This window comes from bacterium (genome assembly GCA_035559435.1).
In the GTDB taxonomy this organism is placed as follows: domain Bacteria; phylum Zixibacteria; class MSB-5A5; order WJJR01; family WJJR01; genus JACQFV01.
Genome location: DATMBC010000017.1, coordinates 1 through 57671, shown reverse-complemented (window position 1 = coordinate 57671; position 57671 = coordinate 1). Strand labels below are relative to the sequence as shown.

The following is a 57671-nucleotide window of genomic DNA, read 5'->3' as shown; positions in this document are numbered from 1 at the left end:
CACAAACGCCATGACCAACAAGGCTACAGGCGGCACAATGGCCCAGAAAGCTGTCCAGAATCCCTGCATGGTGTTAACCCCCCTTGTTTGAGCGCCTTCAACCCGCTTGTTGAGGCAATTTCTTGAAGTCCCTGCCCTAATTTACTGTCATTCCGTAGGTTCCGCCCGATCCGCAGTCGGGCGAGTAGCGGGAATTAACCCTCTTCACATCCGGGCGCAACAGAAAAAGTGATGCAGGGCCAAAAATTCTTTAATCACCACTCTTCTTCCACCTATTACACACGTCGGCAAGTCCCACGTTCGGACTTTAGTGAAATCTTGTGAAAAAGCTCCGGTTTTGACGCCCCTCAGAAAAAATGGCGCGGCGATGCATCACTGCACCACCGCGCCATGTGTCACGGCCCAGGCCCCAATTCCTTCGCCGTGCTCCCAGGATTGGTCCGATCCAATCCTTCAATACTATAGTCACCAAATAGACGGGGTTGTTACGGGCGCTGGAGAGAATCCCGGCGGATGGCCGCGGATTTGTCAGAAGTCGTGCCCCCAGCTGAAATAGAACTTCGTGTACCCGCGGTCGGCCAGGCCATAGGCGAGCGCCAACGGCCCCAGCGGCGTCTCAAACAGCAGTCCGACTCCGACCCCCGCGCGCAAGGCGCCCCAGAAATCGATGTCGCTGCCTTTGGACCAGGCGTTGCCCAGATCGACGCGCCCCGTCGCATAGCCGATTGACAGGAACTGGTAGCGCGCCCCCAACGAGCCGGCCACGAGACGGTCGCCGAGCAACTCGTCATCGGCCAGTCCCATGAAGGATCGGCGTCCTCCCAGCGAGAAGCGCTCGAACATCGGCAGGACCCGGTCGGCGGAGCCAAAGCGCGCGCCAATCGACAGCGTGAGCCGTTTGCCCGGCGAATGGAACCACTCGCCGTCGGCAGTGAAGGCGCGGTAGACCAGGTCGCCGTCGAAGAAGTCATCCCCCCAACTCAACTGCGCCCTCAACCGCCGGCCGCGCGTGGGGAATTCGGCATGATCGAGATCGTCCAGGCGCGCCACCGCCGCAATCCGCGAATGGCGGTACTCGGTCTCGACCGAGTCGATCTCGTGATCGATGTTCTCGGCGCCGACCAGAAGCGACATCTGCGCGAAACGCGAGATGTTCTGGCCGATCGAGAACTCGACCCCATCGCGCGTCGTGATGAATGACGGCAGACGTTCGTGGTCGCGATAGGGAAAGCGCTCGTGCTTGTGGTGGTACACCCGCAGCGAGGCGGTCAGATAGGTGCGGAAAATCCGGTCCGATTTAAGCCGCGCGAAATAGAGCGTTCGGCGCGGCGCGTACTGCGCATGCGCGGTCAGTTCGTTGCCCAGCCCGAACAGATTGGTCTTCGCCCATTGGATGAACCCCTCGGTCTGGTACTCGAGGTTGTGATGCAACCCCAGGCGCAATGCGTCGGTCGACTTTTCCGTCACCGTCAGATGCACCACCGGACCGTTGGGGGAATGGACGACCTCGCTGGTGACCTGCTCGAACAGCCCGGTGGCGTGCATGTCGGCCAGGCCGCGCGCCATCCGCGCGGCATTGAACGGCGTGCCGATCTTCAGCGGGAAACTGCGCAGGATGACCCAGCTTTTGACCGTGCGGTTGCCGTCGAGTTTGATGCCGGCCAAACGCGCCTCGTCAATGGTGACCGCCAGCGCGCCCGCGCTGTCGAGCGCGGCATGCGTGACGGCGGCCAGCGAGAAATCGCGCGCGGTGTAGGCCGATTCCAGACGGCGGATCGCCGCCCGCAATTCGGCGGCCGTGTACCGTTGACTGGGCCGCAGCGCCAGCGCCGCGCGCAGGACCGAATCGGCAATGACGCTGTGGCCGGCGAGGATCACCGTGTCGACCCGGTAACGAATCGGCTCGGCCCCCGCGATCGCCACCAGCGGCAGTCGCTCGGACCGGGCGTGGATCTCGTCGGCCAACACGCGGCCGGCACGGTATCCGAGGGCGAGGAGCGAATCGACCCGATCGAAATCGACGTTGCTTAGCTCATCGCCGATCGGTGCGCAGCGGTAGTCGGCGGCTGCCCAGGCGCGCGCCAACCGCTCATGCGTCATGACGGTCGTGGCCTGATTGGCCAGCGCGTAGGGATCATCGAGCTTATCGGCCGGCGCCATGCCCGAGGCGGTGTTGACCGCCACCACCGGGCAGTCGGACAGCGAATCGGCCAGAATGACCGGCAGCGGATCGATCAACCCGCCGTCGGCCAGCAGGTAGCCATCCAGACGCAACGGCGAGACGGCCAGGGGAAAGGCCATCGACGCGCGCAAGGCCGCGGCCAGGCCGCCGCGCGCAAGCACCACGCGTTCTCCGGTGATCAGGTCGGTGGCCACCGCGCGGAATCGCGTCGGCAAATGGTCGAAATCCGATTGCGACAGGTAGGTGGCGCGCTGGGTCAGCGAGATCAGATAATTGTAGAGTCCCTGCCCCGACGTGGCGCCGGTGGGCCAGACCGGTTCAAGCCCCCGCAGAGGCAGACTGAAGAACCACTCGGCGCTCTCGTCTTTCTGTGAGAGCAGCAGTTGGGCCCGCGACGGGGTGTTCTGCAGCAGCCGATCCCAATCGACGCGATGCACCAGCGCTTCGAGGGAGTCGGTGCTGATCCCGGAGGCGTACAGGCCGCCGATGATGGCGCCCATCGAGACGCCGCAGATGAGGTCTACGGCGATCCCCCGTTCTTCCAGGGCGCGCAGAACGCCGATGTGCGCGATCCCGCGCGCGCCCCCGCCGGCCAGCGCCAACGCCACCCGCGGGCCGGATGAATCATCGCGGCCGGAGAGCGGGGAGTGTGGTTGCAGCAGATCGAGGGGCTGAGTCGCTCCCGTCGCGGTCCATACCAGCATGGTCAGCGTCGCCAGCCAGAGTCCTCGAAGCGGGCGCGCAGGCAGATGGTGGAAGCGGACGCGGCGCATGACGGGGAACAATGTAGATGATCACCGGGTACGAACCAACACCCTCGGCAACCATCCCGGCCGCCGCTTGCCGCCGCCGCGCCGATTGGCTACCTTACTTCCCGCTCACATCCCCATGAAACCGCGCGCCATCACGGCATTTCGCATCCTGTCGGTTCTCTACGCGGTGTTGGTGTCGACGGTCTCTTCATGGCCGAGCATCCGGCTGCCCGATCTGGGCATCGATTGGACCGACAAGTTCGCGCACTTTGCCCAGTATGCGGTGTTTGCCTGTCTGGTCGCCGGGGGCTGGGCGCGGGCGGGCGGGTGGCGCGCCTGGAAAACCCAGTGGCGGCCCGTCCTGTTTCTGCTGCTGTTTGCCGCCGTCGACGAACTGCATCAACTCTGGATCCCCCGGCGCGAGGCCAGTTTCCTCGACTGGACCGCCGACAGTCTGGGCATCCTGTTCGGGTTTGCCGTGGGACTGATCCTCTGGCGACGATCGCCCAAGTGAATCGGACGCGCACAACCACTGCCATCGATTGGGACGCCATCCACAAACTGCCGCGGGGCTGGCGGTATTGCAACATCAGCGTGCTCTGGATCCCCTACTACCGGTGGGCGATCCGCGTCTTCTACCATCTGCGGGTCCGTCATGAGCTGGTCACGCTCGCCTCGATCGTCTCCGGCCTGGCCGCCGCGGCCCTGATCGCCGGCGCGCGTGCGCTGCCGATGTTTGTTGTGGCCGCGATTCTGGTTCATCTCAAAGACCTCTTCGACGCCTGCGATGGGGCGCTGGCGCGTCTGACCGGCACCGGCCATCGACTGGGACGATTCCTCGACACCATCGGCGACGGCGTTGTCTTTACCGCCTGGATTGCGGCGGCGGCCTGGCGCGCGCCGGATGTGGGTTTGTCCGGTCGTGCCGCGGTGATCTGGGGGATCGTTGCCTGGGTGTCGCTTTTCCTGCAATGCTCGTACTTCAATTTCCATCAATTGCACTATATCCGCCTGGCGGGCGCGCGCCTGACCAGCCGTCTCGATGAACGGGCAGAGACGGGCCAGGGGCCGGTCGCGTGGATGGCCCGTATCTATGATCTCTGGTTTGGCTGGCAGGACCGGCTGTTGGCCGCTTTTGATCGCCGGCTGCGCCACCGGCTGGGAATTCCCGACGCGTCCGCGGAGCGCTGGTACGGGCATCGCGGCTTCATGGTGGCCAATTCGGCCCTCTGCTTCGGCACGCAGGCCTTTGTCCTGATTCTCTTCGTTGCGGGTCAACATCCCTTCTGGTTTCTGCCGGCGATCGCGGTCGGGCTGAACCTTTATTGGCTGGGTATTGTTCTGGCCCGTATGGTTGTGTTTCGTAGAGGCCTATGACCGTTTCCGTGACCCGCAAAGCACGTTTCTGCGCCGGGCATCGCTACTGGCGCGCCGACTGGACTCCGGAGAAGAATCGCGAGGTCTTCGGCGCCTGCGCCAACGAGCATGGCCACGGGCACAACTACACGCTCGAGGTCACGGTGCGCGGACCGGTTGATCCGCAGACCGGCATGGTGATCAACCTCACCGACCTCGACCGGCTGATCCAACAGCGCGTGATTGAGCGCATCGACCATCGCAATCTGAATATCGACATTCCCGAGCTGGCCGGACGCATCCCCACCACCGAAGTGCTGGCCGACTTCATCTGGAACGCGCTGGATGGCCGTCTGCCGGTCGGCGAACTCGACGAGGTGCGCGTCTACGAGGCCGATGACCTGTGGTCCGCGCGGCGGAGGCCATCATGATCACGCTGGCGCGGACCTATCGCTTTGCGGCGGCGCACACGCTGCGGTCGCCGCATCTGAGCGGGGCGGAAAACGCGCGGGTCTACGGCAAATGCGCCCATCCCGCCGGTCACGGGCACGACTACCATCTGGAATTCCAACTGCGCGCGCCGCGGCTGACCGACGATGTGGTGGTGGGCCACGGTTGGCTCGATCAACTGGTGGCGCGGGTCATCGCGCCGCGGTTTGATCGGCGCGATCTGAATCAGACCTTCGGCGAGGATTTCATCACCACCGGCGAGAACCTCGCCGTCGCCGCCCACCGGCTGCTGGCGCCCCATCTGCCCGATGGGGTGGCGCTGACGGTGCGGTTGGTGGAAACCGAGAAGAACTCATTTGCCTTCCACGGGCAATGAGAGGAGATCGACATGGCGCTGGAAGACACCATACGTACCCTGCTTCAGGAGATCGGCGAGGACCCCGGTCGGGAGGGGCTTCTGAAGACCCCGTCGCGGGTGGCCGAATCGATGCGGTTTCTCACCCGCGGCTACCGTCAGGATGCGGCCGAACTGCTCAACGGCGCGCTCTTCACCGAAGAGAACAAGGAAATGGTGGTGGTGCGCGACATCGACTTTTTCAGTCTCTGCGAGCATCACCTGCTTCCGTTTTTCGGCAAGTGCCATGTCGCCTACATCCCCGACCACAAGATCATCGGCCTGTCCAAACTGCCGCGCATCGTCGACATGTACGCCCGCCGTCTGCAAGTGCAGGAGCGGCTGACCAAGCAGATCGCCGACACCATCGCCGAGGCCGTCAAACCGCTCGGCGTGGCGGTGGTGATGGAAGCCGAGCACCTCTGCATGCAGATGCGCGGGGTGGAAAAGCAAAACTCGGTCGCGCTCACCTCGACCATGCTCGGAGTCTTCAAGGATTGCCCGATGACCCGTTCGGAGTTCCTCGACCTGATCCACCGGCCGGGCATTCGTTAGCCCAATCCGGGGGTTTACCTGCGCGGACTTTTCGCGTACTTTGGCCGCCGTCTTTGTGACCTCAACGAGGAGAGACGCATGTCGATTAAGTCGGACAGCTGGATCAAGGAAATGGCGCTCAAGCATCGCATGATCGAACCCTTCGCCGACCGGCAGGTCCGCCAGGGCGTGATCTCCTATGGCGTCTCCTCGTACGGCTACGACATGCGGGTGGCCGATGAGTTCAAGGTGTTCACCAACGTGCGCACGACGGTGGTTGATCCCAAGCAGTTCGACGCCAACGCCTTTGTGGAGATTCAGGCGGATGTCTGCACGATCCCGCCCAACTCGTTTGCGCTGGCGCGCTCGGTGGAATACTTCCGCATTCCGCGCCGTGTGCTGACCGTCTGTGTCGGCAAATCGACCTATGCCCGCTGCGGCATCATCACCAATGTGACTCCCTTCGAGCCGGAGTGGGAGGGATTCGTCACGCTCGAGATTTCCAACACCACGCCCCTGCCGGCGCGCATCTACGCCAACGAGGGGATCGCCCAGGTGCTCTTCTTTGAGTCCGACGAGGACTGCGAAGTCTCTTACGCCGACAAGAAGGGGAAATATCAGGGCCAGCAGGGCATTACTGTCCCGAAACTCTAACGTGACCGTGGCGCGCTCCATCGCTTCCGTGCGCCGCCAGGTGGCCGCCTGGCGGGCGCGGGGGTTGCGTGTGGGGCTGGTCCCCACCATGGGCGCCTTGCATGAGGGGCATCTGTCGCTGGTGCGCCGCTGCCGCCGGCTCTGCGATCGCACCGTGGTCTCGATCTTCGTCAACCCCACCCAATTCGGCCCGCGCGAGGATTTCTCCAGCTACCCCCGGACCTGGAAAAGTGACCTGCGCGTCTGCCGCCGCGCGGGGGTCGATCTGATTTTTGCGCCGTCGGTGGAGACAATGTACCCCGAGGGATTCGCGACGATGATTCGTGTCGGCCCGATCGGCGATCTCTGGGAGGGCGCGGCGCGTCCGGGGCACTTCGAGGGCGTCGCCACGGTGGTGGCCAAGCTGTTTTACATCATCGGGCCGGACGTGGCGATCTTCGGGCAAAAGGATTACCAGCAGACCGTGGTGATCCGGCGCATGGTGACCGACCTCAATCTGCCGGTGCGGCTGGTGGTTGCGCCGACGGTGCGCGAGCCGGGCGGCCTTGCGATGTCGTCGCGAAATGCGTATCTTGATGCGCTCAGCCGCCAGGACGCGCGTTCGATTCACCGCTCGCTGCTGTGGGCGGGACGGGAGATTCGCGCCGGACGGCGCAACGTGGCGCGGCTGACGAGGGTTATGACCGGAATGATCGAAGCCGGGGGACGTTTCGACGTCGACCAGATCGGCTTCTGCGACCCGGCGACACTGGCATCAAAAAAGACCGCCGTCCCGCCGCTGGTGATCCTGGTGGCGGCGCGTTGCCGCGTCAAGGGACCCGCCCTGGGCCGGCGCTATATCGACAATCTCTTGATCCGTTGAACTCCGTCTGGATGTGACCGCATGCTGATCCCGACTCTCCGCGCCAAGATACACCGCGCCCGCATCACCGACGCCAACCTCAACTACGAGGGCTCGATCGCAATCAGTCCCGAGTTGCTGCGTGCCACCGGAATTTCGGTCTACGAGCGCGTGCAGGTGGTCAATCTCAACAACGGCGAGCGGTTCGAGACGTACGTCATCGAGGGCAAGCCCGGGGAGATGTGCCTCAACGGCCCCGCGGCGCGTCTGGGGCTGACCGGCGACATCGTGATCGTGCTGGCCTACGCCTACATCGATCCGGCGACCGAGAAGGTAACGCCGAAGATCGTCCATGTCGACGCGAAGAATCGCCCGCTGCCCGCCTGATGCCATGACCGGCGCGGATTCCGACATTCACCAGACACTCGATGCGACCGCCGCGGTCGTGCTGGCCGCGGGACTGGGCAAACGCTTCGGCGGCGAACACGCCAAGGTGATGGCGCCCTTTCATGGCCGCCCGCTGGTGCAATGGGTCACCGATGCGTTGGATGAAGCGGGCATCAAGCGTGTGGTTGTCGTGATCGGGCATCACGGCGAGGAGGTCGAGCGCCTCTTTCCGCCCGGCCGAGTTGCGTTCGCCTGGCAGCATGAACGTCTGGGGACCGGGCACGCCCTGTGCCAGTGCGAGCCGCTCCTGCGCGGTCATCAAGGGCATGTGCTGGTGCTGTTGGGTGATGCCCCCTGCGTTCGCCCGCAGACTATTCGCGACCTGCTGCGTCTCCACCGCGAGGCCCACGCCGCCGCCACCATTCTCTCCGCCGAAGTCGCCGATCCGAGCGGTTATGGACGGATCGTGCGCGCCGCCGACGGCACCGTTGACCGCATCGTCGAGCACCGCGACGCCGACGAGCGCATCCGCTCCATCCGCGAAATCAATTCCGGCATGATCGCCTTCCGCTCCGAACTGCTCTGGCCCAACCTCGAACGTGTCGACAACGACAACGCGCAGGGGGAATACTACCTGACCGACGTGATCGGCTTCTTGCGCGACGGCGGCCACAAAGTGATGGCTTACATCGCTCCCGATCCGCGCGAAGTCTTGGGCGTGAATTCTCCCGACGATCTGCGTCTGCTCGAATCGCTGTTTCCGCAAATGTAGGTTAGGCGCACCCCGCGGGTCGCGTTCGGGTGTGCCTCTGGCGCCCGGCCTGCGCTTATCTTGCTGTCTGGAATCCTCGCTTCCGGATTCGTATAATTGAGAGTCAATCGCCCGGAGGGCTAGACCTAACTGGTAAGGCAGCAGTCTTGAAAACTGCCGGGCGAAAGCCCATCGGGGTTCGAGTCCCCGGCCCTCCGCTTAAAATGCAGGCTCGGCATCCGCCGCGGCGCATCGCCCTCCGGGTAAGTTCTTGTGGAGGGCGAGGCTTTGCCGAGCCTGCTCTTTTATCGCGAAGTCTGCTGCTATGCCTGTGGGCGCTCCGCGGACAAGACGGCGGACTTCATGGCCGGGCCGGGAATGTTGTCCGGGGAGGCCGCGATTCTTCGGTACCAGTCCTGCAGCGCGACCGGCTCGAGCGTGTTTTCGCGGAGCGATCGGATCGCTTCCACCGTGGCGCGCGCGGCGGACATTGTCGTCAACAGCAGGGTGCTCGAAGCGTGGCACTCGCGGCGCATCAGCATGTCGTCACGGAAACTCTGACGTCCCAGCGGCGTGTTGATGACGATGTCGATCTCGCCGTTTTTGAGCAGGTCGAGGGCATGGGGGCGTCCCTCTTTCAGCTTGTTCACGCGCTTGACCGCCAGTCCGTGCTGGAACAAATACGACGCCGTGCCGCCGGTGGCATACAGACGGAACCCCAATTCCACAAAGGACTGCGCGATGGGCAGCACGGTCGGCTTGTCGAAATCGTTGACGGTGATGTAGACGCTGCCGCGGGTCGGCACGGCGAATCCGGCGCCCTGCTGCGCCTTGGCGAAGGCGACGCCGAAGGTCGGGGCGATGCCCATCACTTCGCCGGTGGAGCGCATCTCCGGTCCGAGCAAGGGGTCGGTGCCGGGAATCTTCTTGAAGGGGAAGACGCTCGCCTTGACCGAGTAGCCGGCCGTGGCCGGCTCCCGCATCACGCCGAGGGATTCGAGCGTCCGTCCCACCGCGATCTTCGCCGCCAGCTTGGCCAGCGGCACACCGGTGGCCTTGGACACAAACGGCACCGTGCGTGAGGCGCGCGGGTTGACTTCAAGGACGTAAACGACGCCGTCCTTGATCGCAAACTGGATGTTGACCAGTCCGCGCACGCCCATGGCCAGCGCGATCGCCCGGGTCTGCTCCCGCATCGTCCGCGACGCCTCCTCGCTGATCAGGTAACTGGGCAGGACGCAACTGGAGTCGCCAGAATGCACCCCGGCCTCCTCGATGTGCTGCATGAGGCCGCCGATGACCACCTCGTGGCCGTCGCAGAGCGCGTCGATGTCGACCTCGAAGGCATCCTCGAGATAGCGGTCGATCAGCACCGGCTTTCGTTCGGAGGCCTCCAACGCCCGGTCGAAGAAGCGCTCAAGCTCCTCTTCGTCGTAGACCACCATCATCGCCCGGCCGCCGAGGACATAGGAGGGCCGCACAAGCACCGGGTAGCCGATGCGGTGCGCGACCAGCCGCGCCTCCTCCAGCGAGGTGGCGATGCCGTTGGCCGGTGTCCGCACGCCCAATTCATCGAGCAACTGCCCGCAGCGCTTGCGGTCCTCGGCCAGGTCGATCGCTTCGGGCGACGTGCCGAGGATGCGCACGCCATGCCGGTGCAGCGCCCGCGCCAGCTTCAGCGGGGTCTGGCCGCCGAACTGAATGATGACGCCCTCCGGCTCTTCCTGCGCGACCACGTTGAGCACATCCTCCAACGTCAGCGGCTCGAAGTACAGCTTGTCCGAAGTGTCGTAGTCGGTCGAGACGGTCTCGGGGTTGTTGTTGAGCATGATGCTCTCAAACCCCTCTTCGCGCAGCGCCAGGGAGGCATGCACGCAACAGTAGTCAAATTCGATGCCCTGGCCGATGCGGTTGGGTCCGCCGCCGAGGATCAGCACCCGACGCCGTTCCGAGCGCCGCGACTCGTTCTCCTCGTCGTAGCAGGAGTAGTGGTAGGGCGTCTCGGCGGGGAATTCGCCGCCGCAGGTGTCAACGGTCTTGTACACCGGGCGGATGTCCTGTGTCAGACGGCGGGCGCGCACCCAGTCCTCATCGGCTCCGATCAGCTGGCCGATGCGACGGTCGCTGAAACCGGCGCGTTTGGCATCGCGCAGTTGGACGGCGGACACCAGCGGTCCGGCGCGGCGGATGTCGCGTTCATGCGCAAGCAGATCGGCGATTTCCTGCAGGAACCATCGGTCAATGCGGCTGAGGGTGTGGACTTGATCGACGTCCAGGCCCTGCTCGAAGGCCGCCACCACCGCATCGAGCCGCGCCGAGTTGGGCGTGACCAGCCGCTGCCGAACCTCATCCGGCGACAGCGGCGGGGCCGACTCGCTGCGCAACCCGTACCGCCCGGTCTCCAGTGAACGCAGCCCCTTCTGCAGCGCCTCCTTGAAGGTGCGCCCGATCGCCATCGTTTCGCCGATGCTCTGCATCTGCGTGCCGAGGACATCCTCGCTGCCGGGGAACTTCTCGAAGGCGAACCGGGGGACCTTCACCACATGGTAATCGATGGTCGGCTCGAAGCAGGCCGGGGTCTTGCGGGTGATGTCGTTGGGGATTTCGTCGAGCGTGTAGCCGACCGCCAGCTTGGCGGCCATCTTGGCGATCGGGAATCCGGTCGCCTTCGAGGCCAACGCCGAGGACCGCGACACCCGCGGATTCATCTCGATGACAATGACACGGCCGTCTTCGGGATTGACGGCAAACTGCACGTTGGCGCCGCCGGTCTCGACACCGACCCGGGTGAGGACGGCGCGCGCCTGATCGCGCAGGATCTGATATTCGCGGTCGGTCAGGGTGAGCGCCGGCGCCACGGTGATCGAGTCGCCGGTGTGCACCCCCATCGGGTCGACATTCTCGATCGAGCAGACGACGACGAAGTTGTCGGCCCGGTCGCGCATGACTTCCAACTCGAATTCCTTCCAGCCGAGCACCGACTCCTCGAGCAGGACCTCATGCACCGGCGAAATCTCCAGGCCGGAGCGCACGATCCGTTCGACCTCCTCGCGGTTGTAGGCGATCCCCGAGCCGGCGCCGCCGAGGGTGAAGGAGGGACGGATGATCGCGGGGAAGCCGACGGTGTCGACCGCCGCCAGCGCATCGGCCACCGACGCGACCACCACGCCGCGGGTCACCTCCAGCCCGATCTCGCGCATGGCGGAGGCGAACATGCGGCGGTCCTCGGCGACTTTGATTGTCTCCGGACGCGCCCCGATCAACCGGACGCCGAAATCCTTGAGCACACGCGCATCCGACAACTGCATGGCCAGATTGAGCGCGGTCTGACCGCCCACCGTTGGCAGGATCACATCGGGCTGCTCGCGCTCGATGATCCGGGTGAGCGTGCGCAGATTGAGCGGCTCGATGTAGGTGCGGTCGGCCAGCTCCGGATCGGTCATGATCGTGGCCGGATTGGAATTGACCAGAATGACACGGTACCCCTCGGCCTTGAGGGTCTTGACCGCCTGCGCCCCGGAATAGTCGAACTCGCAGGCCTGGCCGATCACGATCGGCCCGGAACCGATGATCAGGATTGATTCAATGTCGGTGCGCTTGGGCATCGGCTATCCGCGCTCCAGCAACCGGACAAAGCGGTCGAAGAGATAACCGGCGTCGTGGGGGCCGGGCGCGGCCTCGGGATGGTACTGCACACAGAAGGCCTTGCGATCCGGCAATTCGAATCCTTCAATGGAACCGTCGTTGAGATTGATGTGGGTGATTTCACCGCCGGCGTCGATGAGCGAGTGTTCCTCGACCGCGAAGCCGTGGTTCTGCGAGGTGATTTCGATACGGTCGGTGGTGGTGTCCTTGACCGGATGATTGGCGCCATGGTGGCCGAAGGGGAGTTTGTAGGTCCGCGCCCCGATCGCCAGCGCCATCAGCTGATGGCCCAGGCAGATGCCCATGACCGGGCGGGTGCCCAAAACCGCGCGCACATTGGCGACCGCGTCGCCGCAGGCGGCCGGATCGCCGGGGCCATTGGAGATAAAGTAGCCGTCGGGATTGCCGGCGGCCAGGGTCGCCGCGGGCGTGTTGTCGGGATAGACCGTGACCGTGATCCCGCGCCGCGCCATCTCACGGAAGATGTTCTGCTTGGCGCCGCAATCGTAGGCCGCCACGCGGAAACGCTCGGGCCCGAGGGCGGGAATGGTGTAGGGCGCATCACAACTGACCGCCCCCACCAGTGACTTGCCTTCCATGGTGCCCCACTGCGCCAACTGCGGGAGCAGGTCCTCGATGGCGGCCTCGGCCGGGGCGATCGCGCCGACCATCGCGCCGCGGTCGCGGATGTGCCGCGTAAGCGCGCGGGTGTCGATCCCGGTCAGCCCGGCGATGTTGTGCCGTTCGAGGTAGTCGGAGAGCGTCATGGTCGCGCGGCGATTGGAGGCAATCTCCGAGAGTTCGCGCACGATCAGCCCCGAGGCCCAGATGCGGCGGTCGTGGCTTTCGATGTCGTCGTCGTTGATCCCATAGACGCCGATGTGCGGTTGGGTCATGCAGACCAACTGGCCGCAGTACGAGGGATCGGTGAGGATTTCCTGGTAGCCGGTGATGGCGGTGTTGAACACCACTTCGCCGATCACCGTCCGTCGGGCGCCGAATCCATGGCCGCGAAAGTGGCGGCCATCCGCAAGGACGAGGATCGACTCAGGGCGTGTGCGCATCGTCGCGATAAACCGGCAGGACCGCCGACTTCATTCTTTCCGAGCCGGGAGAATACACGAGTTTCCTCCGCTTTACCAGCGAAAAGGTGGCGCGCCGGGAGAATGTGGAAAACCCGCCTGGTTCTACTTGATCGTGGTTAACTGCCAGAGGTCGCGGGTGGAGGTGTGCAGGAAGGGACGCATGGCCAGCATCCCGGTCTTGCCGATGCTGCGTTCGAGGAAGGCCATCTCTTCGAATTTCTCCCGCAGTTCGGGATCGGGGGGCACATCGATGCCCGCCTGACGCATCATCACCACGCCCTTGGCGCGCAGGGCCAGCTCGGTGCGGATGCGCAACAGGCAGAACATATCCACGACCACCGCGGGTGGAAAATGCGCCTGCAGGGTGTGCAGGTACTGTCCGATGCGCGTCTGCGAAAACTCGCCGGTGGACAACTGACCCATCAGATCCTGATCGGCGTCAAAGCCCACGCCCAACCACTCCTCGGTGGCCTTCTCGCTGCGCTGAAAGACAAGCACGACCAAAAGCGGCAAAAGGACCATGAGCAGCACGGTGGACAGGGTGGGGGAGAGGATGAAGTGATTAAACAGCGAGTGCGTGGCGATCGCCAACAGCAGGCCGGGGAGGAACGCCCACCCGACAAGACGGCCGCGGCGATCAATCAGGGTCTTGGTGATGACCGCCAGCATCGCCATGGTGGCGGCGTGCATGGCGGCGGTGCCGAAACCGCGGATGATCCACACCACCACATTGGCGCTCTTGAGGCTGAACAGATAGAAGACATTCTCCACCAGCGAGAACCCCGCGCCGACCGCGAACCCATAGATGGCGGCGTCAACCATGAAGCCGACACGGTTGCCGCGGAACAGCACGACGAGGGGGATTGTCTTGACGCTCTCCTCGACGATTGGCGCCAGGTAGCGTGAGTAGACCGCAGCGCCGCCGGGGAGAGTCTGCACCAGGAGGGCGTTGACCGGGGCGCACAGCGCCGCCGCCGCCGCGCCGGCTACGATCGTCGCCGCCACCAGTTGCTTGGCGACCAGTTTGTAACTGTCCAGCAGGATCAGCAGCGCCAGGAAGATCAGCACCGGCAACAGACTGACACCCGTCTTGAGCAGTTCGATCATAGGACCTTCAGCGAGACCATCGTCTCATCTGATCCGCGCCGGTCCTTGCGGTAAGCGCGGGCGTAGCCGACAGAGAAGGTCAGTTTCAACTGCGACAGCAGTTGGAATTGCAGGTCCAGCTGCGCGCCGATGTTGCCGACCTCGACGCGCGCGTCGGAGACGTCAAGATTGGTGACCAGCGCCGAGGAGAAAATCGAGGCCCGCGCCCAGGCGCAGTAAAGCGCCGGGAATCCGAGGCGACGGAATCGCAGAGGCGGCAGGTTCCAATCGGCCATGACGCGCACGAAGTTGGTGCCCCCGACCTCGTTGAGCGCCAGACCGGGGAAGCTGTACCACTCGCGGTAGCGCTTCACCTTACCGTGGTCGACCCAGTTGTTGCCGAAGCCGCCGAAATAGAAATTGGCAAACGGATCGTCCTTCTTGTCCGGGGCCATGCCGGCGGCCGTGCGCACCCAGAGCGACGAATGCGGAATCAAGATCGGCAATCCACCGTCAAGACGACCGACCGCCGCGGGGTAGAAATCGTCGTTCACATAGGCCCCGCTGGGAGAGAGCGTCCACTGGATCCCTTTTTCCTGCTCGACCGCCCCCAGCGACGTGGTCATGTTCTCATAGTGCAGATCGATCCAGGCGGTGTAGAGTTCGTCGAAGGCCGCGGCGACGTTTTGATAATCGGGCAGGCGTTCCAGATCCCAGTACCCGGCGGCGCCGACGGTCAGGTCCATCACCCGCGGCTCGTCGTAGAGCAGCGAGTGTGAGTGCTCCAGCATGCCGGAGTAGCCGCGGCGGCTGGTCTTGGTCGGGCCGAACAGGTCGTAGAAGTCGGCCTTGTTGTAAGTGAAGCGGGCGTCCCAGGCGCCATACGAGTAGTGCGCGCCGACATGCCAGCGTTCGTCGCGCGGCAGGTTTTCTTCCGGCGAATACGACACCGTCAGATCGGCCTGATGCAGTCCAAGATGGTCGGCGAAATTGAGCCGCAGACCGCCGGCGGTCGTGGTCTTGAATCCCTCGACCACCGGATAGAGCGACATCAGATTCCAACTGGTGGCGATGCGATAGTCCCCGCGTTTAATCACCACTGAGTCCACGTCGATCCGCCCCGGCGACCCCGCCAGCCACTCCGTCACGACGGGATGCCGCTCCACAATCTGTTGCCCGAAGTAGTCGATCGCGTTCACGTCCTGCAAGGGACGCAACGGGACCATCGCGGGCACAAACCCGGCGGCGGTGTAGCGGAACACAATGGCGGAATCGGCGCCGACCGGCAGCGGGCGGAAGAATCCCGTCTCGGCGTTGGACATGGCATCCATCGAGTCGACTTTCAGATCGTAACGGAAGACGTTCGACACGCCGGTGAAGTACGAGGATCCGTAGAGATAGCGGCCATCCTCCGAAAAGATGAAACTCTGCGGGATGGTGTTGTGGAAGTCGTACAGCTCGACGTGCGACGTGTCGCCGGCCAGCAGGGAATCGGTGCGCATCAGGATCAGCGTCTGCCGCCCTGAGACATAGGCCAGCGACGCGGCGAGCAGCCGTCCATCGGGCGAGATATCCAGGTCATAGATGTCCCGCCCGTAAGGCCAGGCGTAGACCGTCTTCCATTCGCGGTAGGGAAACGGGATGCGCACCACCGTCGACATGCCGTTGAAATGACGCACCCCCCACAGCGAGCTGTCGACGCGGTTGAAGGCCAGGTCGCCGATGCGGGCGTCCTTCATCAGGGTTTGGCGTTCGCGGGTCTGCGTGTTGACGGCGCACAGGTCGCGCCAGCCGTAGTTGTCCGCGGTGTAGAAGAGCGTGTGCGACCGGGGGTCGTAAGCGGTCGAGCTGGCGTAGTAGAGCGAGGCGCCCTTGACATCGCAGAGCCGTTCGCTTTTTCCGTCGTCGATGTTGATCGCGGCGATGTGGGCGATGCGTCCCGGGTAGTTGACCGCCGCGTACAAGGTCCGCGAGGCGGGATCGAGAAAGGCGCGCGACATCGAGCCCAGCGCCATGTCGGAGAGATCGCGGTGGGGCGTCACCGGGTATTCGCGCACCCGCGCCAGATTGGCCGCCTGGAAATCCCGTTCATAGGCGATCCAGTCGCGCCAGGCATCGTCGAGCGACTGGCCGAAGACCCGGCGGAATTGCGCCATGAAGTAGGCCCGGCTGCCCGCGGCGCGATTGACCCACTCCATCACCTTCTCCGGACCGTGCTGCAACGCCAGGTAGCTCATGAAGCGGGTGCCGTAGAGGTACGAATTGACGCCGACGTGGAAATCCTTCCGCGTGGCCTCCGACTCAAGGCCAACGGGGTCGTAGAAGCGCGCGCCGTCATGGACCATGGTCCGGAAGACCATTTCATCGTAGGAACCCAACGCGCGGCCATACCCGCCCGCCATCCATGTTTCGAGGAAGACCGCGATGCCTTCCTGGTACCAGCGCGGCGCCGAGCGCCGCGGTGAGGTGAGATAGTCGTACAGGATGGTGACCGGCTGCTCGGCGATCGGCTCCGGCTTGCCGAAGAAGACGGCGCGGAAGAAGCGGTCCCAGGCGCCGGGACGGTCCATCGTGTAGAGGTGCGCCACCTCGTGATTCATGATGGTGTTGATGCGCTCGTTGGCGGGCATCGTCTCGTAGGCGTAGTTGAACGGCGCGATGGCGGCGATGATCATGTTGCGCGGGATGTTCTTGGCCCCGCCGTTGGCCTGATCGCCGAGATCGTGCAGGAAGACATTGGTCTTCCCGTCCAGTTCGTGGCCCCAGAGGTTCACGTGGAAGTTGTAGGAATTCTCGAAGCAACGGACCGCGTGTGGGGCGAGAAACGAGTGGAGGCCATCGACGTACACCAGCCGCAGGTGGGCGGTCTCCATGTAGCGCAGACCGGCCCGCACGGGCGTGGCGGCGGCCCCGATCATCAGGAGCGCCGCCAGCGGAAAGAGGACACGGTGAGTCTTCATCGGACGGTAAGGAACAACGAAAGGCGGGACGCGGTCAATGTCGACCGCGTCCCGCCGTGGTTTCCGGGTCGTCCCTAATCCGATTACTCAGAGCGCATGACCAGCTCCATGAACTTCGGGTTGCTGGCCAGATCGGCGAACTTGGGATTGGTGGCCAGGTCGATGAATTCCGGCTTCTTCATCAGGTCGGCGAACTTCGGGTTGGTGGCCAGGTCGATGAAGACCGGCTTCTTGGCCAACTCGAGGTAGCTGGGCGACTTCATCAGTTCGGCGTAGCCGGGCTTGGTGATCAGCTCGGCGTACTGCGGCTGACGGGCCAGCTCGGCGAGCGTCGGGTTCTTCGCCAGTTCCATGATGCCCGGACGCGAAGCCAGCTCCATCAGCGACGGCTGCTTGGCCAGCTCGACGAAGGCCGGAACTTTGGCCAGTTCGATCAGAAGCGGGGTCTTGGCCAGTTCGATCAGCGCCGGCTGCTTGGAAAGCTCGGCATACTGCGGCTGTTTCATCAGTTCGGCGAACTGCGGGTTGGACGACAACTCGACGACGTTCGGGACACGCGCCAGCTCGGCGAACTTCGGGTCGCGGATCAACTCAGCCATCTGCGGATTCTTGGCCAGCTCCACCCACTGGGGCTTGGCGGAGAGTTCGGCGTAGGTCGGCACCTTCGCCAGCTCCATCAGGATCGGGCTCTTGGCCAGCTCCAACATCTGCGGGTTCTTGGCCAGGTCGACGTAAATCGGCGACTTCATCAGTTCGGCGTACTGCGGGCTCTTCGCCAGTTCGGCAAAGTGCGGATCGCGCGACAGTTCGGCAAAGACCGGCGACTTGGCCAGCTCCGCGAAGGTCGGGCTCGTCATCAGCTCAATCACGCCCGGCGTGGAGGCCAGCGTCTGGAACTCGGCGCTCTGCAACAGGGCGATCACCTCGTCGTCCTGCAGAAGCGCCTGCACGCCCGCGTCCTCGATCTTCACGTCCGCGTCGGTGATTTGCTCGGTCCGGTAGCGCTCCGCCACCCCGATCGTGCCCGACACATCTTCCTTGGCCGGCGGATACACGCCGGAGATAAGCACGATCGCCACCACCGCCACGACGGCGACGCCGCCGATGATGATGAACTTCGTGCCGTTCGACTTGTTCTGTGCCATTTCGTTTTCCTCGCTTTCTGTCGCTCTCAATCCCATTCGAAGTGTAATAATGACAATTCCGGTTGGAAAAGGTTGGTGGCTCAATCGCCCTGCCGAGGGAGGCGGATTTCGCGCTGGTAGATCTGCCCGGTGGATTCGATGCGGCAGACCAGCGGCCGGTCGGTGTCGGCAATCTGGTCCAGCACAAAGAGATAGCGATTCTGTCCCAAGTGGGTGGCAGTGATCCGTCCGGGGGCGGCGGTGATGTTGCCCGCCTGCGGCTGCTGTTGCTCGTAGGCGCGGGCGACCAAGGCGCTTTCGTCAAACTCCAGCACCACGGCGACTTCCAACGACGATTCCAACGCGATCTGGACATAGGTCAGTCCATTGCCCGCGTCCACGGCCAGCCGGCCGGTCGCCTGGCCGGTGGTGAAGGCGTCGGCGTCGATCCGCGACAGCGTCGATGGCTGCTGCCGCAGGATCGTGCCGGACAGGTCCCGCGGGTTCAACGGGTCGACGCTCGCGTTGTGGGTCAGCGTCGCCACCCCGATGCCGAGGATCAGCCCGGCCGCCAGACCATAGGCCAGTTGCGGCGTCCACAGATGGCCGATCCAGCCGGCGATCGTCCGCGAATCGGCCGTGCGCCGGCGATACCGCGCCGGATCGATCTGCGCCAGGATGCGCGACTTCAACGCGGCCGGCGGCTCCACCGATGGCACCGCCGATGCCAGATCCTTCAATCCGAGAATCTGTTCGTACAGCCGGCGCGCCTCGGGTGAGTCCTGCAGACGGCGGTCGAGTTCGGTCCGCTCGCGCTCGGACAGCGCGTTGTCGGCCGCCCGGTGAATCAGATGCAGGAGACGTTCTTCGATCACGGCGTCACCACTCCCATCCGTCCCAGGATCGTTGCCAGATTCTGACGCGCCGTGTAAAGCCGCGACTTGACCGTCTTCTCCGGCACGGCGAGAATCTCGCTCATCTCCTGGTAGCTCATATCGTTGAAGTAGCGCAACACAATCACCAACCGGTAGTCGAAGGACAACTCGCGCAGGGCCGTCTCGATGCGAAGATTGCGGACATTGGTCTCGTGCAGTTCATCCGGCGTCGGGTCCGACGATTCCGGTTCCATGTCCAATCCCTGCTGTTGTCTCCTCTGTTTGAGCGCGTTGATGGTTTCGTTCACCAGAATCCGATAAATCCAGCTGAAGAACTTGTGCTCGGGTCGATAACTGTCCAACTTCTCGTAGGCCTTGACAAAGGCGCTCTGCGTCAGGTCGGCGGCTTCTTCGCTGTCACCCGTCATCCGCAGGGCCGTGTTGAACAGCGCCCGTTGGTGACGATCGATCAATTCCCCGAACGCCTCCGTTTCGCCGGCAAGGCACTTTCTCACCAGTGCCTGGTCATCGAACGTCGACATAATGACAGCCATCCGATCGCAAGGTTGGTCAAAAGCGATTGTTTTTATCCGGTCTCAGCAACTCGAATCATCGGTCGAGCATTAACCTCTTGTCATTTAAAGCATTAGACGCTCAGCCAACGCGGGGCCTCATGGCGGATCGGCGGAGCCAAGTGAAACTCAGGATAGCAGGAAATCAGGGTTGGGGCAAGGGAGATTGGAGCCGCGCCGCGGACCAGATGACGCCTCCGGCAAAGCCAACCTTACATCTTGATGATCTTGTCCAGGCCCGCATAGCGGAAGACCTGACGGATGTGGTCGTTGACATTGATCATGGTCAGGGTGTGCCCCTGTTCGTGCAATCGTTTGTAGGCGCCGAGAACCACGCCGATGCCAGCGCTGGAGATGTAGTCCAGGCCCCGGCAGTCCAGCACGCTGTTGCCCTCCAGACTGTCGAAGACCGGGTCGGCCTGCGACACCTGGGAGGCGTCGAATCGACCGGTAAGCACGATGGTGGATTTGTCGGCCAGTTCAACCTTGAGCATGGTCAGGTCTCCAGACGTTTGATCAATGTGATGCGCGCGGTGCGGTCGACATACTCGTAACGGACATCATCCATCATCTGCCGCACCAGATGAATTCCCAAGCCGCCGGGTGTGCGTTCGTGCGGGGGGCGCTCGGTGTCCACCGGCGGACGCTGCGTTGGGTCGAAGGAGTGCACGTCGCGGTCGGCCAGCGTCACACGGAAGACGCCGTCGGCCACGTCGGCATCGATCGTCACATCGTTGTGCGTTTCGGTGTTGTATCGCACCATGTTGGTGAAGATCTCTTCGATGGCGAATTGCATCTCGCGGGTGATGTCGGCGGATACGCCGTGCCGGTTGGCCAATTCGCTGACAAATTCGAAGATGGACTCCAGCGATGCAGCTTGCTTGGGGAATTGGCATTCCATACCGGATCGGGCGTCTGCGCGCGCCGTCGTTCGGCGTCGCGACCGCCCCGCATACTACGCCAACGCGGCGGCGGGTTCAATCCCGACTTTTCTTCTCCGCACGGACGCCGCGTTCCGGTCTTGACAGAGCCGCGTCGTTGTGACCACCAGACCCGCGGCGCGCTCCAGCGGGGCCCGCCAGCGCGCTTTTCCCACGCGTCCGCTGAACCGCCGCTTGAAACACCCCGGCAGGTGAGTTAGTTTCCCTGGCCTGAATACTTCGTCTGCGCGGGCAGACGGACGCCCCATCACGGAGGAACAGAATGCGCGCATTGGTCTCCGGTCTGCTGACGGCCGTTGTGGCGGTCGTCCTGGTGCTCGGCTGCGGGAAAAGCGGTCCCGAACCGTCGTCGCAAGCGAAGAAGGACTTCACCATCGGCGTCTCGCTTCTGACCCGCACTCATCCGTTCTATCAGGAACTCGAAGCGGGCTTGACCGACGCGGCCGCGGCGGCGGGTTACACGCTGATTGTCACCGCCGGCGAGTTCGATGTCGCGCGCCAGAAGGATCAATTGGGCGAGTTCATCGTGCGCAAGGTCGACGCCATCATCGTGGCGCCGTGCGACTCCAAATCGATCGGCACCGCGGTCAAGGCCGCCAACGACGCCGGCATTCCGGTCTTCACCGCCGACATCGCCTGCCTCGCCGAGGGTGTGCGGATCGTCTCACATGTGGCCTCCGACAACGTCGCCGGCGGCGCGTTGGCCGCTCAGGCGCTGGCGCAGGCGCTCGGCGGCCATGGGAACGTGGCGATCATCGACCATCCCGAAGTCGAGTCGGTCATCCAGCGCGTGCGCGGTTTCGAGGAGGAACTGGCCAAACATCCCGGCATGCGCATCGTCGCCAAGCTCTCCGGTCGCGGCATGAAAGACCAGGCGATGAAAACCACCGAGGATATCCTGCAGGCGCATCCCGATCTGAATGGGATCTTTGGCATCAATGACGATTCGGCCCTGGGCGCGTTGGCGGCCATCGAAAAGGCGGGCAAACTCGGCAGTGTGCGTGTGGTCGGCTTCGATGCCGTCCCCGAGGCGCGCGCGGCGATCCAGGCCGGCAAGATCGTTGCCGATGTGATCCAGCGGCCGCGCGTGATCGGGCAGAAGACCATCGAGGCGGTCCGGGCCTACTTCTCCGGCGCCGCCGTCGCGCCGCAGGTTCTGGTGCCCTGCGATCTGTTCACCGCCGCCAGCGCGTCGTAGCGCCGGCCACGCGAGGCATATACGGGCTCATCCTCCATCGCTGACAGCGGCGCGCCGCTCCTGTGCGCCACCGGCATCCACAAGGCCTTCCCCGGCGTGGTCGCGCTGCGGGGCGCCGGGTTTGAATTGCGCGCGGGGGAAATCCACGCCCTCCTCGGCGCCAACGGCGCCGGCAAGAGCACGTTGGTCAAGATCATCACCGGTGTGCAGAGCGCCGACGCCGGGGAGATTCGGCTGGAGGGCCGCCCGATTCAATTCCGGCGCCCCGGCGACGCCATCGCCGCCGGCATCGCCACCATCTATCAGGAATTCTCACTGGTTCCCGCGCTCACGGTGCGCGAGAACCTGTTGCTGGGACGGGAATCCCCGCGCCGCGGCTTCATCGATGCCGCCGCTGAACGCGCGCTGGCCCGTTCGGTGCTCGACCGGCTGGGCGTCGAACTGCCATTGGAGACCCCGGTGCGCGATCTGAGCATCGGGCATCAGCAGCTGGTGGAGATCGGGCGCGCGTTGATCCGCGAGGCCCGCATTCTCATCCTCGATGAGCCGACGGCATCGCTCTCGCCACATGAGGCGGGCCGTCTGGCCGGCATCCTGCGCGAGCTGGCCGCGCGCGGCATCGGCATCATCTTCATCAGTCACCGGCTCGAGGAAATCCTCGCATTCTCCGATCGGGTCACCGTCATGCGCGACGGCCAGACCGTGCCGTCGCGCGACACCGCCGCGCTGGATCGCGACACGTTGATTGAGATGATGGTCGGGCTGTCGCTGGCCGAGGAGTTCCCGCCGCGTGACTCGCATCCGGGAGAGATTGCGCTGGAGGTGCGCCGCCTGACCGGCGCGCGCGTCTCCGACATCTCGTTTGCGGTCCGTCGCGGCGAAGTGCTGGGGCTGGGCGGCCTGGTCGGCGCCGGACGCAGCGAATTGGCGCGGCTGGTCTTCGGCGCCGATCCGATGACAGCCGGCGAGATCATCATCGACGGCCGACCGGCGCGGATACGAAACCCCCGCGATGCCATCGCCGCCGGTCTTTGCCTGCTGACCGAGGACCGCAAGTCGCAGGGACTGGTTCTGTCTCTCTCGGCGCTCGGCAACTTCGCGCTGGGCAACATGGCCGCGTGGTCACGCGCGGGGTGGATCGACCGCGGGCGCGAAGGCGCGCGGTTTTCCGCGCGGGCGGGCGAGTTGAAGCTGCGTCTCAGTTCGCCGGCGCAACCGGCAAGGGACCTTTCGGGCGGCAATCAACAGAAGCTCCTGGTGGCGCGCTGGCTGGAAACCAACGCCCGCGTCCTGATCTTCGATGAGCCGACACGCGGCATCGATGTCGGCGCCAAGCACGAGATGTACCTTCTGATTCGCCGGCTGGCGGCGCAGGGGAAGGCGATTGTCGTCATCTCCTCGGAATTCCCCGAATTGCTCGGATTGTGCGACCGTATTCTGGTCATGCGCCGCGGTCAGATCGCCGGCGAAATCGTCAACACCGAAACGGCTTCCGCCGAAACCATCATGGCGCTGGCCGTCTGATTCGATGATGAACGCTCGCCCTCCACATCTCTGGCGTGGCCGTCTGGTCGGGCTGTTAAGCGATTATGGGATGCTCGGAGTGCTCGTCATTCTGGGCATCTTTTTCTCCATCCTCACCGTGGCCGATCAGTACCCGACCGGCGCCGACGGCGCCGCGGCGGTGGCCGAGTCGCTTGCGGCGCGGGATGTCTCCGCACAAGACGTGCTGATCGTGGGACGCGCCACCCATGAGGACAGTCTGTTCGTCGCGCATTTGCGGTCGTTGCTGGAATCACGCGGACTGAGAGTGGCCGGTGCCCTTCTGGGTGATCCATTCGCGATCCGTGAGCGACTGGGGCAGGGCGCGTCGGCGGCAGTGGTCGCCGCGCCGGCGGCCCTGCGGTCGATTCTGGAAGGACTGCGTCAGGGCGCGCCCGAGCCGGCGGCACTGACGCTGGTAACGCCGGCGCCGTCGCGGTGGCCCACGTTTCTTCTGGCCGACAATCTGCGCAATGTCGCCAATCAGATTGCGGTGATCGCGATCATTGCGATCGGCATGACCATGGTCATCATCGCCGGCGGAATAGACCTGTCGGCGGGCAGTCTGATCGCGCTGTCGGCGGTGTTAACTGCCTGGTTCATCGAAGCCCTGGGCGGGAACGCCGCCTCCACCGGCGGTATGATCTTCGCCTCGCTGGGCGCGATCGTCGTCTGCGGGCTGGCGGGCGCGTTCAGCGCCTGGATGATCACCGGTTTTCGTATTCCGCCCTTTATCGCCACGCTGGCGATGATGCAGGTCGGCGCCGGAGTCGCTTACATCATCTCGCAGGGGCTGCCCCTCTACCAGATTCCCGATGGCTTCATCTGGCTGGGACGCGGCACCGAGCCGCTGCTGCGCATTCCGAACGCGGTTTTGTTGATGATTGCGCTCTATGCGATCGCGCACCTGGTGATGACGCGCACCGTTTTCGGTCGTTACATCTACGCCGTCGGCGGCAATCCGGAAGCGGCGCGTTTGGCGGGCGTGCGCGTCCACCGCGTCCAGTATGCGGTCTACACCCTCTGCGGCGCGCTGGCAGGGCTGGGCGGCGTGATCATGGCGTCGCAGTTGAAAAGCGGGGCGCCGACCTACGGCGCGGGCTATGAGCTGAATGTTATCGCCGCGGTCGTGGTCGGCGGCGCCAGTCTCAGCGGCGGCGAGGGACGAGTCCTCGGTACGTTGATCGGCGCGCTGGTCATCGGCGTCATCCAGAACGGCATGAATCTGACCAACGTCGAGAGCTACACGCAAAAGGTGGTTTTGGGACTGGTCATTCTGGCGGCGGTCCTGATCGATCAACTGAAGCACCGCGGCATGGCGCGCGGCTGGCGCTTTCTGCGCCGTCCGACGGTTGCGTCCGAGCGCGACAAATCCTGATGCACGGCATACCCTGGAGGGGATCAAGATGAATCGATGGATCATGACATTGGCGGCGATCGCGCTGGTCGCGGCGGTGGCGGCGCGCGCGCAGACGCCGGGCACGACCCAACCGGCCGACAAGCCGATGCTCTATGTGGTCGGAACCTCGCATCTGGACACGCAATGGCGCTGGGACATCCGCACGACGATCAACGAGTATGTGCCGGCCACCTTCGCCGACAACTACAGGTTGCTGGACCTCTACCCCGGTTATGTCTTCAGCTTCGAAGGGTCCTTCCGCTACCAGCTGCTGCGGGAATACCGCCCCGACCTCTACGCTCGTCTGGGGCCGTACATCCGGTCCGGCCAGTGGCGCGTGACCGGCAGTTGGGTGGATGCGGTCGATGTCAATCTGCCGTCGTTCGAATCCCTGGTGCGCCACACGCTCTATGGCAACGGATTCTACAAGCGGGAGTTTGGCGTCCAAAGCCACGACGTCTATCTGCCCGACTGCTTCGGCTTTGGTTTCGCGCTGCCGTCGATCGCGGCGCACTGCGGCCTGAAGAGTTTTTCGACGCAAAAACTCACCTGGGGCTCCTGGATCGGGACGCCGTTTGATATCGGTGTCTGGGAAGGGGTCGACGGCTCATCGCTGGTGGCGGCGGTCAATCCGGGCGAGTATGTCAGCAGGATCGAAGGCGACCTGACGCGCGACACGCTTTGGCTTGCGCGCGCCGAGGCGCAGCGCAAATCCTCCGGGCTGGCGGCGGCGCTGCGGTATTTCGGCACCGGCGACACCGGCGGCGCGCCCGACTCCAATTCCGTGGCGCAGCTGGCCCGCTCGCTGGATTCCGATGGCCCACTGGCGGTGAAGAGCATCGCACCCGGCGACATCGTGGATGTCGTCGCGCAGGCCGACCGCACCAGATTGCCGCGCTACAATGGCGAGTTGGTGATGACCCGTCACGGGGTCGGCTGCTACACCTCGCAGGCGGCGATGAAACGCTGGAACCGCCGCAATGAACAGCTCGCCGACGCCGCCGAACGGGCGCTGGTGATCGGCTCGCTGTTTGGCGGCATCCAATACCCGCGCTCGGCGCTGGAAGCGACCTGGACGCGCTTCCTCTGGCACCAGTTCCATGATGACCTGACCGGCACCAGCATCCCTGAGGCGTACCAATTCTCCTGGAACGATGAGATCCTCACGCAGAACCGATTCGCCGGCATGCTTGAGCATGCGATCGAGGCCATCAGTCCCGTGCTCGACACCCGCGCCAAGGGTGCGCCGGTTGTCGTGTACAACCCTGTCGGTTTTGCGCGCGAGGATTTGGTCGAAGCGGCGGTGCATTTCCCGGCCGGCGCGCCGTCGGCGGTCCGAATCTATGGCCCCCAGGGGGCCGAAGTCCCGGCGCAGGTGCTGGGGCGAAGCGGTGACACGGTGCATGTTCTTTTCCCGGCACGTGTCCCGTCGGTTGGCCTGGCCGTCTACGATGTCCGTCCCGCCGCAGCCCCTCTGCCGGCAACCGGCGCATCCGCCACACCCACGACACTGGAGAATCGCCGCTACCGAGTGACATTGAACGCTGTCGGCGATGTCGCCTCAATCTTTGACAAGCGCCACGAGCGCGAGTTGCTCGCCGCCCCGATCGAGTGGCAACTGCTCTTCGACAAGCCAAACGCCTGGCCGAGCTGGGAAATCGACTACGATGAAATCCAGGCCCCGCCGCGCGCGGTCGTTGGCGGCGAACCGCAGGTGCAAGTGATGGAGAACGGGCCGGTGCGCGCCAGCGTCCGCATCACCCGCCGTCAGGGCCCGTCGGAATTCCGCACCACCATCTCGCTGGCCGAAGGCGACGCGGGCGACATGGTCCGGTTCGACGCCGATATTGATTGGGCCGAGAAGGAGACCCTGCTGAAGGCGGCCTTCCAGCTGGCCCATCCCAATGAGCATGTCACCTACGATATCGGTCTGGGCACGATTCAGCGGGGGCTGAATCATCCGAAACTCTACGAAGTCCCCGGTCAGCAGTGGGCCGACATGACCTCGACCACCGGCGACTACGGTGTCGCGATTCTCAACGACTCCCGCTATGGCTGGGATCACCCGGATTCGCACACCGTGCGCCTGTCATTGATTCACACACCCGGTGTCTATGACTCCTGGTCCTGGGTGGGCGATCAGCGATCGCAGGATATCGGCACTCATCACGTGGCGTTTGCGGTCATCGGGCATCGTGGCGACTGGCGAGAGGGCGCGGTGGTGGCGCACGCGGCCGCTTTCAATCAGCCATTGATCGCCTTCCAGACCGAAAATCACGCCGGGGCGCGCTCACCCTTCGCGTTGATCCAAGTCGAAACCTACTCTTCCGATGGCCGCATTGTGTCCGGCCCCGGCACGGTGCATCTCAACTGCGTCAAGGCGGCGGAACGAAGCGATGAGATCGTGATTCGTCTGCGCGAGACCGCCGGCTTGGCCGCGCCCGATGTGCGGGTGCGTTGCGCCTTCCCGATTGTCGCCGCCCGGGAAGTCAACGGCGCCGAGGAACCGCTCGGAGAGGCGGTTGTCCGCGAGGGGGTCCTGACGACATCGCTGGGCGCCTATCAGCCGCGCGCCTTCGCCATTCGGGTTGCCGCGCCCAAGTCCCTGACGGTCGCGCCCCCGCGTTGCCACCCGATTGAATTGCCGTTTGACCTCGATGGGATTTCGCTTGATACGGACCGTCGGGATGGCGACTTCGACAACGGACGCTCTCTTGCTGGCGAACTTTTGCCAGACACGGTGCTGGATCACGACATTCCTTTTGTCACCGGACCGAAATCCGCCGGGGCGCTCAATGTCGTCGTCTGCCGTGGTCAGGAATTAAACCTGCCGGCCGGTGATTACAACCGTTTGCATCTGCTCCTGACCAGTGTCGGCGGGCCCGCGGAAGCGAGATTCCGGATCGATGGACGCGACACCAGTTTCTGGGTGCAGGATTATGCCGACTACATCGGCCAGTGGGACAGCCGTCTGGTGGCCGGACGACTGGTGGAGGAGCCGGGGCTGATCGCGCCGGCTTACATCCTGCGCCAGCCGGTCGGCTGGTACGGGACTCACCGTCACAGCGCGCACGGTGAAAACGAGGCGTATCAGTTCACCTACCTGTATCACGCGCGGTTGCCGCTGTCACCGGGCGCCCGGCGCATCACCCTGCCGGACGATCCGCGTTTGCGCCTCTTTGCGATGACCGCCGCCGACGCCGCCTACGATGACATTCGCCCGGCGGCTCCGCTCTATGATGTGGCCAACGCGACCATTGCGCGCATCGCGGCGCCGCGCACGGCCTTTGTCGACAGTCTCGTCGTCTCGCTGTCCAGTCCGTCGCCCGATGTCGAACTCCGCTACACGCTCGATGGCAGCGACCCGTCCGAATCTTCTCCGCTGTACGCCGGGCCCATCACCCTGACGGCCACCACCACGGTCAAGGCGCGGGCGTTCTCGGACCAAGCCGACAACGCGCATGTGGCGCAAGCCACCTATGCGCTTCTGGGTTTCGAGGAGCCGGTGACGGTGACCAAGACCGCGCCGGGCCTGGCCTGCGACTATTTTGAAGGTACTTGGGACAGTCTCCCCGACTTTGCAATCCTGAAGCCCGCGCGGCAAACGGTTCTCGATTCGGTTACCCTGCCGCCGTTTGCGCGGGAAGAGGAATTCGGCCTCACCGCGCGCGGCTACATCACTGTCCCGATCGATGGACTGTATGACTTTTTCCTCAGCTCCGATGACGGCAGCGATCTTGCCCTGGCCGACACCGTGCTCATCGACAACGATGGTCTGCATGGCATGGGCGAAGTCGGCGGCGCCATCGGTCTGCGCGCCGGGACCTATCCGTTGCTGGTGCGCATGTTCCAGAAGAAGGGGGGACGTGGTCTGGTACTGCTGGTCGAGGGCCCGGGGATGCACCGCCAGGAAGTGCCCGCCGCCTGGTTCAGTCATTCGCCTGACGGCAAGCACAAGCGGAAGTAGTTCATCCCGACTTTGCAGTTGAAGCGAACGCCGTCCGGAACAACCTCCGGGAGGCTTTCTGCGTTGAGGTTATGATTTGCCGGGTCCGACCTTCCGATCCGCCGCGCTGTGTGTTGTCACAGTCGTTCTGTCAGAGGGATTCTGGATGCTTCCCGCCCCTCTCGATTCGCTGGCGGCGTTGATCTCGCGACGCTGTGCTCGCGGATGAGCGAGTTGAAGTACGATTCGCTCCGCTGGGTCCAACGGCCGCGGAGCGGATCCCGGACCTCGTTTTTGTCCATGGTGAAGTCATCCTCGCTCGGACGGATCATCCCCGTGGTGAACGAACGCCGTAGGTTTTCCCCTCGGCCATCCGGTACTCGCCGTAGTCGTTCCCGCCCATGGCGGAGTCAGTGTTCGCGATCCGCATCAGTTGGGTGATGGTGAGACGGAATCGGTCGGGCAGATCAATGGCACGGGCCGGCGCGTTCCCTGCCGCTTCACGCCGCGGAAGGCGGCGTGAACACGGCCGCGGGCAAATCGATGGAGATTGACCGAACGGTCAGGTGGTCTGCAACGAGGCCTGACGGCGCTTTTCGGTGCGCTTGCGCTCCTCGGCGTCGAGAATCACCTTGCGCATGCGGATCGACTTCGGCGTGACTTCAACCAACTCATCCTCGGCGATCCACTCCAGCGCCTGGTCCAGGGTCAGCAGTCGCGGCGCATTGAGCACCACGCTCTGGTCCTTGCTGGCGGCACGGTGGTTGGTCAGCGCCTTGCTTTTGGTGGGATTGCAGGGGAGATCGTCGGGACGCGAGTTTTCGCCGACAATCTGCCCCTGGTAGACCAACTGCATCGGCTCGACAAACAGCACGGCCCGCTCCTGGAGTTTCTCCATCTGGTAGGCGGTGACCGCGCCGGTCTCCATGCTCACCAGCGACCCGCGGAAACGCGAAGCGATCTCGCCCTTCCAGGGGCCGTAACCGGAAAACCGCGATGCCATGATGCCCAGGCCGCGCGTGTCAGTGAGGAAATCGGTCCGGTAGCCGATCAGGCCGCGGGTGGGAATGGCAAACTCCAGACGCGCCAGCCCGGCGCCGTTGTTCTCCATGTGCACGATCTCGCCTTTGCGGCGTGCCACCTTCTCCATCACCACACCCTGGTATTCTTCCGGCACATCGATGATGAGCTGCTCCATCGGTTCCAGCACCGCGCCATTGTCGCCGATGTGGGTGATGACCTCCGGACGCGAGACACACAGTTCCAATCCCTCGCGCCGCATCTCTTCGATGAGGATGGCCAGATGCAGTTCGCCGCGGCCCGACACCTTGACCCCGTCGGCGCGGCCGATGTCCTCGTAGCGCAGCGCCACATTGGTGCGGCACTCGCGCTGCAACCGCTCCTTTAGCTGCCGCAGCATGATCGCCTTGCCCTCCTTGCCGGAGAAGGGGCCGCTGTTGACCAGGAAGAACATCGAGACGGTCGGTTCTTCGATGTCCAGCGGCTTGAGCGCAGTCGCCTCATCCCCGGCGGCGGCAAAGGTGTCGCCGATGCCGATTTCCTCCGGGCCGGCGATCCAGACAATGTCCCCTGCCGACACCGAATCAACCTCGACCCGCTCCAGCCCGCGGGTCACCCACATGTGCACACCCCTCTCGCTGGCACGCGCGATCTCTTCCCAGCCGGCCTCCGGGTCTCCCGGTTTGCGCCAGCGAGTCACGACCCGGGTGAATTCGCCGCCGCGGTCCAATCGTCCCTGCAGCACACGTCCGCAGCCGATCTGACCGATATAGTCGCTCCAGGCCAGCGTGCTGATCTGCATCAGGAAGGGAGCCGCGGAATCGACTTTCGGCGCCGGGACATGCTCGATGATAGTCTCGAAGAGGGCGTCGATGCCCTGATGGTGCGCATCGTGCGCCAGATCGCGCACCAGCCATCCGGCGAGACCGGAGCCATAAAGCACCGGGAAGTGCGCCTGCTCGTCGGTGGCGCCCAGTTCGATGAATAAATCAAACGTCTTGTTGAGGGCCTCCAGCGGACGGGCGTTGGGACGATCGACCTTGTTGATGATGACGATCGGGCGCAGCCCCAGACGCAACGCGCGCATCAGCACATAGCGTGTCTGCGGCATCGGCCCCTCGTTGGCGTCGACCAGAAGCAACACGGAATCGACCATCGAGAGCACCCGCTCAACCTCGCCGGAAAAATCAGCGTGGCCGGGCGTGTCGATGATGTTGATCAGGTAATCGCGCCAGTTGACCGTGCAGTGCTTGGCGCGGATGGTGATGCCGCGCTCACGCTCCAGCTCGTAGCTGTCCATCAGCCGGTTGGCGACCTGCTCGTTGTCGCGGAATAGGTGCGCCGCCTGGAAGATCGCGTCGATCAGCGTGGTCTTGCCGTGATCGATGTGGGCGATGATCGCCAGGTTGCGGATGTGAGTGGCGCTGGTCATCGGTTGCGTCCTGCCCCTTTGTCGTTACACGTTCTCCTTCGCACTTCTCCCGGACAGAGATAGAGGCCGGGAGCGCCTTGCCTCTGGGTCTTGATCGGGATTAAGCCAGCCGGAATCGGCCCAGGATCAAAACGCCACAATATATGTGTCGGTTGCCAGAGGAACAATGTGATTTCCGGCACGAGTTCACACGTGCCAGTCCGACAAACAGGACAAAATAGGTCAGATTGACCCAATGGCATTTTTTCTCAAGTGCGTGGCTTACGTCTAAGACATTTTGCAATAATTGCTTACGAGATCGCCGCTACCATGGCCCCTTCCGGCTCTTGACGTTTTGCCACTTGAAGCATATCTTTAACCATCACGAAGGTGGTCAGGAGGCGGCTTCTCAGTGGGCCCTGTGAAACTGTCTCTCGATCACCTGCTCAACGCCTCGTATCGGGGCACGCTGTTTGCGAAGTACCCATAAGTCTTATGACGCGTCGCGCGGACCATCAACCAACCCCGGTTAGCCAACCCGCAGTCTCGGTGGGCCGCGTCTCGTTCTGTTGCTTGGACTTGTGCGTCCGGCGGTAAGTCGGTCCGCACGGGGAGAGCGCGCACCGGGGAAATCCCGGCGCCACCGGGCAACCGACGACTGTGTAACTGTGTGCAATAGAATTGTCAAAACCGGACTTGGAACGAGACATTTGGACAGATCCAAGCGCCAGGACTCTCACGTTCGAAGCAGAAGCAGGAGAGAGAGATTGAAGAGATTGTTCATTGACGAGGAAGAACGAGACATGATCGAGCGGGGAGTTTCAAGCAGCTCTTCTATCGGTGTTGACGTCGTCGCCTTGACCACAATCTGCCCGATCGCTCTCCAGCACTACAGTCCGTTCAAGAGGGGCTTGTGGGAAATCCAATTGGTGTAAGAGCGAAACTCACCGCCGCTGAGTTGGGCGGCTTGCTGTGAAACCGGGGGTCGGAACTCGTTGACCGAATCAACGGGAGGAGAAACGCAATGCTCAAGAAACTCATCCGTGACGAACACGGACAGGACATGATCGAATGGGGTATGCTGGCGGCGTTCATATCGGTCGTTGCGATTATCGCCGTAGATGCCATTGGCGGAATCGTCAAGGGCTGGTATGATACGATCCAGACTGACATTACCAACCCGACCCCGTAACAAAGAAGTGGATTGCGACGCAGGAATGCCAAGGCACCTGACCTAGACGAAGGAGTTGATGGCTTGGTTGAAAGTGTTGCGCCCGATTCGCTGTTGGCCTCGCTGCCTGTGGGTATTGCTGCGATCGTGGTGGCCCTCTGTCTGGTCACCGATCTCCTCTGGAGACGGATTCCGAATGTGGTAACTCTTCCAGCCGCCGGCGTGGGCCTGATTCTGGCCCTGATGGCCGGTGGCTGGAAGGGGTTGTCGTTCTCAGCAGGTGGTTTCGTCGTAGGCTTCACGCTGATGATCTTGCCGTACTATGTGGGCGGTATGGGTGCCGGCGATGTGAAGCTGATGGCAGCGCTTGGAGCACTTCTCGGTATCGCTGCCATCATCCAGGTGTTCCTTTACACGGCTCTCATCGGCGGAGTGCTGGCGGTAGTCAGCGCTCTTTGGAAGGGAACCTTGATCCGGGCGCTCCGCAACATTGTCGATTGGACGACATCCTTAGTGTTGCAGGGGCTGGCAGGGGTGCGAGGCGGGCTCAAAGATACCCAGCTGGCCCAGACCGCCGGGGTCATCCCCTACGGCGTTGCAATTGCGCTGGGCCTCTATGCTTATCTCGCTTTTGGGCGGATTATTTGAGTTCTTACGTCCGGGGTCGTCGGACAGTCCCCGGAGAGGCAAGGTGGCTTTCATGCAGAGCGCCATCCTCGAGCGGCGGACGCGCAGGCATCAAGGACGATTCGAGTGCGGGCAGGCCGTGGTCGAATTCGCCTTTATCCTGCCGTTGCTTCTCATCCTCGTCTTCGGCATCACCGAACTGGGCCGCATGTTGATGCGGACGAATGTGCTCACGCAGGCCGCGCGCGAAGGCGCGCGGGCGGCCGCCGTGGGCGTCGATTCGGCCTCGGTGGTGAGTCGTGTCGAAGCGATCCTCTCCTCCGCCGGCGTCGATGCCACCGATAACCCGGTGGTCGACATCGCCCCGGCCGATGCCAATGGCATGATTAACGTGACCGTCACCTGTGAGTTCGATGTGGTTCCCGGGCGACTCCTGCCGTTTTCCGGCACGCTGACTTTGCGGGGCGCGTCAGCGATGCGCAAAGAGAATTGACGCGCCTCAGGGGGCTTTCATGCGCACGCGCTCGTTTATCGCTATCGGCTTTGTTGCTTTGCTCTGCGCGGCGGTGGCCACCGCACTGGTCGTCATGTACCTGCAAAAGACCGCGCAGGAGGCCAAGGCCGGGCCGGTGCTGACGCCGGTGGTTGTGGCAACCTCCGACCTGTCGTTCGGCCAGACGCTCACCGCCTCCAATCTGCGGATCGCGATGTTTCCGCAGGAGAGCGTGCCCAAGGGCGCAATCTCCGAGATTGACAGCTTGATCGGGCAGAGCACCAAGGTCTTCCTGGCGGAGAACGAGCCGGTGCTGGCGACCAAACTCTCTTCGATCGGAGGCGGGCTTTCGCTGAAGATCGAGCCGCCATTGCGCGGCATGTCGATCAAGGTCGACCGGGTCTCGGGCGTGAGCGGCTTCATCCTGCCGGGCGACCGCGTCGACGTCATCGCCGTGGTCGACGAGCGCGGTGCGCGCCGCGACGCGACGGCCAAGACCATTTTGCAAAACATCGAAGTCCTCGCCGCCGGGGAGAAGACCGAGAAGCAGGGGAACGAGCCGATCACGATGCAATCGGTCACCCTGCTGGTCGACATCGAGAGCGCCGAGAAACTGACGCTGGCCCAAAGCCAGGGCAAGGTGCATCTGTCGTTGCGCAATCCCAACGACACCGAGATCGCCAAGGAGTCGGAGGGCGTGACCGCCGGGGATCTGATCCACGGCAAGAAGGAAGAGAAGCCGCAACCGGCGCCGTCGCGCGCTGTGGCCAAGACACCGCCCGCCAAGACCGAGCCGGCGAAACCCATTGTGAGACCCGACACAGTCACTATATTCCGTGGCACGGAAGCCAAGACGGTCAAGCCGGCGATGCAGCCGACGCCGGCGCCGCAGGACACGTCATCCACCAAGCCAACAGGAGAATGACACAACACCCATGACAACCGACCGGGTTCCCCAGCGGGCGAGAACGGGTCGGACGGGCTTCGCCTGTCCGGCCGGGCGCGCCCTGCTCGTCGCATCACTGGTTGTGGCCGCAATGTGTGCCGGAACTCTGTCCGCGCGCGCCCAGGGAGGGGTGGCGGAATTGCGCGTGGTCGAAGGACACTCGAGGGTCCTCCGCCACCGCGAAAAGATCAAGAGCGTCTCGGTCGCCAACACCGAAGTCGCCGACGTTGTGGCGGTGACCCCGGATGAGCTGGTCGTGATTGGCAAAAAGGTCGGCAACACGACGCTGATCGTCTTCGGCGAGACCACACCCTATGTGATGCACAACATCATCGTCGACCGCAACTTTTCCGGCCAGCAGATCCTGCTGGAGGTGCAGATCGGCGAGGTGAACCGCAGCACGCTCAAGGAACTGGGATTCGACTTCACCTGGGTGAACACCGACGACAACTTCATTACCGAAGGGGAAAAGACGGTCGGCAGTTTCGGCGGCCAGACCCAGGTGCCGAAAGTCCCGGTTCTGCCCAATCAGGGGTTGACCGGCTTTTTCCGTTTTGTCGGTGATTACAATCAGATTTCGGCGGCGGTACGCGCGCTGCAACAGCGCGGCGACTACAAACTGCTCGCCTCGCCGCAGTTGCTCTGCTTAAGCGGCAACGAGGCCAGTTTCCTCGCCGGCGGCGAAATTCCGGTCCCGTCCTCGGTCAGCAACGTCGGCGGCGTAACCCAGTTGACGCTGGAGTGGAAGGAATACGGCGTGCGGCTTAACTTCACGCCGACAATCATCGATTCGACGTTGATCAATCTCCGGGTCCGTCCCGAAGTCAGCAGTCTGGACTACAACAACGCCGTGCTGTTGTCGGGATTCTCGATCCCGGCGCTTCTGACCCGGCGCGCCGACGCAACCGTGGAACTCAACAGCGGCGATGGACTCCTGCTCGGCGGCCTGGTGTCGAGCGAGCGCGTAAAGAATGTGCAAAAGATCCCGATTCTCGGGCATCTCCCGATCATCGGGGCGTTGTTCACACGTCATGAGAGCAGCACGGCGGAGAACGAATTGCTGATTCTCGTCTCGCCGCGACTGTATACCGCGGGCGCCGAAACCCTACCCGAGTTGCCGTGGGATGGTGTCAGCGGCGACGAGGGTCCGGTGGTGCCGTCGCCCGAGGAGGCGGTGCCGCCGGAAGGCGGCTCGCAGGGAGAGTAAGTGGAAGGACGGTGGCCGATGAGACGCATGCTTGAGACTTTTCATCAGGACGAACGGGGCGCGGTGGTCGTCTTGGTGGGCGCGCTTATGGGCCTGCTGTTGGTTTTCTGCGTGTATGCGATTGACATTGGCCAGCTGGTATTGGTACGGACGCAACTGCAGAACGCTGCCGACGCCGCAGCGCTGGCGGGTGCCCGCGTGGGCGGGCTGACGGGCGGCGACACCGCCGCGGCGCAGCTCGAGGCCATGATGGCTTCCGGTACCAACCGCGCCCTCGTCGATGTCGGTGATGGCAGGAGCAACGTCATGGGGAATGTCGTCATCAACGACGGCGATGTCACCTTCCCGCAGGCCCGACGCATCCATGTCGTCACCCATCGCACCGAAGAAACGGATGATTCCTTTGTCAGTTACTTCATACGCATCTTCGACAAGGACAGGGCAGGCGAGATGACCGCGCGCGCCGCGGCCGAATTCTTCTGGGTCTGCGGGGGCAAGTGCCTCGAGCCATGGGCGCCGCCCGACCGCTGGTTTGACGCCGACGGCAATGGCGAGTACAACCCTGACAGCATCAGGAATCCCAACGAATATTATGACCCCATCGCCACGGGGTACACCGACGCCGACCTGGGCCAGCCGATTACGATCATCCTCGGCAACGGCAATCAGGATGGCTTCGGCCAATTCTGGTATTACTCTGTCGACTTCCCGCCGCGCAACGACGGTGACCCGGTTTCAGGGGCTGACCGGTACCGCGACTGGATGTGTCAGGGGTGCCTGGACTCCTCCTTTACTGTTGATCCGGGCGATGAGTTGGTCGTTGAACCCGGAAAGCAAGTGGGGCCGAACTCCGCTGGACTGAACTGCATTGTCGGGAGCGATCCGACCGCAGAATGGGACGAGGCCACTGGTACGGTCGTGAACTCCGCCTTCAGTGTGAGCCCGCGCATCGTCAAATGCGCGCTCTTCGATCCGCACATTGGACTTGCCGATGACGGCTCCGGACGCAAGTATGTCAGAGTGGTCAAGATCATGGTGCTGTTTGTCGAGAGCACTTCAAACAATAATCAGCAGATCACCGGCCGCTTTATGCGGCTGAGCGAGCCGGGCGGCACCGTGTGTGCCAATCAGAACGATCCGACCTTTCTGTATAAGACAACACTGGTCGAGTAGGCGGAGGGGCCATTCGTTTGCAAAGGGCGGGCGCCTTCAGCACAGAAAACGGAGATTATGGGACCTAACGTTACGGCCATCATTGTGGATTCCGATGGCGGATTCCGCAAGGCGGTGCGCCAGCAACTGAAGGGATTCCCCGGCGTCGAGCTGGTGGGCGAGGCGGAAAACTTCGCGGCGGCGCAGGAGTTGCTCCTGCGCACGCGTCCGCACCTGGTCTTTCTCGAGTTGCCCACACGCCCGGATGAGGCGTTGGCGGCGGCCGACCGCTGGCGCAAGGAGCATCCCCAACTGCGCATCTTCGCCACCTCGGCGTCGAAGACGCCGGATCTCATCTTAACGGCCTTCCGCTCCGGGGTGAGCGAGTATCTGTCGAAGCCGCTGGAAGTGAAGGAACTGCACAGCGCGCTGGACCGGGTGGTCCGTCTGATCGAGGCCGAGACCGCCCACGCCCGCTCGGCCGGCAATGTGATCGCCGTCTTCAGCAAGAAAGGCGGACTGGGAGTCACCACCATCGCTGTCAATCTGGCGGTGGCACTGGCCGCCGCCGGACGCGAGACGGTCATCGCCGATCTGGCCTTCGACATCGGCGACGTGGCCAGCCAGCTGGACCTCGAACCGGATTTCAGAATGACCGACATCCTCGATCCGCGCGGCGAGGTCGATCCCGCCCGCCTGCAGGGGTCGCTGATCCGGCACAAGTCGGGCCTTCTCTACCTGGGCGAAAAGGAAGTCACCAGTACGTCCGAGGGGATCACCGCCAAGCAGTTGAGCCAGATGCTCTCCCACCTGCGGGATTCCTACAACGACGTGGTGCTCGATTTGCCGCATACCTTCGACGCCTACACCTACGAGGCGTTGCAGATCGCCGACCGCATCCTGCTGGTGGCCACCTGTGAACTGTCGACGATCCGGGCCACGCGCTACGCGCTGCAGGTGTTCCGGTCGCTGGGCTTTGACGACAACAAGGTGAAGGTGATCCTCAACCGCGTTTCGCGCAAAGACGCCATCTCCGAGGAGCAGTTCTGCGAGACCGCGGGCTGCCGGGTGGCATACCGGATTCCCAGCGACTACCGCACGGTGATCGAGGCGATCAACGCCGGTGAGCCGCTGGTGATCAGCAACCAGAAGTCGAACGTCGCACGCAGTCTGAGCGAAATGGCGCGCATGTCCATGTCGCCGAACGGATCGGCGCCGGCGAATTAAGCGACGTCCGGCAGGAGCGAATCATGGCATTTCGTCCACGATCAGGATTCGGTCGTCCGCCCGCGTCCGAAAAGCGCGAGCCCGCCAAACCGGCGTCCCAGACCGCCCCGGCTGCTCCGGTGTCGGCCGAAAAACGCGACGCCTTCGGCGAGCTGAAATCCCACATCCATCAGACCCTGATCAACCGACTCGACCTCTCCGTCCTGATCACCGTCGACCGCACCGTCCTGCAGTCGCAGATCGGCCGTGTCACCGAGTCGCTGCTCCTCGAAGAAGGGCTCAACCTGACCCCCGAGGTCAAGGAGCGGCTGATCACCGAAATCCGCGACGAGCTGCTCGGCCTGGGGCCGCTGGAGCAGTACATGAACCGCCCGGAGGTCTCCGATATCCTCGTCAACGGCTACAACCAGGTCTACATCGAAGAGGGCGGCAAGCTGCAGTTGACCGAGACGCGCTTCAAGGACAACGACCACTTGATGAAGATTATCGACCGGATCGTGACCCGCGTCGGACGCCGTCTCGACGAGGCCTCGCCGATGGTCGATGCGCGGCTGCCCGATGGCTCGCGCGTCAACGCGATCATACCGCCGTTGGCGCTGGACGGGCCGATGTTGTCCATCCGCCGATTTCGCACCAACGTGCTCAGCATCGAGGATCTGCTGGAGCGCGGCTCGATCACGCCGCCGCTCTTCGAATTCTTGAAGGGCGCGATCAAGTCACGGCTGAACATCGTGATCTCCGGCGGCACCGGCTCGGGGAAGACCACGCTTTTGAACATCCTCTCGGCCTACATCCCCGACGACGAACGCATCGTGACGATTGAGGATTCGGCCGAGTTGCAGTTGCAGCAGCCGCATGTGATCCGCCTGGAAACGCGCCCGCCGAACATCGAGGGGCGCGGCACGGTGACCCAGCGCGATCTGTTGCGCAACGCGCTGCGCATGCGTCCCGACCGCATCCTCATCGGCGAGGTGCGCGGCGCCGAGATCTACGACATGCTGCAGGCGATGAACACCGGCCACGACGGCTCGCTCACCACCATCCACGCCAACAGCACGCGCGATTGCCTGCTGCGTCTGGAGACGCTGATGCTGCTCTCCGGGATCGACATTCCCGGACGCGCCATCCGCGAACTGATCGCCAGCAGCATCAACCTGCTGGTGCAGGTGACGCGCTACAGCGACGGCTCGCGGCGGGTCTCATCGATCTCCGAGATCGTCGGCATGGAGCAGAGCACGATCACGCTGCAGGAGATCTTCCGCTTCGAGCGCCAGGGATTGGGCGAAGGCGGACGGGTGCTCGGCGTGTTCCGTCCCACCGGGATCCGTCCCAAGGCGGTCAACCACCTGGCGGCGGCCGGCATCCAGTTGCCCACCGAACTGTTTGATCCGGAAGGGACGCCGTTGTGAACCTGCAGTACCTCGCCATCATCGTCTTTGCCGGCTTCTTCCTGCTGTCGCTGGTGATCTTCCTGGTCGCCTACGACCGTCTGGGCAAGCGCAACCGCAAACTGCGCGACCGCATGCGCCGCATCGTCGAGGGGCAATCGCAGGCGCCGGAAAAAGACTTCCTCATCCTGCGCGACCAGTCGTACAGCACCATCCCCTTCCTCGACCGCCTGCTCGGGCGGATGACCTCGGCGCGGTATCTGCAGGATGTCATCAACCAGGCCGGGCTGCCGATGCGCGCCGGCGCGTTGGTGCTGGCGGCGCTCTCGCTGGGCAGCGTCATCGGGCTGGTCATCACGCTGCTTATGCAATCACGGCTTCTGGGATTTCTCGCCTTCATCGTCATCTTGCCGATTCCGTTTTTCTGGGTGTTCTGGCGGCGCGCCAAGCGCATTGACCGTTTCGAGGAACTGCTTCCCGAAGCGATTGATTTGACCGTCAACGCACTCCGGTCGGGGTTCTCGCTGGAGGCGGCGATGAGTCTGGCGGCGCAGGAGATGCCCGATCCGGTCGGCACCGAGTTCGCGATCACGTATGAAGAGCAGAACCTCGGCGTCGAATTCGTGCAGGCTCTGGAAAGCATGGTGCGGCGCATGCCCAGTGACGATCTGCGGATCATGACCACCGCGATTTCGATCCAGCGCCGGACCGGCGGCAACCTCGCCGAAATCCTCGCGATGCTGGCGCGGATGATCCGCGAGCGCTTCCTGCTGCGGCGGGAAATCCGCATTCATACCGCGCAGGGACGGCTCTCCGGGCTGATTCTGGTTATTCTGCCGCTGGTCATGGCGATCCTCGTGCAATTCCTGAATCCCGAGTACCTGAAGGTGCTTTATGACGATCCTGCCGGCATGTATCTGATCGTCGGGGCCCTCGTCCTGCAGATCATCGGCATCATGGCTATCCGCCGGATCGTTCGACTGCGCTATTAGAGGACACCCGTGAACTTCTCCCTGCTGACCGTCGCAATCTTCCTCGGCTTTTTCGGGCTGCTGATCACGATTCTGCTGTTCGTGTTCCGCTCGCGTGATCCGCTGGAGCGGCGGTTGCGCGATGTGCGCGAGGGTGGCGCGCCGCTGGAGGGTGGTCGGTCGGGCGAGGGGCCCTCGCTTTTAGTCAGCGTCGATCCGAGTTCCTACACCTCGCTGCGGGCCGATCTGACCCGCGCCGGCTTCCGCGGACGGCATGCGGTGACCTGGTACTGGATCCTGCGGGTCTTCTGGGGCGCGGTCCTCGGGCTTCTCGGCTACTGGGTCCAGGACCAGTATATCGCCAAGGGACCGCTGAAGGTGCTCCTGCCGCTGGGCGCGGCGGTATTCGGCTATGCGCTGCCCTATCTGATCGTGAGCAGCCGGACGCGGACCCGGCGCGAGAACATCCAGCGCGCCATTCCCAACGTGCTCGATCTGATCATCGTCTGCGTCGAGGCGGGGCTGAGTCTCAACGCCGCCATCCAGCGCATCGCGCGCGAGATGCGGCACACCTACCCGGAACTGGCCACTGAACTGAGCATCCTCAATCAGGAATTCTTCCTCGGTGTCGGACGGGCCGATGCCTTCCGCAATCTGGCGCTGCGCACCGGCGTCGATGAACTGCGCTCGCTGGCGACCGTGCTCATGCAATCGGACAAACTGGGAACCAGCATTGCCGATGTCCTGCGCGTGCAGGCGGAAATCCTGCGCACCAAACGGCGTCAGCGCGCCATGGAGGATGCGCAGAAGCTGCCAATTAAGTTGCTGTTTCCGCTCATCCTGTTCATATTCCCGGAGTTGTTGGTGGTGCTCCTGGGGCCGGCGGCCCTGCGGTTGTATCGGTCGCTGACGGAAATGTCGCGGTAGGTTCCTTCGGAAAGGGGAAGCGCATGGACACACTCAACATCGTACTGATTGTCCTGGCCATTATCCTCGGTGTCGCGTGGTACACACGCCGCCGCAATCGCATCCGTCGCGAAAAGATGGGCCGGCGTTAGCCGTCGGGCCAAACTCCCCGCCTGTGTCCCGGCCGTCGATCCCGACGCCGGGGCGGTTATCCGCTTGTCTGTGAATCGGCCGTGCTCACTCCGGCGAAGGCCCGCCGGTCTCCTCAAACTCGATCAGATCCCCCACTTCGGCGCCGGTCGCCCGCAGCCGTCCCGGAGATAGCTCCAGCACCCCGGCGGCGCGGAAGACCAGTTTCGAGATGCGCCACGGCTTCAGGCCGTGTTGCGTGGCAAGAACGCGCCCATCGGCGCCGAGAAAGGCCACGTCGATCGGAAATCTCATGCCAATGGTATGGACCCCCTCGCAGGGAGTGAGGTAGATCGCCTCATCCGGCGCGACAGAGGCCCGCCCCAGCCAACCGCGACGACGTTGTTGCGATGTCCCGGCCCAGGTCACGTTTGCGGCGAGGATGGTGTCGCTTTTCGTTCGATTGATCGCGCGCAACATGACAGCGGGATGGTAACGAATTCGCGATCGGTGCGCTATGGGTGGCGACGCAAAGAGATCGGTGGCAGCAGGTCCGGGGGTGACTCACGGTCCCACATGCTGTCCGGAAGGCGGACGCGTGTAATCCAGCTCCGAGCCCCACATGCTGTGCGGAATCAAGTAGACAGCCAAAAGCAGCAATGCGGCCACCAACACTTCAGGATATCGGGCCTTTGGTCGTCGCACACGATAGGCGGCGAAGGCCCAACCGAGAAAGGCCACCAGGGTCTTGTTGTCGGTCATGTCCTGGCCGAAAGGCCAGCCAGTCCAGTAGCTGCCAAAGGCGTGCTTTTGCACCATCGGACCGAGGATGAGCCCGCCGACCAGCAGGAATCCAAGCGTCCACCAGGTCAGACCTGCCACCCGTGGTCCCCGGGTCACCGCCTCCAGCCCGGCACGCGTGGACAACAGCATCGCCATGAACATGAAGATGACATGCGGGATCAGGACGATGAGGGGAACACTCCCCTTGAAACGGATGATCACCGGCTGGGCGGTCAACGGCACCGGCGCTCCGTCTCCAGTGATGACGCTGACCTGGTAGGCGATTTTTCCGGCCGGGGGTTGATGGGGCAGGGTCCCCTGCAGGACCTCGCCGTCACGAACCATTGCCACCGTCGTCCATTCGTCGTGGCTCTTGAACCGCCGGAAGGTGATCTCGCCGCGAAGCGTGGTATCGGGCGCGGTGATCACGATCCGGGCATCACCCGAAACACCATGGCTGCGCGGCAGAGCGAATTCGAGCCGATGGCCGTCGACCGAGACAGCGCCGGAGACGGGGTAGGTAGGCCCGGTGCGCCGTTGGTAGGTCGCGGAAACCAGCGTGACGGCCAACGCCAGAATCCACAGCAGGACGGACTTTGATCGGGACTGCATAAGCGCTGCCGGCGCCCCAGGCGCCGTGCGTGTAATAAACACAGGTGCCCCAATCGCCGCGGTCAACTTGGCTCCCGATCCGGTCCATTCCTGACACTTTCTGGCCGCCCGGACGCGGCCGTCAGTAGGCCCTTAACCGGGGCCGAGCCCCGCTCCGTTGCTGGGCGCGGCTCTTGTTGATGGCCTGCGTGGTCGGAGGTAACGAAACTGAATCGATTGGACCAGGTTGACCGAAGGGCAAACGGACGGCGCTCAGATGTGAGGGCGCCGAGCCGCATTGTTGGCTCCTCCCGAGTCGCCAGACCCCCTCAGATCCAGTTCGCCTTCAGCCAGGCGACCGCCGGCTTCAGGTCGACGGAATTGGCGAAGTCGATCATCTCTTGGATCTTGCCGACGCCATCCATCGGAATCTTCATATCAGGCGGGAACGCCGGTCCGACACGGCAGTAGCGATCGCCGAGCAACTGGCGGCATTGGTAGTCGGCGATTCCGGCGACGCCGTCGAGCATGAGACTGACCAGCGGTTTGGCCCACTGCGCATACCCCCAATTGAGCGTCTGCCCGCGCACATACTCCAGCGGCGTGCCCGTTCCCAACGAGAACAACACGACATCGCCGAAGGCGGGACGGTTCGGCAACCGGACATCCTGCGACTGCGCCAGCGCGCACATGCTCGGATTGGTCGCATAGACTCCGCCGTCGATGTATCCCTCGAAGGAGGGGAAATAGGTCGGAGCCGCGGCGGTGTAGACCCCCACCTTCCAGGCCAATTGATCGCCGTCGCCGGGATCCGACGGGCTCCTAAAATTGTGGAACAGCTTTGGCTTCCAGCGCCGCCGTGATGGATTGGGGTCCTCGTTGTCCAGATCGAAGGCGGTGATCAGGACCTTGGTTTTCAAGTCCTTGAGTCTGGTCTCGCCCAGGATCGCCTTCAGTTCGCTTTTCAGCCCAGTCAGACCATAGTCGGCACCGATGACTTTGCCCAGGTCGAAGACATCATCCAGCCAGCTGTCGTCGAACACCTTCGTGCCTTTCTTCTCATACAGCGCGCGGATGACCTCGATGTCCAGTCCCTTGGCGATGCCCAGCGCCAGAAGGCCGCCGGTCGATGTCCCCGCCAGCAGATCGGTCTGGTTCAGCCACCCGCTCAGGCCGGGTGCTTGCGACAGCCGTTGAATGAGGATGGCGGTGATCAACCCGCGAATCCCCCCACCGTCCATGGACAGAATGCGATATGTGCTCATCGCTCCCTCCGGTCGAATCGCGTCCTCGGATTCCATTTCGCACGTCCGCAAATCAGGAGCGAAAGTATGGTGTATGGTGATTGTGTGCAATCACGCAAGCGCCCGCCATCAGCTGACGGCGGGCGCACGACGAGGCGTGGCAACACGCAGTTGTCAGGTTGTCAGCGAGTCGACCCAGTCGCGCTGCGACTGGCTGCGGTCGCGCTCACGCTCCTCCAACGCGGCAAATTGCTGGAGCAGACGCTCCTGGCTGGCCGGATCGAGGGCGCGCTCGGCCAGCGGGAAGAGGATCATGTTCTCCTTTTGAATGTGGGCGCGCAAAAGCGCGACATAGGCCAGGGCCTCACGGATCAGCTGCCGACGCGCGGCCATGTCGCCGCCGGCAGCGGGCGTCAGCGCCGCTTCCATGGCCCGGATATGACCACGTCCCAAGTCGTGCTCGTAGAGCATGACCGCGACCGGGCCGGCTTCCCGCGACATGCCGGCCGCGCAGAGGGCAGGGAAGAGGACCTGCTCCTCCTTCTGATGGTGGAGCCCGTCGGCAAAATGGCGGACGAAGCCGATCGCGGCGGTGAAGTAGTCGGTGTCGATCGGGGCGCCTTCGGCCACGGCGCGCACCCGGGCTTCCAGCATGTCGAGGACGCGTTCGATGGTTTCATGCTCCCGCACCAGAGAATCGCACGATCCGGTCATTGCAGGCCTCCTGGAGAGGACCGTCGGCGGTCCGGTTTTTGACAGAATCGGGGAGGGGGCGCTCAAGCGTGGGCGTCGCGCCGCCGATTTCTGTCACGGGGAGCAATAAATCATATTGACATGAAGAATTCAAGAATTATCATGGCGCCATGATCTCGCACACCGCCGAATATGCCATCCGCGCGATGGCCGCCCTCAGCCGATTGTCCGACGGCGGCTTGGTCGGCGCCGGGGCCCTCTCCCGCTCCAGCGGCGTCCCCGCCAACTACCTTTCCAAGATCATGCACACCCTCGGACGCGCCGGCCTGGTCGACTCGGTCCGCGGCCCCGGCGGCGGCTTCCGTTTGGCCCGCCCCGCCCGCCGTCTGACCGCCTACGAAATCGTGACGCTCTTCGACGACCTCGACGGCCGGCGGCGTTGTTTCCTCGGCAACAAGACTTGCAGCGACCATCATGCCTGCGCCGCCCACGCGATGTGGTCGGGGGTGTGGGACAAGTACGAAACCTTCCTGCGGCAAATGACGCTGGAGAAACTGGAGCCGCCGCTCAAACCCCCGTTCCGCGCCCGACCGGGCACGGCCAACCGACGCGCGCCCGCATGAATTACCCGATCACCATACCCGACCGCGAGTACTGGAAGCGGCAGATCAAGTGCCAGTACGCCTGTCCGGTGCACACCGACGCGCGCGGGTATGTGCGGGCCATTGCCGACGGGGATGACCGGACCGCCTATCTGATCGCGCGCGGGCCGAATCCGCTGGCGTCGATCTGCGGACGGGTCTGCGGCGCCCCGTGCGAACAGGCCTGCCGTCGCGGCGACTTCGATGACCCGATCGCCATTCGCGCCCTCAAGCGCTATGTCTGTTCGCAGTTCGGCCCGGAAGGGGAGAACGCCCCGGCGCAGTTGGTCGACTTCCTGCGCCGTGCCGCCCTTGGCGCCGACCGCGCCTGCGAGGATCACGATGAGCTCCTGCCGCTTCTGCAGGCGCTCACCGATCAATCGGTGCCGCGGGCGCGGGGGGAAAGCGTGGGGATCATCGGCAGCGGGCCGGCCGGGCTGGCCTGTGCGCACGATCTGGCGCTGCTGGGCTTTGATGTCACCATCTATGAAATGGAGCCGGTATTGGCCGGGATGCTCGCCACCGGCGTGCCGGAGTACCGTCTGCCGCGCGATCTGATCCGCGCCGAGGTCGATGTGATCATCGCCATGGGGGTCAAGGCGCGCACATCCTGCCAGGTCGGCAGGGATGTGTCGTTCGCCGAGCTGCGGCAGCAGCATGATGCGGTGGTCGTCGCGGTGGGCGCCAAGCGCTCGCGGCGCCTGCCATTGCCCGGCTCCGAGGCCCCCGAAGTTCTGGGCGGCGTCGAGTTCCTGCGCGCGGTCTCGCTCGGCGAGCCGGTGTCGCTCGGACACCGGGTGGTGGTCATCGGCGGCGGCAATGTCGCCTACGATGTCGGGCGCACGGTCTTGCGCCAGATTTCGCTGGATGCGGCGCGCACCGCATTGCGCGCCGCCGGTGTGGCCGAGGTGCATCTTTGCTCGCTGGAGTCGCTGGAGGAGATGCCCGCCGATGACATTGAAATTATCGAGGGTGCCGAGGAGGGCATTCTGCGCCACAACAGTCTGGGACCGAAGGCGATCCTGACCGATGCCGACGGGCATGTCCGCGGGGTTGAGTTCCAGAAATGTCTGCGAGTCTTCGACGAAAACCGCCGCTTCGCGCCGCTGTTTGATCCCAATGACACCACGGTCATTCCCTGCGATCATGTGCTGGTCGCCATCGGGCAGTCGGTTGATCTGTCATTCGTATCCGGCGCCGAAGGGGTGGCGCTCAATGAACGCGGACTGATTACCTGCGATCCGGTCAGCGGCCGCACGGAGTGGCCCGATCTGTACGTGGCCGGCGATCTGGCGTACGGGCCCAAGTTGCTCATCCATGCGGTCGCCTCCGGCAAAGCGGTGGCGCGGGCGATCTACGAGCAGGTCACCGGGCACCCGCTGCGGCACGACCAGGTTGAGCTGCACTTTCCGATCGCCGACTACGGACGCGAGAAGAATTACGAAAAGACGCCGCGTCTGCATCTGCCGACCGCGCCGGTCACCGAGCGTGTGCACTCCAACAGCGTCGAGGTCGAGCGTCCGTTCGACGCCTGCGCCGCGCGGCGCGAGGCGGGGCGTTGCTTCGATTGCGGGGTCAACACCATCTTCGACGGCGAAAAGTGCATCCTCTGCGGCGGTTGCGCCGACGTCTGCCCCTCGCTGTGCCTGCGATTGGTGTCGCTGGAGCGGCTGGTTGCCGATGGCGCGGCGTCGGAGGTCATCGATCGCCAGCTCGATGGCTTCCCCGCGGCGGAGGCCACCGCGATCGTCAAGGATGAGACCATCTGCATCCGTTGCGGTCTGTGTGCCGAGCGTTGTCCCACCGGCGCGATCACCATGGAACGTTTTCTCTTCAAGGAGTTGCCGGTATGCCGGGTCGCTTAGATCCCAAGCCGATCCCGCGACGGGATTTTCTCGGACTGGCGGGGTTGTGGAGCGCGGCGATTGCCATCGTGGGGTCGGTGGCGGGAATGGCGCAACTTCCCAAGCCGCGTGTGTTGCCGGAAGCCGCGGGCACCGTCAAGGTGGGGCCGGCCACGGCCTATCCCGCGGGGACGGTCAAGGTGTTCACCGATCATCGCATCCGGGTGATTGCGACCGACCAGGGCGTGGCGGCGATGTCTTTAATCTGCACCCATCTGGGATGCGTGGTGGCCGAAGGCCCCGATGGTTTCCACTGCCCGTGCCACGGTTCCCGGTTCGATGCCCAGGGGCGGGTCTTGGGCGGACCGGCGCCGCGGGCGTTGCACTGGTTGCCGATCTCGCGCGCCGCCGATGGTTCCCTGCTGGTCGACACCAAGGGCGATGTCCCGCCCGGGACATTCTACGAGGTCTGAGATGACAACAAAAACCTCCGGACTGGGGCTCTTCTGGCAGAATGTCGTCTCGCTGCCGTCGTCGCTGCGGGAGTCGTTCGCGCGCCGCTCGGCGCCGACCTCCGACCGCGCGCGTTCGCAATCGATCTTCGCCAACATCTTTCTGCACATCCACTCCACGCGGGTCCATCCGCACGCGCTGCGGCTCTCCTACACCTGGGGACTGGGGGTCGCATCGGCGGCGCTCTTCTTCATTCTCACCGTGACCGGCGTGCTGCTGATGATCTACTACAAACCGTCCACCGAACTGGCCTACCAGTCGATCAAGGACCTTCACTATGTGGTCCCCACCGGCCGGTTCATCCGCAACATCCATCGCTGGGCGGCGCAACTGATGGTCATCACCGTGCTCTTGCACATGGCCCGGGTGTTCTACACCGGCTCCTACAAAAAGCCGCGCGAGTTCAACTGGGTGATCGGGCTGGGGCTGTTTGTGCTGACGCTGGCGCTGTCGTTTACCGGCTATCTGCTGCCGTGGGACCAATTGGCCTACTGGGCGATCACGATCGGCGCCAACATTGCCGCCTCGCCGACCGAACTGACCGACGCGATCGGGATCACGCACTGGTTCAACATCGGCGCCTTCCAGAAGGAGTTGCTGCTGGGCGCCAGCGAAGTGGGCGAGGACGCGTTGATCCGCTTCTATGTGCTCCATGTCATGATCCTGCCCATCCTGCTGGCGATCGGGATGTCGGCGCACATCTGGCGGGTGCGCAAGGATGGCGGGCTGTCCCGTCCGGGACGCCACACCACCGCCGCGGGCAAGGGGGTGGGAGCATCGCAGCCGGTTCCGCAGACGCCGTCCTCGTCGCCGACCAAGACCTACGGCCTCATGTGCGTGGTGAAGGGCAAGACGCCAGCCACCGACCAGAACCTCGACGAAACGGTTCCATCGTGGCCCTACCTTCTGCGCGCCGAACTGCTCGTTCTCATGGTCTTCACATTCTTCTCATTGGTGCTGGCCTACTTCTTCGATGCGCCATTGAAGGAACTGGCCAATCCGTCGGTGCCGGAAAATCCGGCGAAGGCCCCGTGGTACTTCCTCGGTCTGCAGGAGATGGTGTCGTATTCCGCCTTCATCGGCGGCGTCGTGGTGCCGGCCGTGGCGATGATCGGGCTGGCTTTGATTCCGTATCTGGATCGCGAGCGCGAACAGGTCGGTGTCTGGTTCTCGGGGGCCGTCGGACGGGTGGTGGCCTGGCGGTCGCTCGTGTTCGGCGCCATCGCCGCGGTGGCGATGGTGGCCATCCCGGTTAATTTCGGCTGGTTGCGCAACTGGTTCCCCGGCATCCCGCAATTGTGGATCATTCTCATCAATCCCGGCACGATCCTGACCGCGCTGTATGTGCTCTGGTCGGTCTATGAACTGAAGCGTTCCGGATCCACCCGGATGGCGGCGATCGCGCTGTTCACCTGTTTTCTGGTCGGATTTGCGATCCTGACCACGGTCGGCACGGTGTTCCGCGGACCCAACTGGGACTTCTACTGGTGGCCGTCGCAGTGGCCCACGCATTAGGAGACAACGATGTCAGCGCCGGATATCAAATCGATCGATTATCGTGTCAAGGTCTGGCTCCTGGTGGCCGGGATGCTGACAATCCTGGCGCTGCTGGCCGCCGCGGTGCGGGAGAACTTCCTCACCGAATGGCGTCTGCATCAGCGCGCCTACCGTGACATTCTTGAAACCAAGGCCACCGACCGGCAGGGGCAGGACATTCGCGACCGGTTCGAAGTGCGGCTGCGTCAGGCGGTGGTCCCCGACCTGGGCGCGATCGACCGTTGTCTCTCCTGTCACACCGGTATCGACGATCCGCGCATGACCGATGTGCCGCAACCCTACAAGGTCCATCCGGGTGATATCCTCGATATTCATCCGCCGGAGCGATTCGGCTGCACCATCTGCCATCGGGGGCAGGGCGCGGCGGTGACCTTTGCCGAAGCCAAGGCCGAGGACTATTTCTGGGATTACCCGCTTCTGCCGCGTGAGTTGACCGAGGCCTCCTGCGGACTGTGTCACACTCCCGCCGAGCTGGAGGGCCGCGGCGGGAGCCGTCTGGCCGAAGGCGCGCGTCTCTTCGAGGCGAAGGGTTGCCGCGGCTGTCATCAACTGGGCGGACGCGGCGGATCGATCGGTCCGGTCCTGGACAACGAGGGGCTCAAGATTAAGCACCAGCTCCCGATGGCCGGCGTCGATGGACCGCACACGGTGCCGCAGTGGCTGATCGAACATTTCCGCGATCCGCAGAAGATCGTCGCGGGCAGCAAGATGAAGACACCCGGCTTGAATCACGACGAAATCCTGGCCCTGACCACCTTCATGCTGGCGCAGCAGCCGCGCGACCTGCCGCGGTCGTACCTGTCGCCGGCCTTTCACGCCGCGCTGTCCCTGAAGAACCGTCCCAGCGACTGGACCGGCGTGCAATTGTACGCGCAGTTCTGCGCGACCTGCCACGGTTCGGGGGCCATTGGCCGTTACGACAAGTTCTACAAGAAATTCATGCCCGCCATCCGGTCGGCGTCGTTCCTGACGGTGGCCGATTCATCCTATCTGGCCAACACCATCCGCGATGGCCGCCCCGGCACACTGATGCCGGGCTGGTCGACGGAGAAGGGCGGGCTTGACGACAGCGAAATCGCGCGGATCATCGCCTATCTCCGCGCCGGATCCGCCGAGACCGAGGCGGTGTCGTTGTCGATTCCGCCGGTGCGTCTGGATGGCGGACGCGCCGAACACGGGCGCGCCCTTTATACGCGGCTTTGTGTCGGATGCCACGCGCCCGGCGGTATCGGCGATTTGGCGCCGGCGCTGGCCAATCCGACGTTCCAGAAATACGCCTCAAATGAAATGCTCTATCAGACGATCGCCTATGGGCGCCGCAACACCGCGATGCCCGCGTTCCGGGCGCCCGCGGCCGGCGGGCTTGATGATGCGGCGGTAATCGACCTCATCGCCTATCTGCGCACTTTGGGGGCGCGCACAACCGCGCCGGCTTCGCCCTCCACCGCCCAGGTCACCACGGGGATGCTGCCATGAACGACAAAGACGAAAAGCACGAAGGTCTGCTTGCGCCGGTGAACCGCCGCAAGTTCATCCTCGGCGCCGGAACCGGCCTGGCCGCCTTCTGGGCCGGCAGCGCCTTCGGGCAACTGGAGGAGTTCGACATCATCGATGTCGATCCCCTGCGCACCTATCCTTATCGTGGTTGGGAGGATCTCTACCGCCGCCAGTACACCTGGGACAGGGTGGTGCGTTCGACCCACTCCGCCAACTGCACTGGCTCGTGCTCGTGGAAGGTGTATGTCAAGGACGGCGTCATGCTGCGCGAGGAGCAGGCCGGCGATTACCCGCGCATCAGCGAAGATCTGCCCGATTACAACCCGCGCGGCTGCCAGAAGGGCGCCTGCTTTGTCGAGTACGTCTACGGCGCCCAGCGCCTGAAATATCCCCTGATTCGCGCCGGCGAGCGCGGCGAGGGGAAGTGGAAGCGCGCCTCCTGGGATGAGGCGCTGACCGTGATCGCCGACAAGCTGCTCGACAATGTCTTCCAGCACGGTCCCGACACCAACACCTTCTTCACCGTCATACCGGCGATGTCGCCGGTGTCGTTCTGCGGCGGGACACGCCTCGCCCACTTTCTCGGCGGCGTGGTGTGCTCCTTCTATGACTGGTATTGCGATCTGCCGCCGGGGGAGCCGATCACCTGGGGCGTGCAGACCGAGTCATGCGAGTGCGCTGATTGGTTCAACGCCAAGTACATTGTGCTCTGGGGCGCCAACATCAACGCCACGCGCATCCCCGATGCGCACTTTGCCTGGGAGGCGCGCTACAACGGCGCCAAGGTGGTCTGCATCTCTCCCGATTACAATTGCTCGGCGATACACTCCGATCTGTTCCTGCCGATCGCGCCGGGCAGCGACGCGGTCTTGGCGCTGGCGGCGGCGCGCTACATTCTTGAGAGCAACCTGCACGATGTCCCCTATATCAAAGAGCAGACCGACCTGCCCTTCCTGGTGCGCCGCGACAACGGACGTTTCCTGCGCGCGGCCGATCTGTCCGCCGACGGCAAGCCAAACCAGTTCTTTGTCTGGGATCAGGCCTCAGGCGCGCCGAGGCCCGTGCCCGGTTGCGAGGGCTCGGAGCAGAAGACGCTCAAGCTGGAGGGCCTCGATCCGGCGCTGGAAGGGGAGTGGACGGTGCGTGGCGCCGACGGCGCCTCCATGGAAGTCACCACCGTGCTCGGACTTCTGCGCGCGACGCTGGCCGATCCGCAGTACTCGCTGGAGCGCGCCGCCGAACGCTGTCATCTGCCGGTGGATGACATCCGCCGCTTTGCCGACGACCTCGGTCGCACCAAGCCGGCGATGATCATCCATGGCGCCGGCACCAATCACTGGTACCACAACGATCTGCTCAACCGCGCGATGATCCTGCTGGTGGCGTTGACCGGAAACGTGGGCAAAAACGGCGGCGGCTTCAATCACTACGTCGGACAGGAACGCATCTGGCCCGAACACGGCTTCAAGATGCTGGCCTTCCCCAAAGGCGCCAAGAAACAGCGGTTCCAGAACACGACGATGTGGACTTACTGCCACTCGAAGATGTCCGACCCGCATAAAATCGACGGCAAGCCGATCGAGCATTACATCCTGGAGTCGGTGCGCAAGGGTTGGATGCCGCTGTGGCCCAAGAATGACTGGGAGAAACTGGACGCCACGCAAATGCACGACCTGCCGCGCAAGCCACGCTCGCTCATCGTCTGGCGCGCCAACTATCTCAATCAGGCCAAGGGGAACGAGGCCATCCTCCGCTCGCTGTGGAAGGACCTCGACTTGATCGTCGATGTCAACTACCGCATGGACACCACCGCCCTCTACAGCGATGTGGTCCTCCCGGCGGCATCGTATTACGAGAAAACCGACCTGAACTCGACCGACTGCCACTCATACTTGCACCCGTTTTCGAAGGTTCTCGATCCACTCTACGAATCGAAGACCGACTGGGACATCTTCCAGGCCCTGGCCGCCAAGATCGAGGAACGCGCCAAGGCGCGCGGCCAGACGCACTTTCGCGATGAGGGTCTCGACTGGGATCGTGATTTCGGCCGTTTCCTGGCCGACTGGAACGATGACGGCAAACTCGCCGGCGACGAGGACGCCTGCAATTTCATCCTCGCCAACTCGGAAGAGACCAAAGGGATGTCATACAAGTCGCTGCAGGATGGTCCGGCGCGCTTTACCGGCATCGACGCGGAAGTCTGGAATTCGGATATCGAGCCGGGACGCGCCTACACCCCGTTTACGCATCAGATCGAAAAGAAACGTCCCTGGCGCACTCTGACCGGCCGCCAGCAGTTCTACGTCGACCACGAGTGGTATCTGGCGCTGGGCGAGCAGTTGCCGACGCACAAGGAACCGCAGGACGATCCGGAACACCCGCTCTACTGGAACACGCCGCATGGACGCTGGTCGATTCACTCAACCTGGCGCGACAACCGCTACCTTTTGCGCCTGCAGCGCGGCGTGCCGATTGTCTACATCCACCCCGACGATGCCGCCCAGCGCAACATTGCCGACAACGACTGGGTGAAGATCTTCAACCAGGAGGGATTCGCGGTGGTGCGCGCCAAGATCCTTCCCGGCGAGAAGGCGGGGCGCCTGACCATGTACCACGGTTGGGAGAAGTACCTCGGCTTCCAACAGGGCGGATGGCAGTCGCTGACCTACATCAAGATCAAGCCGACCCAGTTGATCGGCGGTTACGGCCACCTGAACTTCAGACTCAATTACTGGGGGCCGACAGGAAACAACCGCGACATCAAAGTCGACATCGCCAGGTACACCGGTCCGGTGGCGGACTACAGCGGCGCGGCCTCATAACGCCGGGGAGAGACGATCATGTCCCAGCATCAATACGCGATGGTGATGGATCTCAACAAGTGCATCGGCTGCCACACCTGCACGTTGGCCTGCAAGAAACAGTGGACCGACGGCGACGGGATGGACTACATGTACTGGAACAACGTCGAGACCCATCCCGGCACCGGTTACCCGCGCGGCTGGCACACCATGGGCGGCGGCTTCGATCAACAGCGCAACCTGCAGCCTTCCCCGTTACCGGCGCGCGAGGATTACGGCGAGGCGCTCGAGTACGATTACGCCCAGCGGCTGTTCGAGGGCGGGAAAAAGCCGGTCATGCCGCACAAGGACGCCAAGTACCTGCCCAACTGGGACGAGGATGTCGGCGGCTGGGATCCGAACAATCCCTACTTCTTCTACCTGCCGCGCATCTGCAATCACTGCACCCACCCGGCCTGCCTCGAGGCCTGCCCGCGCAAGGCGATCTACAAGCGCACCGAGGACGGCATCGTGCTGATCGATCAGCAGCGCTGCCAGGGTTACCGCTACTGCATCAAGGCCTGTCCGTACAAGAAGATTTACTTCAACGAGGTCACCGGCAAAAGCGAGAAGTGCATCTTCTGCTATCCGCGCCTGGAGAAGGGCAAGGTCAACGCCTGCGCCGCGCAGTGCCCGGGACGCATCCGCTTTGTCGGCATCCTCGATGATCCGGAATCGCCGGTGCACAAACTGGTACGCAAGCACCAGGTCGCACTGGGGCTTTTCCCGGAGAAAGGGACCGAGCCGAATGTCTACTATGTCCCGCCCTTCAATCCGCCGAAGACGGGCAATTATGGCAAAAGCATCCTCGATGACCCGCGCCTGCCGCTGGACTATCTGAAGTATCTCTTCGGTCCCAAGGTGGTTGGCGTGATTTCGTTCCTCGAAGGCGAACTGAAGCGCGCCCAGTCGGGGCAGACCAGCGAGGTGCTGCAGTTGCTGATTGGCCGTGATGAGCATGTCCGCTATCGCATCGTTCCCGATCTGGTCCGTCGCGATGCGCCCCCGGAGGTTCAGGAGCGCACCGATCCATCCAAACCGGCGGGCCCCGCCATCGAGAAGAAGGGGAGCCGCGAGTTGCCCGCGTCGGCGCCGGGGCATGCGTCGCTGGGGCCAACCGATGCCGATCCGGTGACCGCCGCGGTCAGCGAGGCCTTTGGCCTGGGCGCGGCCGGCTCGATTGCGCCGGCCGCCGGCGCCTGCGGCAGTTGCGCCATCAGCAAACTGTGCGCCTCCAGCGCCGAATACGGCGGACCCGGCGAAAGCGCGGAGGGATTAATCTCATGGTACTAAGTCGCGTATTGATAACCGCCGCCATTCTCTTGCCGGCCTTCTCCACGGCCGCGGCGCAGACCGGAGCAGCCTCCGGTGAACCGGCGTTGCCGTTGGCGGCAGCAGTGACAACATCGCCGGCGTCCGCCATCCTCGCCGATGATGCTGCGGTCTGGGGCGCCGTGTCCCCGCAACCACTGCATCTGAATCACACGCCGCCGCTTTATGACACCGATCCACGCGATGACGGGCACCGCCCGCGGGCGTCGATACAACTTTTGCGCGCCGACACGACGCTTTATGTGCGCCTCGTCTGGGAGGACGCCACTGTCGACAGCATCCCGATGGCCAAACGCTATGTCGATGGCGGCGACTCGGCGATCTACAAGCGGCAGTCCGAGGTCATTGACCGCTTCCGCGATGCCGCCTGCGTGATGATGCCGCGGGCGCAGACGGCGGTCACGCCGTCACTGGTCATGGGCGATGTCAATCATCCTGTCGCCTTGTACTACTGGCGCAACGGCGAGGGGTTTGTCACCGGGACCGCCGCCGGACGCGGCTCGACAGCGCTTTCGACCACCGTGTTTGCCGGACATGCGCGTCATGCGAATGATCAATGGCAGGTGATCTTCGCCGTGCCGATGACTCAGACCCCACAGCCGCTGGCCATCGCCCTCTGGGACGGCAGTCGTCAACATCGTGATGGCCTGAAGTACTACAGTCTCTGGTATGAGGTGACACCATGACCTCCGATCCCGGCGCCGGGGCGCGGGAGTGGGCCGCGGCCTTTGCCTTCACGCACGCGCTGTTCCGCAAACCGTCGCCGGAGCAACATGCCTGGCTGCACTCAATGGAATGCCGGCATGCCTGGCGCGAGCTGGCCGGCGCATCAGGTGTTGTTGAAAGTCTCGATGTGCCGGAGCTCTTTGACGATTTCGCCGAACGATTCATCGCCACCTTCGATGTCGGCACGCCGGCGCCGCCGGTGCCGCTGATCGAATCGCACTACAACAAGCGCGAGCCGATCCCGCGCATCCTGCATGAGAACATCCTGTTCTACCGCCAGTTCGGCGTTCAGCTGCGCGACAGCGCCCTGGAAAGCGCCGATCATCTGCGTCATCAGTTGGAGTTTGTCCGCCACCTCCTGACCTATCTGGCGGAGATGGAAATCCGGGGTGACCATGATCGCGCGGGACAGGCACGTCAGGCCTGCCGCGAGTACACCCGACGGCATCTGTGCAGTTGGCTGCCGGAGGCCATCGCAGCGGCCGCTGATGCCCCGCTCGCAATGGCCCAGCCGGCGCTGCAATTGGCCGGCGCCTTGGCCGGGGCGGTCACGGAGTTGCCCGAAAGCGAATCACCGGCGGCGAACACGTCGCCCACAAAGGAGAAGTCTCCATGTTCGGTTTAGGCGCGCAGGAACTCCTGCTCATACTGCTGGCGCTCATCCTCCTGTTCGGCGCCAACAAGATCCCGCAACTGGCCCGCGGCCTCGGCCAAAGCGTTCGCGAGTTCCGCCGCGGCATGTCGGAAACACAGTAGTCCACTCGCCATCGGTGGTCCTGTGCCGCCAGGTGCCCACCGCTTGCGGTGGGTGACTCCATAACGCGAGATCGTCTCAATTCGCCAGGCGTTCCTTTCCTTCCGTCTTCTGGCAGGTGGGTGACCTGCCCACAGCAAGCTGAGGGGCACCCGGCAAGGTCCGGCACCAGGGGCAGCTCTACCCGGGGGAGCAGGATGCCATCGTGGACAAGCGGATCTTCCGAGAGGTGCAGAAACTGCTCCAGCTCAACTCGCAGAACAGGGGGGCGGACACAAGGAACAAGCATGGTGCCCTGCTCCGGGGACTGCTCAAGTGCGGCCACTGTGGGGCGGCCATGGCCCACACCTACACCCAGAAGGGCAACCGGCTCTACCGCTACTACATGTGCCTGACCAAGATGAAGCGGGGGAAAGATGCCTGTCCCACCCCGACCCTACCGGCCCAGGAGATCGAGGACTTCGTGGTGGAGCAGATCAAGACACTGGCCCGGGATCCGGAGTTGCAGCGGCAGGTGTTCCAGGAGGCCAGCAGTCAGCAGAAACAACAGGTCGCCCAGCTGGCGTCCGAGCGCAAGCGGCTCCAGCGGCAACTGCAAGCCCGGAAGGAAGAGGCAAGGCGGCTGGCAGGGGTGCTGGCACAAGCCAACGGGGACTCACCGACGATCCTGAAGCGGATCACCGAAGTCGAGACCGCATCGGCGACGATGACCGCCCGGATAGCCGATCTGGGCCGGGAGATGGCCGCCGCGCACCACAACATCGACTTCGAGCACCTGCGGGCCGCCCTCACCGAGTTCGACGCCATCTGGGAGGCGTTGACGCAGGCGGAGCAGGCCCGGCTTGTTAGCGGTTTGGTTGCGGCAGTAGCTTGCGATTTCAACGGAGTGATTGGCGTAAGCCTGTCCGTCGGTGCCAATCAGTCACTGACCTCAAATGCCCGATATTACAAAGTCCGTTGACATCTCGACCGATCTTGTTATAGTTAACAATAGTACGGCTTGCAGCGCCCAGGTGTGCCATCTTCCCGTGAGTTGTCTGGGCTCTCATTGAAATGCAGCCCCTTTAGGGCATTCCATGAACTGCCTTGGTAGAGCCATCTGCATCGCGAGCATCGGCGCGTTGCTTGCGCTTGTGCTAACTCTCGGGGGAGGTTTCGGTCCCGTTCTTGCCACAGAGAGAATTGACCCCGTTGTGCCGGGGTGGGTCCGGCTCGCCCAGGACTCTGTGAGAGGGGAAGTTGAGAGTGCTCTCTCTGGATCGCGAGGTGCCGGCGAGGCATGCCCACAAATACTCGAGTTTGAACTCTCCCACACCGTCGCCTCAGTTTACGAA

General features: G+C 63.7%; 49 protein-coding genes and 1 tRNA gene. 35 read left to right on the top strand and 15 right to left on the bottom strand.

Annotated elements, in window-relative coordinates; genetic code table 11:
- Positions 1 to 528: 528 nt before the first annotated feature.
- Complete coding sequence (locus VNN55_01475; protein ID HWO56213.1) at positions 529 to 2955, bottom strand: patatin-like phospholipase family protein; 2427 nt, start codon at positions 2953 to 2955, stop codon at positions 529 to 531.
- A gap of 115 nt (positions 2956 to 3070) precedes the next feature.
- Here VNN55_01475 and VNN55_01470 point away from each other — a divergent pair, with 115 nt between their 5' ends.
- The 10 genes from VNN55_01470 to VNN55_01425 all read left to right on the top strand — a co-directional run bounded on the left by VNN55_01470 (position 3071) and on the right by VNN55_01425 (position 8519).
- Positions 3071 to 3448, top strand: coding sequence for a VanZ family protein (locus VNN55_01470; protein HWO56212.1), 378 nt, complete (start codon positions 3071 to 3073; stop codon positions 3446 to 3448).
- Entirely contained in the window at positions 3445 to 4311 is an 867-nt protein-coding gene (locus tag VNN55_01465) for a CDP-alcohol phosphatidyltransferase family protein (GenBank protein HWO56211.1), read from the top strand. Before VNN55_01470 ends, VNN55_01465 begins: the two co-directional genes overlap by 4 nt.
- A complete protein-coding gene (locus VNN55_01460) occupies positions 4308 to 4721 on the top strand; it encodes a 6-carboxytetrahydropterin synthase (GenBank protein HWO56210.1) in 414 nt (137 codons plus the stop codon). Before VNN55_01465 ends, VNN55_01460 begins: the two co-directional genes overlap by 4 nt.
- Positions 4718 to 5116: a 6-carboxytetrahydropterin synthase gene (locus tag VNN55_01455; GenBank protein HWO56209.1), complete on the top strand. Its 399-nt coding sequence runs from the start codon at positions 4718 to 4720 to the stop codon at positions 5114 to 5116. Before VNN55_01460 ends, VNN55_01455 begins: the two co-directional genes overlap by 4 nt.
- Positions 5117 to 5128: 12 nt before the next feature.
- Positions 5129 to 5689: a GTP cyclohydrolase I FolE gene (gene folE / locus VNN55_01450; GenBank protein ID HWO56208.1), complete on the top strand. Its 561-nt coding sequence runs from the start codon at positions 5129 to 5131 to the stop codon at positions 5687 to 5689.
- A 78-nt stretch (positions 5690 to 5767) separates the two neighbouring features.
- Positions 5768 to 6322: a dCTP deaminase gene (gene dcd, locus VNN55_01445; protein HWO56207.1), complete on the top strand. Its 555-nt coding sequence runs from the start codon at positions 5768 to 5770 to the stop codon at positions 6320 to 6322.
- 1 nt (position 6323) lies between these two features.
- On the top strand, positions 6324 to 7184 hold the full coding sequence (gene panC / locus VNN55_01440) for a pantoate--beta-alanine ligase (GenBank protein ID HWO56206.1): 861 nt from the start codon (positions 6324 to 6326) through the stop codon (positions 7182 to 7184).
- A 21-nt stretch (positions 7185 to 7205) separates the two neighbouring features.
- Complete coding sequence (panD, locus tag VNN55_01435; GenBank protein HWO56205.1) at positions 7206 to 7550, top strand: aspartate 1-decarboxylase; 345 nt, start codon at positions 7206 to 7208, stop codon at positions 7548 to 7550.
- Positions 7516 to 8322 (top strand): NTP transferase domain-containing protein, encoded by an 807-nt coding sequence (locus tag VNN55_01430; protein ID HWO56204.1) that lies wholly within the window; start codon positions 7516 to 7518, stop codon positions 8320 to 8322. The genes panD and VNN55_01430 overlap by 35 nt, the downstream gene beginning before the upstream one ends.
- Positions 8323 to 8435: 113 nt before the next feature.
- A tRNA-Ser gene (locus VNN55_01425) sits at positions 8436 to 8519 on the top strand.
- 105 nt (positions 8520 to 8624) lie between these two features.
- Here VNN55_01425 and carB read toward each other — a convergent pair.
- The 9 genes from carB to VNN55_01380 all read right to left on the bottom strand — a co-directional run bounded on the left by carB (position 8625) and on the right by VNN55_01380 (position 20549).
- Complete coding sequence (gene carB / locus VNN55_01420; GenBank protein ID HWO56203.1) at positions 8625 to 11906, bottom strand: carbamoyl-phosphate synthase large subunit; 3282 nt, start codon at positions 11904 to 11906, stop codon at positions 8625 to 8627.
- A gap of 3 nt (positions 11907 to 11909) precedes the next feature.
- The gene (gene carA / locus VNN55_01415; protein HWO56202.1) at positions 11910 to 13010 is read right to left on the bottom strand and encodes a glutamine-hydrolyzing carbamoyl-phosphate synthase small subunit; all 1101 of its coding nucleotides are present in this window, start codon (positions 13008 to 13010) and stop codon (positions 11910 to 11912) included.
- A gap of 123 nt (positions 13011 to 13133) precedes the next feature.
- Entirely contained in the window at positions 13134 to 14138 is a 1005-nt protein-coding gene (locus tag VNN55_01410) for a PrsW family glutamic-type intramembrane protease (protein HWO56201.1), read from the bottom strand.
- Positions 14135 to 17077, bottom strand: coding sequence for a hypothetical protein (locus tag VNN55_01405; GenBank protein ID HWO56200.1), 2943 nt, complete (start codon positions 17075 to 17077; stop codon positions 14135 to 14137). Before VNN55_01405 ends, VNN55_01410 begins: the two co-directional genes overlap by 4 nt.
- 83 nt (positions 17078 to 17160) lie before the next feature.
- The gene (locus VNN55_01400) at positions 17161 to 18222 is read right to left on the bottom strand and encodes a hypothetical protein (protein HWO56199.1); all 1062 of its coding nucleotides are present in this window, start codon (positions 18220 to 18222) and stop codon (positions 17161 to 17163) included.
- An 80-nt stretch (positions 18223 to 18302) separates the two neighbouring features.
- The gene (locus VNN55_01395) at positions 18303 to 19076 is read right to left on the bottom strand and encodes a hypothetical protein (protein ID HWO56198.1); all 774 of its coding nucleotides are present in this window, start codon (positions 19074 to 19076) and stop codon (positions 18303 to 18305) included.
- Entirely contained in the window at positions 19073 to 19618 is a 546-nt protein-coding gene (locus VNN55_01390) for a sigma-70 family RNA polymerase sigma factor (GenBank protein ID HWO56197.1), read from the bottom strand. The genes VNN55_01395 and VNN55_01390 overlap by 4 nt, the downstream gene beginning before the upstream one ends.
- Before the next feature lie 242 nt (positions 19619 to 19860).
- A complete protein-coding gene (locus tag VNN55_01385) occupies positions 19861 to 20142 on the bottom strand; it encodes an STAS domain-containing protein (protein HWO56196.1) in 282 nt (93 codons plus the stop codon).
- A 2-nt stretch (positions 20143 to 20144) separates the two neighbouring features.
- The gene (locus tag VNN55_01380; GenBank protein ID HWO56195.1) at positions 20145 to 20549 is read right to left on the bottom strand and encodes an ATP-binding protein; all 405 of its coding nucleotides are present in this window, start codon (positions 20547 to 20549) and stop codon (positions 20145 to 20147) included.
- A gap of 302 nt (positions 20550 to 20851) precedes the next feature.
- Between VNN55_01380 and VNN55_01375 the strand changes: the two genes are divergently transcribed.
- From VNN55_01375 to VNN55_01360, 4 genes are all read left to right on the top strand, one after another.
- Positions 20852 to 21787, top strand: coding sequence for a substrate-binding domain-containing protein (locus tag VNN55_01375; protein HWO56194.1), 936 nt, complete (start codon positions 20852 to 20854; stop codon positions 21785 to 21787).
- Positions 21788 to 21883: 96 nt separating this feature from the next.
- Positions 21884 to 23311: a sugar ABC transporter ATP-binding protein gene (locus tag VNN55_01370; GenBank protein ID HWO56193.1), complete on the top strand. Its 1428-nt coding sequence runs from the start codon at positions 21884 to 21886 to the stop codon at positions 23309 to 23311.
- Between the two features lie 7 nt (positions 23312 to 23318).
- Positions 23319 to 24707, top strand: a complete 1389-nt coding sequence (locus tag VNN55_01365) for an ABC transporter permease (protein HWO56192.1) — start codon at positions 23319 to 23321, stop codon at positions 24705 to 24707.
- A gap of 28 nt (positions 24708 to 24735) precedes the next feature.
- Positions 24736 to 28695, top strand: coding sequence for a glycoside hydrolase family 38 C-terminal domain-containing protein (locus VNN55_01360; GenBank protein HWO56191.1), 3960 nt, complete (start codon positions 24736 to 24738; stop codon positions 28693 to 28695).
- Positions 28696 to 29236: 541 nt separating this feature from the next.
- Here the strand turns inward: VNN55_01360 and typA are convergent.
- Positions 29237 to 31126, bottom strand: coding sequence for a translational GTPase TypA (gene typA / locus VNN55_01355; GenBank protein ID HWO56190.1), 1890 nt, complete (start codon positions 31124 to 31126; stop codon positions 29237 to 29239).
- Positions 31127 to 32129: 1003 nt separating this feature from the next.
- On the opposite strand from typA, the gene VNN55_01350 reads away from it, so the two are divergent.
- The 10 genes from VNN55_01350 to VNN55_01305 all read left to right on the top strand — a co-directional run bounded on the left by VNN55_01350 (position 32130) and on the right by VNN55_01305 (position 41214).
- Complete coding sequence (locus VNN55_01350; protein HWO56189.1) at positions 32130 to 32297, top strand: Flp family type IVb pilin; 168 nt, start codon at positions 32130 to 32132, stop codon at positions 32295 to 32297.
- A 63-nt stretch (positions 32298 to 32360) separates the two neighbouring features.
- Positions 32361 to 32924: an A24 family peptidase gene (locus VNN55_01345; protein HWO56188.1), complete on the top strand. Its 564-nt coding sequence runs from the start codon at positions 32361 to 32363 to the stop codon at positions 32922 to 32924.
- 52 nt (positions 32925 to 32976) lie between these two features.
- Positions 32977 to 33396 carry a TadE/TadG family type IV pilus assembly protein gene (locus VNN55_01340; GenBank protein ID HWO56187.1) on the top strand — a complete coding sequence of 140 codons (420 nt, stop codon included), beginning with the start codon at positions 32977 to 32979 and terminating at the stop codon, positions 33394 to 33396.
- 19 nt (positions 33397 to 33415) lie between these two features.
- Positions 33416 to 34321 (top strand): Flp pilus assembly protein CpaB, encoded by a 906-nt coding sequence (cpaB, locus tag VNN55_01335; protein HWO56186.1) that lies wholly within the window; start codon positions 33416 to 33418, stop codon positions 34319 to 34321.
- 112 nt (positions 34322 to 34433) lie between these two features.
- Positions 34434 to 35549: a pilus assembly protein N-terminal domain-containing protein gene (locus VNN55_01330; GenBank protein ID HWO56185.1), complete on the top strand. Its 1116-nt coding sequence runs from the start codon at positions 34434 to 34436 to the stop codon at positions 35547 to 35549.
- Between the two features lie 18 nt (positions 35550 to 35567).
- Positions 35568 to 36722 carry a pilus assembly protein TadG-related protein gene (locus tag VNN55_01325; GenBank protein ID HWO56184.1) on the top strand — a complete coding sequence of 385 codons (1155 nt, stop codon included), beginning with the start codon at positions 35568 to 35570 and terminating at the stop codon, positions 36720 to 36722.
- 57 nt (positions 36723 to 36779) lie between these two features.
- Complete coding sequence (locus VNN55_01320; GenBank protein ID HWO56183.1) at positions 36780 to 37928, top strand: AAA family ATPase; 1149 nt, start codon at positions 36780 to 36782, stop codon at positions 37926 to 37928.
- Positions 37929 to 37951: 23 nt separating this feature from the next.
- Positions 37952 to 39337 carry an ATPase, T2SS/T4P/T4SS family gene (locus VNN55_01315; protein ID HWO56182.1) on the top strand — a complete coding sequence of 462 codons (1386 nt, stop codon included), beginning with the start codon at positions 37952 to 37954 and terminating at the stop codon, positions 39335 to 39337.
- Positions 39334 to 40308: a type II secretion system F family protein gene (locus VNN55_01310; protein HWO56181.1), complete on the top strand. Its 975-nt coding sequence runs from the start codon at positions 39334 to 39336 to the stop codon at positions 40306 to 40308. Before VNN55_01315 ends, VNN55_01310 begins: the two co-directional genes overlap by 4 nt.
- 9 nt (positions 40309 to 40317) lie before the next feature.
- Positions 40318 to 41214 (top strand): type II secretion system F family protein, encoded by an 897-nt coding sequence (locus VNN55_01305; protein HWO56180.1) that lies wholly within the window; start codon positions 40318 to 40320, stop codon positions 41212 to 41214.
- 216 nt (positions 41215 to 41430) lie between these two features.
- On the opposite strand, the gene VNN55_01300 is transcribed toward VNN55_01305, so the two are convergent.
- The 4 genes from VNN55_01300 to VNN55_01285 all read right to left on the bottom strand — a co-directional run bounded on the left by VNN55_01300 (position 41431) and on the right by VNN55_01285 (position 44654).
- On the bottom strand, positions 41431 to 41802 hold the full coding sequence (locus VNN55_01300) for a DUF192 domain-containing protein (GenBank protein HWO56179.1): 372 nt from the start codon (positions 41800 to 41802) through the stop codon (positions 41431 to 41433).
- Positions 41803 to 41886: 84 nt separating this feature from the next.
- A complete protein-coding gene (locus tag VNN55_01295) occupies positions 41887 to 42717 on the bottom strand; it encodes a hypothetical protein (GenBank protein HWO56178.1) in 831 nt (276 codons plus the stop codon).
- A gap of 308 nt (positions 42718 to 43025) precedes the next feature.
- On the bottom strand, positions 43026 to 43961 hold the full coding sequence (locus VNN55_01290) for a patatin-like phospholipase family protein (GenBank protein HWO56177.1): 936 nt from the start codon (positions 43959 to 43961) through the stop codon (positions 43026 to 43028).
- 153 nt (positions 43962 to 44114) lie between these two features.
- Positions 44115 to 44654, bottom strand: coding sequence for a hemerythrin domain-containing protein (locus tag VNN55_01285; protein HWO56176.1), 540 nt, complete (start codon positions 44652 to 44654; stop codon positions 44115 to 44117).
- 149 nt (positions 44655 to 44803) lie between these two features.
- Between VNN55_01285 and VNN55_01280 the strand changes: the two genes are divergently transcribed.
- The 11 genes from VNN55_01280 (at position 44804) to VNN55_01230 (ending at position 57298) form a co-directional block, all read left to right on the top strand.
- A complete protein-coding gene (locus tag VNN55_01280) occupies positions 44804 to 45256 on the top strand; it encodes an Rrf2 family transcriptional regulator (protein ID HWO56175.1) in 453 nt (150 codons plus the stop codon).
- A complete protein-coding gene (locus VNN55_01275) occupies positions 45253 to 47139 on the top strand; it encodes an FAD-dependent oxidoreductase (GenBank protein ID HWO56174.1) in 1887 nt (628 codons plus the stop codon). The genes VNN55_01280 and VNN55_01275 overlap by 4 nt, the downstream gene beginning before the upstream one ends.
- Positions 47124 to 47591 (top strand): ubiquinol-cytochrome c reductase iron-sulfur subunit, encoded by a 468-nt coding sequence (locus VNN55_01270; protein ID HWO56173.1) that lies wholly within the window; start codon positions 47124 to 47126, stop codon positions 47589 to 47591. The genes VNN55_01275 and VNN55_01270 overlap by 16 nt, the downstream gene beginning before the upstream one ends.
- A 1-nt stretch (position 47592) precedes the next feature.
- Positions 47593 to 49146, top strand: a complete 1554-nt coding sequence (locus tag VNN55_01265) for a cytochrome b N-terminal domain-containing protein (protein HWO56172.1) — start codon at positions 47593 to 47595, stop codon at positions 49144 to 49146.
- Between the two features lie 9 nt (positions 49147 to 49155).
- Positions 49156 to 50664, top strand: a complete 1509-nt coding sequence (locus VNN55_01260; protein HWO56171.1) for a c-type cytochrome — start codon at positions 49156 to 49158, stop codon at positions 50662 to 50664.
- Positions 50661 to 53507, top strand: coding sequence for a molybdopterin-dependent oxidoreductase (locus tag VNN55_01255; protein ID HWO56170.1), 2847 nt, complete (start codon positions 50661 to 50663; stop codon positions 53505 to 53507). The genes VNN55_01260 and VNN55_01255 overlap by 4 nt, the downstream gene beginning before the upstream one ends.
- A gap of 18 nt (positions 53508 to 53525) precedes the next feature.
- On the top strand, positions 53526 to 54818 hold the full coding sequence (locus VNN55_01250; protein ID HWO56169.1) for a 4Fe-4S dicluster domain-containing protein: 1293 nt from the start codon (positions 53526 to 53528) through the stop codon (positions 54816 to 54818).
- 104 nt (positions 54819 to 54922) lie between these two features.
- The gene (locus tag VNN55_01245) at positions 54923 to 55543 is read left to right on the top strand and encodes a hypothetical protein (protein HWO56168.1); all 621 of its coding nucleotides are present in this window, start codon (positions 54923 to 54925) and stop codon (positions 55541 to 55543) included.
- Positions 55540 to 56208 carry a molecular chaperone TorD family protein gene (locus tag VNN55_01240; GenBank protein ID HWO56167.1) on the top strand — a complete coding sequence of 223 codons (669 nt, stop codon included), beginning with the start codon at positions 55540 to 55542 and terminating at the stop codon, positions 56206 to 56208. The genes VNN55_01245 and VNN55_01240 overlap by 4 nt, the downstream gene beginning before the upstream one ends.
- Entirely contained in the window at positions 56196 to 56339 is a 144-nt protein-coding gene (locus VNN55_01235; GenBank protein HWO56166.1) for a twin-arginine translocase TatA/TatE family subunit, read from the top strand. Before VNN55_01240 ends, VNN55_01235 begins: the two co-directional genes overlap by 13 nt.
- A gap of 203 nt (positions 56340 to 56542) precedes the next feature.
- A complete protein-coding gene (locus VNN55_01230; protein ID HWO56165.1) occupies positions 56543 to 57298 on the top strand; it encodes a recombinase zinc beta ribbon domain-containing protein in 756 nt (251 codons plus the stop codon).
- Positions 57299 to 57671: the final 373 nt, after the last annotated feature.

Excerpts from the sequence above, each read along its gene's own strand:
- VNN55_01340 (HWO56187.1), top strand. The coding sequence starts at position 32,977 with ATGCAGAGCGCCATCCTCGAGCGGCGGACGCGCAGGCATCAAGGACGA.
- VNN55_01455 (HWO56209.1), top strand. The coding sequence starts at position 4,718 with ATGATCACGCTGGCGCGGACCTATCGCTTTGCGGCGGCGCACACGCTG.
- VNN55_01300 (HWO56179.1), bottom strand. The coding sequence starts at position 41,802 with ATGTTGCGCGCGATCAATCGAACGAAAAGCGACACCATCCTCGCCGCA.
- VNN55_01405 (HWO56200.1), bottom strand. The coding sequence starts at position 17,077 with ATGAAGACTCACCGTGTCCTCTTTCCGCTGGCGGCGCTCCTGATGATC.
- VNN55_01325 (HWO56184.1), top strand. The coding sequence starts at position 35,568 with ATGAGACGCATGCTTGAGACTTTTCATCAGGACGAACGGGGCGCGGTG.
- VNN55_01380 (HWO56195.1), bottom strand. The coding sequence starts at position 20,549 with ATGGAATGCCAATTCCCCAAGCAAGCTGCATCGCTGGAGTCCATCTTC.
- VNN55_01285 (HWO56176.1), bottom strand. The coding sequence starts at position 44,654 with ATGACCGGATCGTGCGATTCTCTGGTGCGGGAGCATGAAACCATCGAA.
- VNN55_01460 (HWO56210.1), top strand. The coding sequence starts at position 4,308 with ATGACCGTTTCCGTGACCCGCAAAGCACGTTTCTGCGCCGGGCATCGC.
- VNN55_01275 (HWO56174.1), top strand. The coding sequence starts at position 45,253 with ATGAATTACCCGATCACCATACCCGACCGCGAGTACTGGAAGCGGCAG.
- VNN55_01330 (HWO56185.1), top strand. The coding sequence starts at position 34,434 with ATGTGTGCCGGAACTCTGTCCGCGCGCGCCCAGGGAGGGGTGGCGGAA.
- VNN55_01295 (HWO56178.1), bottom strand. The coding sequence starts at position 42,717 with ATGCAGTCCCGATCAAAGTCCGTCCTGCTGTGGATTCTGGCGTTGGCC.
- VNN55_01240 (HWO56167.1), top strand. The coding sequence starts at position 55,540 with ATGACCTCCGATCCCGGCGCCGGGGCGCGGGAGTGGGCCGCGGCCTTT.
- VNN55_01290 (HWO56177.1), bottom strand. The coding sequence starts at position 43,961 with ATGAGCACATATCGCATTCTGTCCATGGACGGTGGGGGGATTCGCGGG.
- VNN55_01235 (HWO56166.1), top strand. The coding sequence starts at position 56,196 with ATGTTCGGTTTAGGCGCGCAGGAACTCCTGCTCATACTGCTGGCGCTC.
- VNN55_01390 (HWO56197.1), bottom strand. The coding sequence starts at position 19,618 with ATGTCGACGTTCGATGACCAGGCACTGGTGAGAAAGTGCCTTGCCGGC.
- typA (HWO56190.1), bottom strand. The coding sequence starts at position 31,126 with ATGACCAGCGCCACTCACATCCGCAACCTGGCGATCATCGCCCACATC.
- VNN55_01260 (HWO56171.1), top strand. The coding sequence starts at position 49,156 with ATGTCAGCGCCGGATATCAAATCGATCGATTATCGTGTCAAGGTCTGG.
- cpaB (HWO56186.1), top strand. The coding sequence starts at position 33,416 with ATGCGCACGCGCTCGTTTATCGCTATCGGCTTTGTTGCTTTGCTCTGC.
- VNN55_01270 (HWO56173.1), top strand. The coding sequence starts at position 47,124 with ATGCCGGGTCGCTTAGATCCCAAGCCGATCCCGCGACGGGATTTTCTC.
- VNN55_01320 (HWO56183.1), top strand. The coding sequence starts at position 36,780 with ATGGGACCTAACGTTACGGCCATCATTGTGGATTCCGATGGCGGATTC.
- VNN55_01365 (HWO56192.1), top strand. The coding sequence starts at position 23,319 with ATGAACGCTCGCCCTCCACATCTCTGGCGTGGCCGTCTGGTCGGGCTG.
- VNN55_01385 (HWO56196.1), bottom strand. The coding sequence starts at position 20,142 with ATGCTCAAGGTTGAACTGGCCGACAAATCCACCATCGTGCTTACCGGT.
- VNN55_01375 (HWO56194.1), top strand. The coding sequence starts at position 20,852 with ATGCGCGCATTGGTCTCCGGTCTGCTGACGGCCGTTGTGGCGGTCGTC.
- VNN55_01350 (HWO56189.1), top strand. The coding sequence starts at position 32,130 with ATGCTCAAGAAACTCATCCGTGACGAACACGGACAGGACATGATCGAA.
- VNN55_01280 (HWO56175.1), top strand. The coding sequence starts at position 44,804 with ATGATCTCGCACACCGCCGAATATGCCATCCGCGCGATGGCCGCCCTC.
- VNN55_01265 (HWO56172.1), top strand. The coding sequence starts at position 47,593 with ATGACAACAAAAACCTCCGGACTGGGGCTCTTCTGGCAGAATGTCGTC.
- VNN55_01250 (HWO56169.1), top strand. The coding sequence starts at position 53,526 with ATGTCCCAGCATCAATACGCGATGGTGATGGATCTCAACAAGTGCATC.
- panD (HWO56205.1), top strand. The coding sequence starts at position 7,206 with ATGCTGATCCCGACTCTCCGCGCCAAGATACACCGCGCCCGCATCACC.
- folE (HWO56208.1), top strand. The coding sequence starts at position 5,129 with ATGGCGCTGGAAGACACCATACGTACCCTGCTTCAGGAGATCGGCGAG.
- VNN55_01430 (HWO56204.1), top strand. The coding sequence starts at position 7,516 with ATGTCGACGCGAAGAATCGCCCGCTGCCCGCCTGATGCCATGACCGGC.
- VNN55_01315 (HWO56182.1), top strand. The coding sequence starts at position 37,952 with ATGGCATTTCGTCCACGATCAGGATTCGGTCGTCCGCCCGCGTCCGAA.
- VNN55_01470 (HWO56212.1), top strand. The coding sequence starts at position 3,071 with ATGAAACCGCGCGCCATCACGGCATTTCGCATCCTGTCGGTTCTCTAC.
- carA (HWO56202.1), bottom strand. The coding sequence starts at position 13,010 with ATGCGCACACGCCCTGAGTCGATCCTCGTCCTTGCGGATGGCCGCCAC.
- VNN55_01410 (HWO56201.1), bottom strand. The coding sequence starts at position 14,138 with ATGATCGAACTGCTCAAGACGGGTGTCAGTCTGTTGCCGGTGCTGATC.
- carB (HWO56203.1), bottom strand. The coding sequence starts at position 11,906 with ATGCCCAAGCGCACCGACATTGAATCAATCCTGATCATCGGTTCCGGG.
- dcd (HWO56207.1), top strand. The coding sequence starts at position 5,768 with ATGTCGATTAAGTCGGACAGCTGGATCAAGGAAATGGCGCTCAAGCAT.
- VNN55_01475 (HWO56213.1), bottom strand. The coding sequence starts at position 2,955 with ATGCGCCGCGTCCGCTTCCACCATCTGCCTGCGCGCCCGCTTCGAGGA.
- VNN55_01360 (HWO56191.1), top strand. The coding sequence starts at position 24,736 with ATGAATCGATGGATCATGACATTGGCGGCGATCGCGCTGGTCGCGGCG.
- VNN55_01400 (HWO56199.1), bottom strand. The coding sequence starts at position 18,222 with ATGGCACAGAACAAGTCGAACGGCACGAAGTTCATCATCATCGGCGGC.
- VNN55_01255 (HWO56170.1), top strand. The coding sequence starts at position 50,661 with ATGAACGACAAAGACGAAAAGCACGAAGGTCTGCTTGCGCCGGTGAAC.